The sequence below is a fragment of the Nocardia sp. NPDC047654 genome (assembly GCF_043205035.1).
GTDB lineage: Bacteria > Actinomycetota > Actinomycetes > Mycobacteriales > Mycobacteriaceae > Nocardia.
The window spans coordinates 1-55,969 of record NZ_JBIDDF010000004.1; the positions used below are offsets into that span (position 1 = coordinate 1).

53 protein-coding genes, 2 tRNA genes and 1 riboswitch (1 of these 56 cut by a window edge) are annotated in these 55,969 nt (G+C 68.3%); of the genes, 40 read left to right on the top strand and 15 right to left on the bottom strand.

The annotated features are described in order from the left end of the window. Positions 1 to 530 precede the first annotated feature (530 nt). The 5 genes from ACGF7Y_RS15600 to ACGF7Y_RS15620 are packed head-to-tail and all read left to right on the top strand — an operon-like array spanning position 531 to position 6,537. Positions 531 to 2,120, top strand: coding sequence for an ABC transporter substrate-binding protein (locus ACGF7Y_RS15600; protein ID WP_393234648.1), 1,590 nt, complete (start codon positions 531 to 533; stop codon positions 2,118 to 2,120). A 54-nt stretch (positions 2,121 to 2,174) separates the two neighbouring features. Continuing rightward, positions 2,175 to 3,101, top strand: coding sequence for an ABC transporter permease (locus ACGF7Y_RS15605; protein WP_393234030.1), 927 nt, complete (start codon positions 2,175 to 2,177; stop codon positions 3,099 to 3,101). Next, complete coding sequence (locus ACGF7Y_RS15610; protein WP_393234032.1) at positions 3,094 to 4,047, top strand: ABC transporter permease; 954 nt, start codon at positions 3,094 to 3,096, stop codon at positions 4,045 to 4,047. The genes ACGF7Y_RS15605 and ACGF7Y_RS15610 overlap by 8 nt, the downstream gene beginning before the upstream one ends. Further along, positions 4,044 to 5,738: an ABC transporter ATP-binding protein gene (locus tag ACGF7Y_RS15615; RefSeq protein ID WP_393234035.1), complete on the top strand. Its 1,695-nt coding sequence runs from the start codon at positions 4,044 to 4,046 to the stop codon at positions 5,736 to 5,738. Before ACGF7Y_RS15610 ends, ACGF7Y_RS15615 begins: the two co-directional genes overlap by 4 nt. A gap of 52 nt (positions 5,739 to 5,790) precedes the next feature. Then, positions 5,791 to 6,537 (top strand): oxidoreductase, encoded by a 747-nt coding sequence (locus tag ACGF7Y_RS15620; protein ID WP_393234038.1) that lies wholly within the window; start codon positions 5,791 to 5,793, stop codon positions 6,535 to 6,537. Positions 6,538 to 7,024: 487 nt separating this feature from the next. Here ACGF7Y_RS15620 and ACGF7Y_RS15625 read toward each other — a convergent pair whose 3' ends face one another. After that, positions 7,025 to 7,834: an HAD-IB family hydrolase gene (locus tag ACGF7Y_RS15625; protein WP_393234041.1), complete on the bottom strand. Its 810-nt coding sequence runs from the start codon at positions 7,832 to 7,834 to the stop codon at positions 7,025 to 7,027. Positions 7,835 to 8,599: 765 nt separating this feature from the next. Here ACGF7Y_RS15625 and ssd point away from each other — a divergent pair. The 7 genes from ssd to ACGF7Y_RS15660 all read left to right on the top strand — a co-directional run bounded on the left by ssd (position 8,600) and on the right by ACGF7Y_RS15660 (position 14,909). Then, positions 8,600 to 9,709: a septum site-determining protein Ssd gene (gene ssd / locus ACGF7Y_RS15630; protein WP_393234043.1), complete on the top strand. Its 1,110-nt coding sequence runs from the start codon at positions 8,600 to 8,602 to the stop codon at positions 9,707 to 9,709. A gap of 10 nt (positions 9,710 to 9,719) precedes the next feature. Beyond that, a complete protein-coding gene (locus tag ACGF7Y_RS15635; RefSeq protein ID WP_393234046.1) occupies positions 9,720 to 10,904 on the top strand; it encodes a TadA family conjugal transfer-associated ATPase in 1,185 nt (394 codons plus the stop codon). Beyond that, the gene (locus ACGF7Y_RS15640) at positions 10,901 to 11,695 is read left to right on the top strand and encodes a type II secretion system F family protein (RefSeq protein WP_393234049.1); all 795 of its coding nucleotides are present in this window, start codon (positions 10,901 to 10,903) and stop codon (positions 11,693 to 11,695) included. Before ACGF7Y_RS15635 ends, ACGF7Y_RS15640 begins: the two co-directional genes overlap by 4 nt. 690 nt (positions 11,696 to 12,385) lie before the next feature. Beyond that, complete coding sequence (locus ACGF7Y_RS15645; protein ID WP_393234052.1) at positions 12,386 to 13,012, top strand: type II secretion system F family protein; 627 nt, start codon at positions 12,386 to 12,388, stop codon at positions 13,010 to 13,012. 447 nt (positions 13,013 to 13,459) lie between these two features. Continuing rightward, complete coding sequence (locus tag ACGF7Y_RS15650) at positions 13,460 to 13,660, top strand: DUF4244 domain-containing protein (protein WP_393234055.1); 201 nt, start codon at positions 13,460 to 13,462, stop codon at positions 13,658 to 13,660. Between the two features lie 59 nt (positions 13,661 to 13,719). After that, positions 13,720 to 14,034: a TadE family type IV pilus minor pilin gene (locus ACGF7Y_RS15655; protein ID WP_393234057.1), complete on the top strand. Its 315-nt coding sequence runs from the start codon at positions 13,720 to 13,722 to the stop codon at positions 14,032 to 14,034. A gap of 371 nt (positions 14,035 to 14,405) precedes the next feature. Next, the gene (locus ACGF7Y_RS15660) at positions 14,406 to 14,909 is read left to right on the top strand and encodes an Rv3654c family TadE-like protein (RefSeq protein WP_393234060.1); all 504 of its coding nucleotides are present in this window, start codon (positions 14,406 to 14,408) and stop codon (positions 14,907 to 14,909) included. A gap of 288 nt (positions 14,910 to 15,197) precedes the next feature. On the opposite strand, the gene ACGF7Y_RS15665 is transcribed toward ACGF7Y_RS15660, so the two are convergent. Continuing rightward, on the bottom strand, positions 15,198 to 17,582 hold the full coding sequence (locus ACGF7Y_RS15665; RefSeq protein WP_393234063.1) for a DEAD/DEAH box helicase: 2,385 nt from the start codon (positions 17,580 to 17,582) through the stop codon (positions 15,198 to 15,200). Between the two features lie 436 nt (positions 17,583 to 18,018). Here ACGF7Y_RS15665 and ACGF7Y_RS15670 point away from each other — a divergent pair, with 436 nt between their 5' ends. The 5 genes from ACGF7Y_RS15670 to ACGF7Y_RS15690 all read left to right on the top strand — a co-directional run bounded on the left by ACGF7Y_RS15670 (position 18,019) and on the right by ACGF7Y_RS15690 (position 23,810). Continuing rightward, a complete protein-coding gene (locus ACGF7Y_RS15670; protein ID WP_011206895.1) occupies positions 18,019 to 18,225 on the top strand; it encodes a cold-shock protein in 207 nt (68 codons plus the stop codon). Between the two features lie 373 nt (positions 18,226 to 18,598). After that, the gene (topA, locus tag ACGF7Y_RS15675) at positions 18,599 to 21,445 is read left to right on the top strand and encodes a type I DNA topoisomerase (RefSeq protein WP_393234650.1); all 2,847 of its coding nucleotides are present in this window, start codon (positions 18,599 to 18,601) and stop codon (positions 21,443 to 21,445) included. Between the two features lie 37 nt (positions 21,446 to 21,482). Beyond that, positions 21,483 to 21,989: a DUF664 domain-containing protein gene (locus tag ACGF7Y_RS15680; protein WP_393234068.1), complete on the top strand. Its 507-nt coding sequence runs from the start codon at positions 21,483 to 21,485 to the stop codon at positions 21,987 to 21,989. A gap of 477 nt (positions 21,990 to 22,466) precedes the next feature. Further along, positions 22,467 to 23,672, top strand: coding sequence for a DNA polymerase III subunit delta' (locus ACGF7Y_RS15685; RefSeq protein ID WP_393234071.1), 1,206 nt, complete (start codon positions 22,467 to 22,469; stop codon positions 23,670 to 23,672). Positions 23,673 to 23,734: 62 nt separating this feature from the next. Then, a tRNA-Thr gene (locus ACGF7Y_RS15690) sits at positions 23,735 to 23,810 on the top strand. Positions 23,811 to 23,900: 90 nt separating this feature from the next. Here the strand turns inward: ACGF7Y_RS15690 and ACGF7Y_RS15695 are convergent. Both ACGF7Y_RS15695 and ACGF7Y_RS15700 read right to left on the bottom strand, forming a co-directional pair. After that, complete coding sequence (locus ACGF7Y_RS15695; protein ID WP_393234074.1) at positions 23,901 to 25,292, bottom strand: site-specific integrase; 1,392 nt, start codon at positions 25,290 to 25,292, stop codon at positions 23,901 to 23,903. Between the two features lie 81 nt (positions 25,293 to 25,373). Continuing rightward, positions 25,374 to 25,928 carry a hypothetical protein gene (locus tag ACGF7Y_RS15700; RefSeq protein WP_393234076.1) on the bottom strand — a complete coding sequence of 185 codons (555 nt, stop codon included), beginning with the start codon at positions 25,926 to 25,928 and terminating at the stop codon, positions 25,374 to 25,376. A gap of 57 nt (positions 25,929 to 25,985) precedes the next feature. Here ACGF7Y_RS15700 and ACGF7Y_RS15705 point away from each other — a divergent pair, with 57 nt between their 5' ends. From ACGF7Y_RS15705 to ACGF7Y_RS15760, 12 genes are all read left to right on the top strand, one after another. Next, positions 25,986 to 26,207, top strand: coding sequence for a helix-turn-helix domain-containing protein (locus ACGF7Y_RS15705; protein ID WP_393234079.1), 222 nt, complete (start codon positions 25,986 to 25,988; stop codon positions 26,205 to 26,207). Further along, positions 26,207 to 26,659, top strand: coding sequence for an HNH endonuclease signature motif containing protein (locus ACGF7Y_RS15710; protein ID WP_393234082.1), 453 nt, complete (start codon positions 26,207 to 26,209; stop codon positions 26,657 to 26,659). The genes ACGF7Y_RS15705 and ACGF7Y_RS15710 overlap by 1 nt, the downstream gene beginning before the upstream one ends. A gap of 214 nt (positions 26,660 to 26,873) precedes the next feature. Beyond that, the gene (locus tag ACGF7Y_RS15715; protein WP_393234085.1) at positions 26,874 to 27,164 is read left to right on the top strand and encodes an excisionase family DNA-binding protein; all 291 of its coding nucleotides are present in this window, start codon (positions 26,874 to 26,876) and stop codon (positions 27,162 to 27,164) included. A 52-nt stretch (positions 27,165 to 27,216) separates the two neighbouring features. Then, the gene (locus ACGF7Y_RS15720; protein ID WP_393234087.1) at positions 27,217 to 28,947 is read left to right on the top strand and encodes a hypothetical protein; all 1,731 of its coding nucleotides are present in this window, start codon (positions 27,217 to 27,219) and stop codon (positions 28,945 to 28,947) included. Positions 28,948 to 29,578: 631 nt separating this feature from the next. Beyond that, on the top strand, positions 29,579 to 29,797 hold the full coding sequence (locus ACGF7Y_RS15725; RefSeq protein WP_393234089.1) for a hypothetical protein: 219 nt from the start codon (positions 29,579 to 29,581) through the stop codon (positions 29,795 to 29,797). Between the two features lie 66 nt (positions 29,798 to 29,863). Then, positions 29,864 to 30,142: a hypothetical protein gene (locus ACGF7Y_RS15730; protein ID WP_393234091.1), complete on the top strand. Its 279-nt coding sequence runs from the start codon at positions 29,864 to 29,866 to the stop codon at positions 30,140 to 30,142. A gap of 110 nt (positions 30,143 to 30,252) precedes the next feature. Next, positions 30,253 to 30,999 (top strand): hypothetical protein, encoded by a 747-nt coding sequence (locus tag ACGF7Y_RS15735; protein ID WP_393234094.1) that lies wholly within the window; start codon positions 30,253 to 30,255, stop codon positions 30,997 to 30,999. A gap of 73 nt (positions 31,000 to 31,072) precedes the next feature. Next, a complete protein-coding gene (locus tag ACGF7Y_RS15740) occupies positions 31,073 to 31,591 on the top strand; it encodes a M50 family metallopeptidase (protein WP_393234095.1) in 519 nt (172 codons plus the stop codon). After that, positions 31,588 to 31,806 (top strand): hypothetical protein, encoded by a 219-nt coding sequence (locus ACGF7Y_RS15745; RefSeq protein WP_393234098.1) that lies wholly within the window; start codon positions 31,588 to 31,590, stop codon positions 31,804 to 31,806. The genes ACGF7Y_RS15740 and ACGF7Y_RS15745 overlap by 4 nt, the downstream gene beginning before the upstream one ends. 2 nt (positions 31,807 to 31,808) lie before the next feature. Beyond that, complete coding sequence (locus ACGF7Y_RS15750; RefSeq protein ID WP_393234101.1) at positions 31,809 to 32,516, top strand: hypothetical protein; 708 nt, start codon at positions 31,809 to 31,811, stop codon at positions 32,514 to 32,516. Then, positions 32,497 to 32,586 (top strand) — tRNA-Gly (locus tag ACGF7Y_RS15755). The genes ACGF7Y_RS15750 and ACGF7Y_RS15755 overlap by 20 nt, the downstream gene beginning before the upstream one ends. Before the next feature lie 18 nt (positions 32,587 to 32,604). After that, positions 32,605 to 33,258 (top strand): hypothetical protein, encoded by a 654-nt coding sequence (locus ACGF7Y_RS15760; protein ID WP_393234104.1) that lies wholly within the window; start codon positions 32,605 to 32,607, stop codon positions 33,256 to 33,258. Positions 33,259 to 33,334: 76 nt separating this feature from the next. On the opposite strand, the gene ACGF7Y_RS15765 is transcribed toward ACGF7Y_RS15760, so the two are convergent. Both ACGF7Y_RS15765 and ACGF7Y_RS15770 read right to left on the bottom strand, forming a co-directional pair. Continuing rightward, positions 33,335 to 33,565, bottom strand: coding sequence for a hypothetical protein (locus ACGF7Y_RS15765; RefSeq protein WP_393234106.1), 231 nt, complete (start codon positions 33,563 to 33,565; stop codon positions 33,335 to 33,337). Next, the gene (locus tag ACGF7Y_RS15770) at positions 33,562 to 33,882 is read right to left on the bottom strand and encodes a hypothetical protein (RefSeq protein WP_393234109.1); all 321 of its coding nucleotides are present in this window, start codon (positions 33,880 to 33,882) and stop codon (positions 33,562 to 33,564) included. Before ACGF7Y_RS15770 ends, ACGF7Y_RS15765 begins: the two co-directional genes overlap by 4 nt. A gap of 161 nt (positions 33,883 to 34,043) precedes the next feature. On the opposite strand from ACGF7Y_RS15770, the gene ACGF7Y_RS15775 reads away from it, so the two are divergent. Beyond that, positions 34,044 to 34,280: a helix-turn-helix domain-containing protein gene (locus tag ACGF7Y_RS15775; RefSeq protein WP_393234111.1), complete on the top strand. Its 237-nt coding sequence runs from the start codon at positions 34,044 to 34,046 to the stop codon at positions 34,278 to 34,280. A gap of 99 nt (positions 34,281 to 34,379) precedes the next feature. Here the strand turns inward: ACGF7Y_RS15775 and ACGF7Y_RS15780 are convergent, their stop codons facing one another. Further along, positions 34,380 to 35,168 carry a hypothetical protein gene (locus tag ACGF7Y_RS15780; protein ID WP_393234114.1) on the bottom strand — a complete coding sequence of 263 codons (789 nt, stop codon included), beginning with the start codon at positions 35,166 to 35,168 and terminating at the stop codon, positions 34,380 to 34,382. Positions 35,169 to 35,818: 650 nt separating this feature from the next. Further along, complete coding sequence (locus ACGF7Y_RS15785; RefSeq protein WP_357127682.1) at positions 35,819 to 36,211, bottom strand: hypothetical protein; 393 nt, start codon at positions 36,209 to 36,211, stop codon at positions 35,819 to 35,821. 252 nt (positions 36,212 to 36,463) lie between these two features. On the opposite strand from ACGF7Y_RS15785, the gene ACGF7Y_RS15790 reads away from it, so the two are divergent. Together ACGF7Y_RS15790 and ACGF7Y_RS15795 are read left to right on the top strand one after the other, a co-directional pair. Further along, on the top strand, positions 36,464 to 37,654 hold the full coding sequence (locus ACGF7Y_RS15790) for an NAD(P)/FAD-dependent oxidoreductase (RefSeq protein WP_393234117.1): 1,191 nt from the start codon (positions 36,464 to 36,466) through the stop codon (positions 37,652 to 37,654). A 123-nt stretch (positions 37,655 to 37,777) separates the two neighbouring features. Next, positions 37,778 to 38,728 (top strand): RNA polymerase sigma-70 factor, encoded by a 951-nt coding sequence (locus ACGF7Y_RS15795; protein WP_393234120.1) that lies wholly within the window; start codon positions 37,778 to 37,780, stop codon positions 38,726 to 38,728. Between the two features lie 73 nt (positions 38,729 to 38,801). Here ACGF7Y_RS15795 and ACGF7Y_RS15800 read toward each other — a convergent pair whose 3' ends face one another. Then, complete coding sequence (locus tag ACGF7Y_RS15800; protein WP_393234122.1) at positions 38,802 to 39,248, bottom strand: MarR family winged helix-turn-helix transcriptional regulator; 447 nt, start codon at positions 39,246 to 39,248, stop codon at positions 38,802 to 38,804. Between the two features lie 145 nt (positions 39,249 to 39,393). Between ACGF7Y_RS15800 and ACGF7Y_RS15805 the strand changes: the two genes are divergently transcribed. The 5 genes from ACGF7Y_RS15805 (at position 39,394) to ACGF7Y_RS15825 (ending at position 44,894) form a co-directional block, all read left to right on the top strand. Further along, positions 39,394 to 39,897, top strand: coding sequence for an SPW repeat protein (locus ACGF7Y_RS15805; RefSeq protein WP_063825236.1), 504 nt, complete (start codon positions 39,394 to 39,396; stop codon positions 39,895 to 39,897). 219 nt (positions 39,898 to 40,116) lie between these two features. Then, positions 40,117 to 40,926, top strand: coding sequence for an alpha/beta fold hydrolase (locus ACGF7Y_RS15810; RefSeq protein WP_393234125.1), 810 nt, complete (start codon positions 40,117 to 40,119; stop codon positions 40,924 to 40,926). Next, positions 40,923 to 42,179: a SpoIIE family protein phosphatase gene (locus ACGF7Y_RS15815; protein WP_393234128.1), complete on the top strand. Its 1,257-nt coding sequence runs from the start codon at positions 40,923 to 40,925 to the stop codon at positions 42,177 to 42,179. Before ACGF7Y_RS15810 ends, ACGF7Y_RS15815 begins: the two co-directional genes overlap by 4 nt. A gap of 359 nt (positions 42,180 to 42,538) precedes the next feature. After that, positions 42,539 to 44,155, top strand: coding sequence for an MFS transporter (locus tag ACGF7Y_RS15820; RefSeq protein ID WP_393234131.1), 1,617 nt, complete (start codon positions 42,539 to 42,541; stop codon positions 44,153 to 44,155). A gap of 181 nt (positions 44,156 to 44,336) precedes the next feature. Continuing rightward, positions 44,337 to 44,894 carry a hypothetical protein gene (locus tag ACGF7Y_RS15825; RefSeq protein WP_393234133.1) on the top strand — a complete coding sequence of 186 codons (558 nt, stop codon included), beginning with the start codon at positions 44,337 to 44,339 and terminating at the stop codon, positions 44,892 to 44,894. Between the two features lie 38 nt (positions 44,895 to 44,932). Here ACGF7Y_RS15825 and ACGF7Y_RS15830 read toward each other — a convergent pair whose 3' ends face one another. The 3 genes from ACGF7Y_RS15830 to ACGF7Y_RS15840 form a co-directional block, all read right to left on the bottom strand. Continuing rightward, positions 44,933 to 45,355, bottom strand: coding sequence for a PPOX class F420-dependent oxidoreductase (locus ACGF7Y_RS15830; RefSeq protein ID WP_393234135.1), 423 nt, complete (start codon positions 45,353 to 45,355; stop codon positions 44,933 to 44,935). Between the two features lie 136 nt (positions 45,356 to 45,491). Next, positions 45,492 to 45,947 (bottom strand): hypothetical protein, encoded by a 456-nt coding sequence (locus ACGF7Y_RS15835; RefSeq protein WP_393234137.1) that lies wholly within the window; start codon positions 45,945 to 45,947, stop codon positions 45,492 to 45,494. Positions 45,948 to 46,241: 294 nt separating this feature from the next. Continuing rightward, a complete protein-coding gene (locus ACGF7Y_RS15840) occupies positions 46,242 to 47,294 on the bottom strand; it encodes an alpha/beta fold hydrolase (RefSeq protein ID WP_393234139.1) in 1,053 nt (350 codons plus the stop codon). A gap of 249 nt (positions 47,295 to 47,543) precedes the next feature. Here ACGF7Y_RS15840 and ACGF7Y_RS15845 point away from each other — a divergent pair, with 249 nt between their 5' ends. Further along, positions 47,544 to 48,002, top strand: coding sequence for a DUF2752 domain-containing protein (locus ACGF7Y_RS15845; RefSeq protein WP_393234141.1), 459 nt, complete (start codon positions 47,544 to 47,546; stop codon positions 48,000 to 48,002). A 27-nt stretch (positions 48,003 to 48,029) separates the two neighbouring features. Then, entirely contained in the window at positions 48,030 to 48,215 is a 186-nt protein-coding gene (locus tag ACGF7Y_RS15850) for a hypothetical protein (RefSeq protein ID WP_393234142.1), read from the top strand. Here ACGF7Y_RS15850 and ACGF7Y_RS15855 read toward each other — a convergent pair whose 3' ends face one another. Together ACGF7Y_RS15855 and ACGF7Y_RS15860 are read right to left on the bottom strand one after the other, a co-directional pair. Further along, entirely contained in the window at positions 48,216 to 49,562 is a 1,347-nt protein-coding gene (locus ACGF7Y_RS15855; protein ID WP_393234144.1) for a M1 family metallopeptidase, read from the bottom strand. Further along, positions 49,562 to 53,473 (bottom strand): Pls/PosA family non-ribosomal peptide synthetase, encoded by a 3,912-nt coding sequence (locus ACGF7Y_RS15860; protein WP_393234146.1) that lies wholly within the window; start codon positions 53,471 to 53,473, stop codon positions 49,562 to 49,564. Before ACGF7Y_RS15860 ends, ACGF7Y_RS15855 begins: the two co-directional genes overlap by 1 nt. A gap of 669 nt (positions 53,474 to 54,142) precedes the next feature. Beyond that, positions 54,143 to 54,256: riboswitch (SAM riboswitch) on the top strand. A gap of 47 nt (positions 54,257 to 54,303) precedes the next feature. Between ACGF7Y_RS15860 and ACGF7Y_RS15865 the strand changes: the two genes are divergently transcribed. After that, positions 54,304 to 55,623 (top strand): aminotransferase class V-fold PLP-dependent enzyme, encoded by a 1,320-nt coding sequence (locus ACGF7Y_RS15865; protein WP_393234148.1) that lies wholly within the window; start codon positions 54,304 to 54,306, stop codon positions 55,621 to 55,623. Between the two features lie 256 nt (positions 55,624 to 55,879). Here the strand turns inward: ACGF7Y_RS15865 and ACGF7Y_RS15870 are convergent, their stop codons facing one another. Next, positions 55,880 to 55,969: the final stretch of a flavin reductase family protein gene (locus ACGF7Y_RS15870; protein ID WP_393234151.1), read on the bottom strand. It continues 462 nt past the right edge of the window; only the last 90 of its 552 coding nucleotides appear in the window; its start codon lies beyond the right edge, outside the window; it ends in the stop codon at positions 55,880 to 55,882.

Consider the following 55,969-nt stretch of genomic DNA (forward strand, 5'->3'; position numbering starts at 1 on the left):
TGCTCGGCCCAGAATGCTTCCCGATCGGCCGCCGCCCGCTGGTAGAACCCCGCGTCGGCGTTCGCCTGAGCGGCGAACTCCGCGCTCGGCGGGTACGAGTCCCTGTGGTCGGCGCTGGTTCCAGTCATCTCGTCTCTTCTTTCCACGTAGCCTGAGCGCACGATTCGACGCAGCCGAGTTCGACAGTAATCAACTGTGACCCATGCCGCGTGCGGTGTATCGGCCGGGCTCCGCGCGCGCCGCATTGCCGCGTGTCGTCCCGGGATGTGTGTCCCTTCCCCGCCCCGACGAAGGCAATATTTCGGTCGAATGGCCCGTTTCCGCACGAAACATGGGGTGTTTCGGCGATGTTGCCGGATCGGTAACAAGTGCGCCGAACTTCGGCGCAATCAGGTGACAGTGCCCGCGCCGGTCGTTACTCTGCCAACACACAGGGGGATCGTGTCGGCATGCGCTGATGGACCTCGCGCGGGTGCCGATCGGCTCCCCCCTTCTCGCACCGGGAGGACGCGTTGAAATTCCACAGAGCGATGGCGCTGACCGCGGCAGTCGTACTGGCCACGACGCTCGGGCTGTCCGCATGTTCCTCGGGCGACGGCGCCGATGCCGACATCGTCACCGTCAACGGCGGGGAGCCGCAGAATCCCCTGGTGCCCACCAACACCAACGAGAACATGGGCGGCCGCGTGGTCGACCGGCTGTTCGCGGGCTTGAAGTACTACGACGCCGACGGCAAGGCGCACGACGAGATGGCGGAGTCGATCCAGACCACGGATCGGAAGAACTACCGGGTGACCATCAAGCCCGGCTGGAAGTTCACCGACGGCACCCCGGTGACGGCGAAGTCGTTCGTCGACGCGTGGAACTACGGGGCACTCGGCAGCAACGCGCAGTTGCAGAGCTACGTGTTCGGCCCCATCGTCGGTTTCGACGAGGTGTCCGCGGAAAAGCCGACGGCACAGACGATGTCGGGCCTGAAGGTGATCGATGACCGCACCTTCACCATCGAGCTGAAAGCTCCGTCGATCGACTTCGAGACCGAACTCGGGTACGCGCCGTTCTATCCGCTGCCCGAAGCCGCCTTCAAGGACATGAAGGCGTTCGGGGAGAACCCGATCGGCAACGGCCCGTACAAGTTCGCCCGGACCGGGGCGTGGGAGCACAACGTCAAGATCGATCTGGTGCCCAACCCGGAATACCGAGGCGGCCGCCCGGCCAAGAACAAAGGGCTGCGGTTCGTGATGTACCAGTCCTTCGATACCGCGTACGCGGACCTGCAGGCGGGCAACCTCGACGCGCTCGACACCGTGCCCGACAGCGCGCTCACCTCCTATCAGCAGGATCTCGGCGACCGCGCGATCACCAAGCCGACCGCCCAGAATCAGCACATCGGCATCCAGGCGAATGTCGCGCACTTCGCCGGCCAGGAGGGGCTGCTGCGGCGCCGCGCGATCTCGATGGCGATCAACCGGGAACAGATCGCGCAGAACATCTTCCACGGCACCCGGATCCCGGCACGCGACTTCACCGCCAGCACGCTGCCCGGCTTCGACGCGAACCTGCCCGGCACGGAGGTGCTGAAGTACAACCCCGACGAGGCCAGGAAGGTGTGGGCACAGGCCGACGCGATATCGCCGTGGTCGGGCCGCTACGAGATCGCCTACAACTCCGACGGCGGCCATCAGGCCTGGGTGGAGGCGGTGGCCAACAGCGTCAAGAACACCCTCGGCATCGACGCCATCGGCGTGCCGTACCCGACGTTCAAGAACATCCGCGACGAGGTGAACGCGCACACGATCAACAAAGCGTTCCGCTACGGCTGGCAGGGCGACTACCCGACCATGCTGCAGTTCCTCACCTCGCAGTACTACAGCTACTCCGATACCAACAACGTCGACTACAACAGTCCCGAGTTCGACCGCTTGCTCGATGCCGCCTTGGCCGCGTCGACCCAGGAGGAGTCCTACAAGCTCGTCGCGCAGGCGCAGGCGCTGCTGATCAAGGACCTGGCCGACATTCCCGTGTTCGACTACGTGGCCGCGGCGGGCCGCTCCGACCGGGTGCGGAATGCCGAACTCGCCTGGAACGGTCTGTTCGCCTTCGAGAACATCGAGAAGTAGCCGCCAGCCGCCCGGCGTCCGCACGGCGCTCGGCGGCGCTACCCAGGAGGCGAAATGGCCTGGTATGTCGTGCGGCGTCTGCTTCAGATGATCCCCGTGTTCCTCGGGGCGACGCTGCTCATCTACGCCCTGGTGTTCCTCGTCCCGGGCGATCCGATCCACGCGCTGGCCGGTGACAAACCGATGACGCCCGCGGTCGAGGCACAGCTGCGGGCGCGTTACCACCTCGACGAGCCCTTCCTCGTGCAGTACCTGCTGTACCTGAAAGGCATCGTCACGCTGGACTTCGGCACCGCCTTCTCCGGCAGGCCGGTGCGGGACGAACTCGCGCGCGCGTTCCCGATCACAATCAAGCTGGCGCTCATGGCCGTGCTGATCGAGTCGGTCTTCGGCGTGCTGTTCGGCCTGATCGCAGGGCTGCGCAAAGGCAAACTGTTCGATTCGACGATGCTCGTGGTCAGTCTGATCGTCATCGCGGTGCCGGTCTTCGTGGTGGGCTTCCTCGCGCAGTATCTGCTCGGGGTGAAGTGGGGGATCGTTCCGGTGACCGTGTCCGGTAAGGCGACGGTCGGTGAACTGCTGGTGCCCGCGTTCGTGCTCGGCTCGCTGTCGTTCGCCTACGTTCTGCGACTGACCCGGAACTCGGTGGCGGAGAACATGTCCGCCGACTACGTGCGCACGGCGACCGCCAAGGGACTCGGCAGGCCGCGTGTGGTGACCGTGCACATCCTGCGCAACTCGATGATCCCGGTGATCACGTTTCTCGGCGCCGATCTGGGCGCCCTGATGGGCGGCGCGATCGTCACGGAAGGCATCTTCAACATCCCGGGCGTCGGCGGCACGCTCTACCAGGCCATCACCAGGGGCGAACCGCCGACCGTGGTCTCCTTCGTCACGGTGCTGATCGTCATCTTCCTGGTCACCAACCTGGTCGTAGACCTGCTCTACGCCGCACTCGACCCGAGGATCCGCTATGCCTGACCTGACCGAGGGGCCGCCGCGCCGCGGCCAGGAGCACTTCGTCGCCCCGCCCGACGAGGTCGAGGTGCTCGCCACCGACGCCGTGCCTGCCGCAGGCGCGCCGACCAGCATCTGGCGCGACGCGTGGCGGCAGCTGCGGCGCAACCCCATCTTCGTCGTGGCGTCGGTGCTGATCGTGTTCGTGCTGATCGTGGTTATCTGGCCGGGGTTGTTCACCGATCAGGACCCGCGGTATTGCAATGGCGATTTCAGCATGGACCCGCGCGGCGCGGGCCACCCGTTCGGTTTCGACAAGCAGGGCTGCGACATCTACGCCCGGACGGTCTACGGCGCGCGGGCCTCCGTACTCGCCGGTGTCGGCGCGACGTCGCTGTTCGTACTGATCGGCGGGACGCTCGGGGCGCTGTCGGGCTTCTACGGCGGGCCGCTGGACTCGATCGTCTCCCGGGTCGCCGAAATCTTCTACGCGATCCCGCTGATGCTGGCCGCCATCGTGATCATGCAGCTGCTGGACGCGCGCACGATCTGGACGGTGATCGTCATCCTCGCCTCGTTCACCTGGCCGCAGGCGGCGCGGATCGCGCGCAGCGCCGTCATCCAAGCGAGGAACAGCGACTACGTCACGGCGGCGAAAGCATTGGGCGTCTCCCGCATCCGGACGCTTCTGCGTCACGTGCTGCCGAACGCGGCGGGACCGCTGATCGTGGTGACCACACTGTGGCTGGGCGTCTTCATCGTCACCGAGGCGACGCTGTCCTATCTCGGCGTCGGCCTGCCGCGCACGGTGGTGTCCTGGGGTGCGGATATCGCCACCGGGCAGAAGGAGATCCGCACCTCGGCCATCCTGTTCTATCCGGCGACGGCGCTCGCGCTGACCGTGCTGAGCTTCATCATGCTGGGCGACGCCGTGCGGGACGCCCTGGATCCGAAGGCGAGGAAGCGATGAGCGAGACCGAGCGCCCGCTGCTGGAGATCACCGATCTGAACGTGAGTTTCACCGCCGACGGCAAGCCGGTGCCCGCGGTCCGCGATGTGAGCCTGTCGGTCTATCCCGGGCAGACCGTGGCCATCGTCGGCGAATCCGGTTCGGGGAAGTCGACCACCGCGCACGCGATCATCGACCTGCTGCCCGGCACGGGCCGGATCACCTCCGGGTCGATCAGATTCGACGGCACGGACCTCACGGCGGCCTCCGCACGACAAATCGTCGCGGTCCGCGGCAGCGGCATCGGGCTGGTGCCGCAGGACCCGATGTCGAATCTGAATCCGGTGTGGAAGGTCGGATTCCAGATCCGCGAGACGTTGGAGGCCAACGGCATCGCGAAGGGCAAGGCCGCCAGGAAACGGGCCGTGGAGCTGCTCGAGGAAGCGGGCATGCCCGACGCCGAACGCCGGGTGAACCAGTATCCGCACGAGTTCTCCGGCGGCATGCGCCAGCGCGCGCTGATCGCGATCGGCCTGTCCTGCCGGCCCAAGCTGCTCATCGCCGACGAACCGACCTCGGCGCTCGACGTGACCGTGCAGCGACAGATCCTCGACCATCTCGACCGGCTCACCGCCGAACTCGGCACCGCCGTGCTGCTGATCACCCACGACCTGGGCCTGGCGGCGGAGCGGGCCGAACACCTGGTGGTGATGTATCGCGGCCGCGTCGTGGAATCCGGCCCGGCCCTGCGGATTCTGCGCGATCCCCAGCACCTGTACACCAAGCGGCTGGTGAGTTCGGCGCCGTCGCTGGCCGCGCGGCGCTCGGCGGTGCGGCGCCGGGCGGAGATCCGCGCGCAGGCGGTCCAGGTGGCCGAGCAGGCGGCGGCGGCCGACACGGAACTCACGGTGGTTCCGGATGAGGTGCTGGTCGCCGAGCACTTGACGAAGACGTTCCGCATCCGCGAGCGCACGCCGTGGAGATCGACCGAATTCGTCGCCGTGGACGACGTGTCGTTCCGGCTGCGGCGCGGGTCGACCACGGCGATCGTCGGCGAATCCGGCTCGGGCAAGACGACGGTGGCGCAGATGGTGCTCGGGCTGCTCGCACCCACCTCCGGCACGGTCACGTTCGACGGCAAGGACGTGACCGCCCTGGACCGCAAGGGCGCGTTCGCCTTCCGCCGCAGGGTGCAACCGATCTTCCAGGACCCCTACGGCTCGCTCGACCCGATGTACACCATCTACCGCACCATCGAGGAGCCGTTGCGCACCCATCGGATCGGCACCCCCGAAGAACGGGAGGCGACCGTGCGGGAGCTGCTCGACAAGGTGGCGCTGCCGGCCGATGTGCTGCGGCGCTACCCCAACGAGCTGTCCGGGGGGCAGCGTCAGCGCGTGGCCGTCGCGCGTGCGCTCGCACTCCGGCCGGAGGTGGTGGTGTGCGACGAGGCGGTGTCCGCACTCGACGTGCTGGTGCAGGCTCAGATCCTCCGGCTGCTCAACGAGCTGCAGGCCGAGCTGGGTCTGGCGTATCTGTTCATCACCCACGATCTGGCCGTCGTCCGGCAGATCGCCGACGACGTGCTCGTCATGCAGCGCGGCAAGGTGGTCGAAGCGGCGACGACCGACGAGGTGTTCGACCATCCTCGGCAGGAGTACACGCGCAAGCTGCTCGACGCGATCCCGGGACGCGATCTGCTGGCCGGGTAGGCGAGCCGGGCGCGCGGATCGGTCCGCGCGGCCGCAAGTAGCCTCGTATGCCGTGACCGATCCGCTGCAGCCCCTCGTCGATCTTCCCGGTGTCCGGGACGCGGCCGACCGCGCCCGCGACGCGCTCGCCGAAGTGCACCGGCACAAAGCGAACCGGCGCGGGTGGCCGACCACGGCGGCCGAGGCCGCGGTGCGCGCGGCGCGGTCCTCGGCGGCCATCGACGGCGGCAGCACGGACATCCCCGCCGACGGGCGGGTGGCGGACCCGATACTGGCCGGGTCGCTGCGCGTCGGTCAGGCGCTGGATGGGGACGCGCTGCGGAATCTGGTTGGCACCTGGCAGCGCGCTCCGCTGCAGGCGTTGGCGCGGCTGCATCTGCTCGCCGCGGCCGACCTGGTACCGCAGGAGGAGTCGCTCGGCAGGCCGCGCTTCGACTCCGGGGTAGCGCAGCGGCTGGACCTGCTGGCGCAAACCGTGGTCGGCTCCCGCGCGCCCGCCCCGGTGCTCGCCGCCGTAGTACACGGTGAGCTACTGGCGCTGAAGCCGTTCGGCACGGCCGACGGCGTGGTCGCGCGGGCGGCGTCCCGGCTGGTCGCGGTGTCCAGTGGGCTGGACCCGCACAGCCTCGGCGTGCCGGAGGTGTTCTTGTTGCGCAGGCGTCAGGCGTACCTGGACGCGGCCGCCGGGTTCGAGTCCGGGGAAGTGGAGGCCGTCGGCGGATGGGTGATCTTCTGCTGCGCGGCCTTCGAAGACGGTGCGCGCGAAGCCACATCGATCGCCGACTCGGCGGCGGGATAACCCCGGACACATCAAAGCGGGCGGCGTTGTCTGTCGACCTCACCGCCCGCTAGCACGGACTACCCGGTTACCAAGCGTGCTGGGTGGGTTGTGTTCTGCGGCCTCGGCGACAATCCGGACATCGGCCGGTTCATCCCCGCAACCTGTGCGAGGCCTTCGCCGTCGACTATCCGTATTTCGCAGGCCCACAACGCTTCTGCCCTTGTCGCGGCGCGCTCCGCGTGGGTGCCTGGTGTCCGTGCTGGGAAGGATGGTCGGGAGACAGTGCCTTCTCTTCCGGTACTGCCTTGGCCTTCCGCCCTTCCGTAGTTACCTTTCTACACTGTGACTGCACTCACATCAAGGGATTGTAAGACATTGAATAATCGGCGTGTTTCCCGGCGTTTCGTGGTTAAATGCCTGGTCCGCTGCGGCGTGTGCTAAGTCGGCAAATGCTCGGGCAAGCATCCGGCGACCAGGTATCACGAGGTGCTCGAGCGCTCGGATATCAGCGCCGGCGGCGCAGCATCCGGTAACTGATCGCGCCCGCCAGCACCGCGCTCAAGCCGACCGCGGCCGTGGCCGCGACCGTCGTCGAGGACGGCGCCTGGAAGCGCGCCCACAGCGACACCGGGTTGGAGAAGGTCAGGATCGGCCAGCCTCGTGCGGTGGCCTCGCGGCGCAGATTGCGATCCGGGTTGACCGCGGTGGGGTGCCCCACCGCGCCGAGCAGGGGCAGATCGGTGATCGAATCGGAGTAGGCGTAGCAGCGCGACAGGTCGTAACCCTCGCCGGCGGCGAGCTTTTCGACAGCGGCGACCTTGCCCTCGCCGTAGCAGTAGAACTCGACCTCGCCGGTGTACTTCCCGTCCGCCACGACCATCCGGGTAGCCGCGGTGTGTGAAGCGCCGAGCGCTTCGGCGATCGGACCGACGATCTCCTCGCCGGAGGCCGAGACGATCACCACGTCGTGGCCCCGGATCTTGTGGTCGGCGATCAAGTCGGCGGCCTCCGCGTATATCAGCGGATCGACCAGCTCGTGCAGCGTCTCGCCCACAATGGATTTCACCTGTTCGACGTCCCAGCCCGCGCACATGCTGGTCAGGTGGGCGCGCATGCGTTCCATCTGATCGTGGTCGGCACCGGACAGCAGGAACAGGAAGTGTGCGTAGCTGCTCTCCAGGACGGCGCGGCGGTTCAACAGCCCCTGCGCGAAGAAGGGCTTGCTGAACACGAACGTGCTCGACTTCGCGATCACGGTCTTGTCCAGATCGAAGAAGGCCGCGACGCGTCCACCCGTAGGGGCTGAGTTGTCCACCTGACCAGGATAGGCGGCGGAGTCGCCTCCTTCCGGAGGGGCGCTGAGCTGCGGGGCGGCTCACTGCGGTGCTTCGGCCGCAGGCCAGGGGGGACTTCGTAGGTTTCCGTGGTGGTGTCCTCGCGCGCTCGACCCGGTGGCGGGCGGTGTTTCCGCATCGTGTGCGACTTCTTCGGCCCTCGCACGCCGGCGTAGGGCCGCCTTCCTCCGGGCTGCCGGTTGTGCTCGGTTCTGTTCCGCGTGGTCCCACGCGGCCCTGGATGGCGCTCCTCATGCGCGGCCGCATCATCCCGGCAGCCCGGTGCGGTGGCCTGGCAGACCGGCGGATCGGGTCTGCCGCGCCTGCCGTGTGGCTTCCCTGCCTTCGATCCGCCGCAGGTGGGCGGCGGACGGACGACGGTCGTGCCCGATCGGCACGCGTGTTCCGAACGGCGGCGGGCGTGCGGACGGCGCGTCGGGGGAGTTTGCCCCGTAGACGCCGAAGCCACGAGGGCCGCAAAGATGTCCATCGGCAGACTTGCGTTGTGGGCGGGGCTTGGGTGTAGTATTGCTGGCACCTGGACATGGTCCAGGCGCGTTCAGCCCGACCCCCCGGGGCTGAACCCCGACGGCCCCAGCCTCCTCCCCCCCCGGCTGGGGCCGTCCTCTATTCCAGGGACAGTGCGGTAGGACGCCCGGCTCGGAAGTTGTCCACACCCCGGAAGCTATCCACATTCGGCACATCGGCCCTTCTCTCTCCGCGCGTGTTCAGCGACGCTGACCTGCATGAACCTCGAAGCATCGGAGCCGACCGGGCCGCCGCCCGCTCTCGTGCTCATCGATGACGACCGCCTGCGCGAGGAAGTCCGGCGCATCGCGGCGGCCGCCGAACGGTCTCTCGATGAGCGGACCCAGCCGGTCGGCAGGCATGCCTGGACGGGCGCTCCGCTGGTGATACTCGACACCGAGGCGGCGCGGGAGGCGGCCGCGGCGGGATACCTGCGCCGTACCGGCGTGGTGTTGGTAACCGATGGTGAGCCAGGCTTGCTCGACTGGCAGGCCGCCGCCTCGGTCGGGGCGGAGCGGGCTATCGCCCTGCCCGGCGCGGCGGTGGGGCTTATCGAGATGTTTGCCGAGTACGGCGAGCAACGTGCGGGCGATGGGGTGGTGGTCGCCGTCGCGGGGGCGGGCGGTGGGGCCGGGGCATCCACCTTGGCCGCCGCGGTCGCGCTGCGCGCCGCCGCGGAAGGGTTCCGGCGCGAGACCTTGCTGGTGGACGGCGCGCCCTTCGCGGGTGGCCTCGACCTGCTGCTCGGTATCGAGAACACGGCTGGGTTGCGCTGGCCCGATCTGGTGATCGAGGACGGGCGGGTCTCCGCGACCGCGTTGCACGGCGCCCTGCCCATCGCGGCGCCCGGACTGGCGGTGCTGTCCTGCGGGCGCTGCGGTGCGGGACGATTGCCACGCGAGCTCGGTGCGGCCGGAGTCCGCGCTGTGATCGAAGCGGGCCGTGTCGCAGGCGATTTCGTAGTTTGCGACATTTCCGGTGAGCGCGGACCGCATGCCGACCAGATGCTCGACTCGGCGGATCTCGTGGTGCTGGTCGTCCCGGCGCGCCTGCGGGCGGTCGCCGCCGCCGAAGCGGTGTCCGCGCACATCGCGCGCCGAAACCCGAACCAGGGCCTGATCGTTCGCGGCCCGGCGCCCGGTGGCCTGCGCGCGCCCGAGGTCGCCGAGGTGCTCGATCTTCCGCTGCTCGCCGCCGTCCGTGCCCAGAGCGGTCTGGCGCACCGGCTGGAGCGCGGCGGGATCTCGGTCCGCGGGCGCGGACCATTGCGCGACGCCGCCGACGCCGTGCTCGGTGTGCTCGGCGCACCACCTGGGCAGCGGAGGTGAGGCGGGGAAGATGAGCACGATACTGACCACCGAGCTGCTGGATCGGGTGCGGGAGCGACTGGCCACCGAGACCGGTGATCCGGATCCGGCGCAGGTCGCCGCCGCGATCCGCGCCGAAGCGGGCGGGGTGCTTGGGGACACCGACCTGCTGCGCGCCCTGCGGTTGTTGCAGACGGAGCTGACCGGCGCGGGCGTACTCGAACCGCTGCTGCACGATCCGCACGTCGCGGACGTCTTGGTGACAGGTCCCGACGCGGTGTGGATCGATCGCGGGCACGGTCTGGAGCGGACTTCGATCACGTTCTCCGACGAGGCCGCGGTACGGCGGCTGGCGCAGCGCCTGGCATTGTCGGCCGGGCGACGGCTCGACGACGCACAACCATGGGTGGACGGCCGGCTGACGGGAACCGGCGCGGCACTGGGGGATTCCTTCGGTGTCCGCTTGCACGCGGTCCTCGCGCCGGTCGCGCACGGGGGCACCTGTCTGTCGCTGCGCGTACTTCGTCCCGCTACTCAGGGACTCGACGCGCTCGCGTCGGCGGGCGCGGTGCCCGCCGACGCGAAGGTCCTGCTGAAACGAATCGTGCGGGCGAGGCTGGCATTCCTCGTGGTCGGTGGCACCGGCGCGGGCAAGACGACACTGCTGTCCGGCCTGCTCGCCACGGTGGACCCGTCCGAGCGGATCGTCTGCGTCGAGGATGCGGCGGAACTCGCGCCACCGCATCCGCACGTGGTCCGGCTGGTCGCCAGGACCGCGAACGTGGAGGGCGTCGGTGCGATCACCGTGCGCGACCTGGTCCGCCAAGCGCTGCGCATGCGGCCGGACCGGATCGTGGTCGGCGAGGTCAGGGGAGCCGAGGTGGTCGACCTGCTGACCGCGTTGAACACCGGTCACGACGGAGGAGCGGGCACCGTGCACGCCAACTCACCGCGAGAAGTCCCGGCCCGCTTGGAAGCTCTCGCCGCCTTGGGCGGAATGGATCGAGCGGCCTTGCACAGTCAACTCGCCGCCGCGGTGCAGGTCGTCGTGCACGTGCACCGTCGAACCGACGGCTCGCGCGGCTTACGCGAGATCGGCCTCGTGCACCGTAGCGGCGAGGGACACGTGCGGATCACGCCCGCCTGGCACGACACGGATGCGGCTCCCGCCGCCACGGACCTGTCCAGCCTGCTCGCCGAACGGCTCGACCGATGAGCGGCGCGCTCTTGTGCCTCACGCTGGCGTTGATCGTGGTCCCGGCGCCGCGGTCGCGCCGCCGGTTCGAGCGGTTGTCGACCGCGCGGGCCGAGTACCGGATGCCGGAGCGCGAAAGGCTGTTTCGCGCAGTTGCGAGCGTAGGCGTGGTGGTTGTGCTCCTCGTCTTCGGCCCTGGTCCTTTCCTCGCTGCCGGTCTGGTCAGCGGAACGGTCGGGTTGCGTGCCCGCCGGGCGGCGCGGGACCGGCGCAGGAGTGTCGAGCAAGGACATCTGCTCGACGCTTTGGAGGCCGTGATCGCCGAATTACGGGTGGGGGCGCACCCGAGCGCCGCCGCCGAGACCGCCGCGCGTGAGGTGCGGGGCGAATCGGAACGCGCGTTTGCCATCGGCGCCGCACGAAGTCGGCTCGGTGGCTCGGCGGCGGAGGGTCTGCGCAGACCGGATTCCTTGATCACCGAGGAACTTTCCCGGATCGCGGGCGCTTGGCAGGTGGCCGAGCGGCATGGCCTGGCCCTGGCCGAGTTGCTGTCGGCAGCCCGAACGGATCTCGCGGGCCGCCTTCGATTCCACGGCCGCACCACAGCAGCGCTGGCCGGTGCGCGCGCCACTGCCGCGGTCCTCGCCTGCCTGCCGCTTCTCGGCATCGCCCTCGGCCAAATGATGGGCGCAGCGCCGCTGCACGTCCTCTTCGCCTCGTCCGCAGGGACGGTGCTGCTTCCGCTCGGCGCGGGCCTGGCCTGCGCGGGCCTGCTGTGGACCGATGTGATCACGCGAAAGGTGCTGTTATGAAGACGCTTACGACGGTCGGCCGTGAGCGGCCGAATATCCAGGCCGACCTACCGCTTTCGATGCCGGCGTCGAGACGCGATGCGTGGAAAAACGTCGGCGAGATGTGGAGCTTCGTAGGACTGTCGGTGTCAGCGGTTGTTTCCGCCATAACCGCGAGCGGTACGGCCGCACGAAGCCACCGCCCGGTCCGTAGTGCCCGCCCATTGCCGCGACCGCCGGCCGATCTCATCCGCGAGTGTGTTGGCGGCGTCGACAGGTCGGCTGAGCGCCGCATGTCACCGTGTGTCCTGCCAACAGGTCGTACCCGTGATCCTCGCACCGAGCGTTCCGGGGGTTCCGGCGCTCCGGTGACGCGTGCTACGCCGCCGTGCGGCCACGCGACGGGTCGCGTCCCTGGTTTTCGCTCGAGGGTTGTGGGGTGCGCTGGAAGGTCTGTGGTGTTCGGTGTGCTGCCGTATGGCCTGATGAGGGGTCGTGTCCGTGGTTCTTGCTCGAGGGTTGTGGGGTGCGCTGGAAGGTCTGTGGCGTTCGGTATGTCGCCGTATGACCTGATGGCGCATCGTGTCCGTGGTTGTCGCTCGAAGTGTGGCGGGCCCGCTGGCACGTCTGTGATGTTCGGTATGTCGCCGCGAGGCCTGACGGCAGGTCATATCTGCGGTTCTCGCACCACAGGGCAGGTAAAGGAGGCTGATGATGGCGTTCACCCCGAACGCAGCGCTGCCGTTATTGCTGGTAGCGGCAGCACTCGCCCTGCTTCCGGGGCGGGTCGCCGTCGGTCGGCGGCTACCCGTCCTCGGCCGAGCCCACCACGGGCCGACCGAGTCGTCGCGCCGAGCGAGCAAGGGGATGGATCCGCTGGCCGTCGCCTCGGTTCTCGATCTGCTGGCCGCCTGCCTGCGGGCCGGGCTGCCCATGGCAGGCGCGGCGCGGGCGGTGGCGCCGGAGGCGCCCGAAGCGCTCGGCGAAGCATTGCGACGCGCTGCGGACCTGCTCGCACTGGGGGCCGACGCGGCCACGGTCTGGGAACAGGTGGCGCGCGACGCGAATGGGCGTCCCGGGGCCGAGGAGATCGAGTCACTGGCCCGGATGGCACGCCGCTCGGCACGCTCTGGGTCATCTCTGGCGGCCGCGGTGCTGGAACTGGCCGAGCAGCAAAGGTCCGCGGTAGAAGACACGGCAGCCGCGAAGGCGGAGCGCGCGGGTGTCCTGATCGGCGGGCCGTTGGGTCTGTGCTTCCTCCCGGCCTTCGTTTGCCTCGGCATAGTGCCGGTGGTCATCGGCTTGGCAGGACGAGTGCTCGACGGCGGACTGTTGTAATCCTGCGGCATCCTGCGGCTTTGCCTTCCACGAGATCGGCTCGAAGCACGCGGTGCTTTCGGACGGGTTCGGCGGTTCAGGGCGCGGCGGTGCGTGGGTGTGACAGCAGACGGGGTGTGAGCGGATTGCTGTCATGCCGCGACGTGCCGTGGCCTCGCGACCCGACACTGTCGGCTCGGAAGTGTGACGGGTTCGGCGGAGCACGGTGCGGCGGGGCGTGGGCGTGGTCGGCGGTTCGGCGGCGCGAGGTGGGGCCGCCGGGCATTTCGCGAGGTGAGCGTTCGCCTGATCCGGGTGTGCGGATCGGCGGCGGCGAGGTGGTTCCGAGACGGCGGCACGTGCCGCGGACTGCTTCGGAACAAGCGTGCCCGTGCGGAGCGGCCGCACGGGCCGGAAAGGAGGAATCGGATGCGTATCCAGGGGGTCGCGAGGTCCGTGGGCCGGAGGATGAGGGCTGTATATATGGGCCTGCGGGTGCGAGTGCTACGGGCGGTGGTCGCGGAGGACGGCATGAGCACGGCGGAGTACGCGATCGGCACGATCGCGGCGGCGGCATTCGGCGCCGTGCTCTACGGCGTGGTGACCGGCGACAGCATCGTGAATGCGCTGACGAAGATCATCGACCGGGCGCTCAACACGACGGTGTAGGCGTCGCCGCTGCCGAACGATGCCGTGACGCGCCGGGACCGCGCGACGATCGGGGAGCGGTGACGGTCGAGGCCGCGCTCGCATTGACCGCGCTCATGGCGGCCGTCGTGCTCTGCCTCGGGGCTCTACTGGCGGCGTCGACGCAGGTCCGCTGTGTCGACGCCGCCCGCGAGGCGGCCCGCCTCGCCGCTCGGGGCGATCGTGCCAACGCTCGCCCGGCGGCCGAGCGCATCGCCCCGCCCTCTGCCGCCATCGCACTGCGCATCGAGGGCACTCGTGCCATAGCCGTGGTCTCCGCAGGAACTCCACTGTTACCGCTGCTCACCCTCCGCGCGGAAGCGGTCGCGACGCTCGAACCCGGGGTCGCGAAATGAAAGGGATACCCACGGCGTGCTTCCACATGGGCAACGCTGCGCATCACGAGGGTTGTCGGTGCGGCACGACTGGGTCGGCGGACGTCCGAGCGGGCGCGCCGACCGTGGAAGGCCTCTCACCCTGCGGCCCGGCGGGGCCCGGATCGATGAGGCCACACCGGTCCATGCCGTCCTGCTCCGAAGGGCCGGCCGTAGGTCGAGTGCTGCGCGTTCGATGTCGCCGAACGCGCGCCGAGGCAGGTTCCCGTACTGGAGAACAGGTGCGACGCATCCGGCGCGCCTGCCGGCGACCGACCGCCTGCGCGACCCGTCACGCTGCGGCAATCAGAGGACGGGTGCGGCGAACCCCCGACATCGACACAGGGTGTGACATGACCGACCTGAGCGACCCCGAAAAGCACGTCCAGACCAGCGACCGATTCGCACACCGTATGGGCTCTGCGGCATGGCTCCACGCCTATCCGCTCGACGGCGGTGTGGCCGGGCCGACCTGGCGGGAGGCATCCGTGGCGCGGAGTTCACGACGCGCATCCAGCGAGGACGGGTTGGCCACAGTCTTCACCTGCCTGGCGCTCGTAGGGCTGATCGGTGTGACGCTCTTGATCGCCCAGGTGGGCACCGTGGTGGTGGAGCGGCATCGGGCGCAGGCAGCCGCCGATTCGGCGGCGCTCGCCGGGGCGGGCGCGTTGGTGGCCGGCGTCGAAGCCGCATGCGCGGAGGCGGACGAGGCGGCGCGGCGGATGGGGACACGAATCCGCGTCTGTGAGGTTGCGGAGTGGGACCTCACGGTCGCTGTGGAAAGGAATGTACCAATAGGTCTGTATGGCGATCGCGTCGTTCGAGCGAGTGCGCGGGCCGGGCCGGTTGAAGGCTGACGAGTTCGATACACAGTCGCCCTTGCGTCGCGTCCGGTAGCGGAAATCGGTAATTCTACTGGCGGGTTAAAAGCGGGCCCCTGGAATTCCCCGCGCGGGTCCGGATATCAAATACCGATGAATGCGCATGTCGTCAATGGAGCCAGTGGCAATACTCTAGTTAACATGAAACTAATCCTTTTTATTCGCCGAGGGTGAAGCGGCGTCATTCCACTAGGAGGTCTCCCAGTCTTCCCAGCGTGCGCGCTGGCAAGGTCGACAATTGGTCACGCGTCCGACTCTGTGCCGTCACGAATCGTGCGACGCCTTCGCGCCGACGGACAGTTCGGTCAGCACGGCGGTGAGCAGGCGTGCCGCTGCCGCCTTGTCCAGCGGGTGGTTCCCGTTGCCGCACTTGGGTGATTGGACGCAGGACGGACAGCCGGCCGCGCAGCCGCACGACTCGATGGCCGACAGGGTGGCCGAAAGCCACTGCCGCACCTGGGCGAAGCCGCACTCGGCGAACCCGGCTCCGCCGGCCTGACCGTCGTAGACGAAGACGGTCGGCAGCCCGGTGTCCGGATGCTCGGCGGTGGAGACGCCGCCGATGTCCCACCGGTCGCAGGTCGCCACCAGGGGCAACAGCCCGATTGCCGCGTGCTCGGCCGCGTGCAGCGCTCCGGGCACGTCCTGGGGTTCGATTCCGGCCAGCGCCAGCAGCTCCGGTGTCACCGTGTACATGACCGCCCTGGTGGGCAGTGTCTGCGGCGGTAGGTCGAGTTCGACCAAGTCGAGCACTTCGCCGGTGACCAGCGTGCGCAGGTAGCCGATCACCTGACTGGTAACCCGCACCCGCGCCAGCCCGGCCGTCACGTGACCGTGGGAGCGGCGGTCGGTCACCGCATCGATGGCGATCGAGGTCACCTGGCGCGCGCTGGTGGTCCAGCCGGGCTCGGCGGCGTGCACGAAGGCCACGCCGTCGTCGAGATCCAGCTCGTCGACCACGTAGGTCTCGCCCTGGTGTAGGTGAACGGCGCCGGGATGCAGCGTGGCCCGCGCCCGTCCCGCATCCGCGGTGCCGAGCAGCCTGCCGGTTTCGCCGTCCACGATGGCTACCGGTGCGCCGATGCCGCCCCGGACATCCACCGCGTCGTGCGGTTGCGTCTCCGCGGTCACGTACCAGCGCGCGCGATCCTCGGTTCCGCGCCGCCTGATCAACCCTTTCGCCGCCAACTCGGCAAGGACCTCACCTGCACCGAGTTCGTCCACCTCGGCGTCGGTGAGCGGCAGCTCGAGCGCGGCACACAGCAGCTGCGGTCCCAGCACGTAGGGATTGCGCGGATCGGTGATGGTGGCCTCGACCGGCCTGTCCAACAGTGCTTCCGGGTGGTGGACCAGGTAGGTGTCCAACGGGTCGTCCCGCGCCACGAGCAGCACGAGCGATCCCTGAGCGCGTCGCCCGGCCCGTCCGGCCTGCTGCCAGAACGACGCGACCGTTCCGGGAAAACCGGAGATGACCACGGCGTCCAACCCCGCGATATCGACGCCGAGTTCCAAGGCGTTGGTCGTCGCGGCGGCCAGTAGCGATCCGTCCGACAAGGCCGCTTCCAGATCACGCCGGTCCTCCGCGAGATATCCCGCGCGGTAGGACGCCACGCGCGCGGCCAAGTCCGGATCGATCTCGGCCAGCAGTCTTCTGGCCTCCATCGCGGTGAGCTCGGCGGCTCGTCGCGAGCGGACGAAGGTCAAGGTCCGAGCGCCTTCGGCCACCAGATCAGCCATGATCCGCGCCGCTTCCGCGGTGGCGGGTCTGCGCACCGGCGCACCGTTCTCGCCGGTGAACGCGGTGAGCAAGGGCGGTTCCCAGAGCGCGACGGTCCGCGGCCCCCGCGGTGATCCGTCCGCGGTGACCGCGGTGCACGGCGCGCCGATCAGGCGCGACGCGGCCGCCGCCGGTTCGGCCGAGGTCGCCGAGCAGAGCACGAACACGGGGTCCGCGCCGTATCGTGCGGCGATCCGCCGCAGCCTGCGCAGCACCAGCGCGACATGCGAGCCGAAAACACCTCGATAGGCGTGGCATTCGTCGACCACTACATAACGCAGCCTGCGCAGTACGCTCGCCCAGCGCTGGTGGGATCGCAGTATGCCCAGGTGGAGCATGTCCGGGTTGGTGAAGATCCACCGCGCGTTGGCGCGTACCCACTGGCGGATCTCGGCAGGTGTATCGCCGTCGTAGGTGGCCGGGTGGATATCGCGCAACGGACCTTCGTGCGTGAGCGCGCCGATCGCGCGGAGTTGATCGGCGCCGAGCGCCTTCGTCGGCGACAGATACAGCGCGGTGGCCTTGGGATCGGCTTGCAGCGCCGTGAGCACCGGAAGCTGGTAACCGAGCGATTTGCCCGAGGCGGTCCCGGTACTCACCACCACGTGCTGTCCGTGGAACGCCGTATCCGCCGTCTCCACCTGATGGCGCCACGGCGCGTCGAGGCCCGTGTCGCGTAATGCCGCAACCACATCGGGTGATGCCCAGGCGGGCCACGGGGAGTGTGCTGCGGCCCGCGCGGGCAACTCGACCACATGCGTCAGCCGAGGATCGTTGTCCGGCACCCCCGTTAGGACACGATTCAGCAACGATGCCCCGTAGCTGAGCCCTGAGGGAGGCCGTCCGCGGAGCGCTGAGTACGGCTGATTCACGACGCGAACCCCGCCACACGCTCCGGAAGTGTGAAACGTGTGCGTCCGGCAACCCCTACCTGCCATTTCGATACCAAATAGCGACCTGGGTCACAGCTTCTTTGCTGAACGTCGACTCGGTTATCACCAAGCAAACGAACCCCAAGTCTGGATTCCACCATTGTGTCCCTCACCTGCGCATTCGCAAGATCAACTTTTTTGCAAATTGTCGGTAACTCGACTGTTGAATTGCCCGAAGACATGGTTCACTGGTTCCTGGTCGCAAGCTTCTGTGTTCGAGGGACGGATCCAAAGTCCAAACCGTCAGCAGGATCGATGTTGCGAACGGTGTGCTTGGTGCTTTCCTGCAGGGGGAACCAACAGTACAGCGGTCGGAACGGACCCGGTGGACGAACCCAGTTGTCCGCCGTTCCGGTAAGAAAAGAGAAGGAACAGAATGGCACAGGGAACTGTGAAGTGGTTCAACGCGGAGAAGGGGTTCGGCTTCATCGCGCCGGAGGACGGCTCCGCTGACGTCTTCGTCCACTACTCCGAGATCCAGGGTTCGGGTTTCCGCACCCTCGAGGAGAACCAGAAGGTCGAGTTCGAGGTCGGCCAGGGCACCAAGGGCCCGCAGGCCACCGGAGTGCGTGCGCTCAGCTGAGCGCGCGAGGATCCACAGCTCGTCCCTCACCACCGGTAACGGGGTGAGGGACGAGCTATATCTGGGGTAGTCACGGCCCGTGTGCGCCGGCGGATCGGTCCGCCGAGCATGCCGCGGCGCAGGTGTGGCGAAACGGCAGGCATACTGATTCGAACTGGCGGGCGTACGCTCAGTGGTTCGAGTCGGAAGCACTCGACCACACGCGGCGTCACGGTATAAACGTGTCTGGTGCGACGTTCAGCCGTCGCAGCCGCTCACCCCAAGCCGCGCACAGCGGAAACTACGCAGCGCGGGTCGATCAGGAAAGGTGTATTCGCCGGTGGCAACACGAGACCGCGGTGCAGCCGACCAGGGCCGTGCCCTGCGTCGTCTCGTGATCGTCGAGTCCCCGACCAAGGCCCGCAAGATCGCGCCGTACCTGGGTCGTAACTACACGGTCGAGGCGTCGGTCGGTCATATCCGGGATCTGCCGCGCGGTGCGGCGGATGTCCCGGCCAAGTACAAGGGCCAGTCATGGGCGCGCCTCGGCGTGGATGTGGACAACGACTTCGAACCCATCTACGTCGTGAGCCCGGATAAGAAGGCCAAGGTCACCGAGCTCAAGAGCCTGTTGAAGGACGCGGACGAGCTCTACCTGGCCACCGACCCCGACCGCGAGGGCGAGGCGATCGCCTGGCACCTGCTGGAAACGCTCAAACCCAAGGTGCCGGTCCGGCGAATGGTGTTCCACGAGATCACCGAACCCGCCATCCAGGCCGCCGCCGCGGACACCCGTGACCTCGACAACGATCTGGTGGACGCGCAGGAGACCCGCCGCATCCTGGACCGGCTCTACGGCTACGAGGTCAGCCCCGTGCTGTGGAAGAAGGTCATGCCACGGCTGTCGGCGGGCCGCGTGCAGTCGGTGGCCACCCGGGTGATCGTGCAGCGCGAACGCGAGCGGATGTCGTTCCGTTCCGCCGAATACTGGGACATCGCCGCCAAGCTGGACGCGGGCAACGGTGAGGAGGGCGACGCCACCAATCCGAGGACCTTCGGCGCCCGTCTGGTCACCGTCGACGGCGCGCGGGTCGCCACGGGGCGCGATTTCGGATCGGACGGGCAGCTCAAGGCCGCGAGCGGCGTCGTCGTCCTGGACGAGGGCTACGCGCGGCGGCTGGCCGAGGCGCTGGACGGCGCCGACCTGGTGGTCTCCTCGGCGGAGGCCAAGCCGTACACGCGCAAGCCCTATCCGCCGTTCATGACCTCGACGCTGCAACAGGAGGCGGGACGCAAACTTCGTTTCACCTCCGAGCGGACCATGCGGGTGGCGCAGCGGTTGTACGAGAACGGCTACATCACCTACATGCGTACCGACTCCACGACGCTGTCGGAGTCGGCCATCGCCGCGGCCCGTGCGCAGGCCACCCAGCTCTACGGCTCGGAGTTCGTGCACCCGACCGCACGGCAGTACACCCGCAAGGTGAAGAACGCGCAGGAGGCGCACGAGGCGATCCGTCCGGCGGGCGACACGTTCGCCACGCCCGGTCAATTGCACGCGCGGTTGGACAACGACGAGTTCCGGCTCTACGAACTCATCTGGCAGCGCACGGTCGCCTCCCAGATGGCCGACGCCAGGGGCACCACGCTGACGCTGCGCATCACCGGCGTCGCGGGCACCGGCGAGGAGTGCGTGTTCTCCGCTTCGGGCCGCACCATCACCTTCCCCGGCTTCCTGAAGGCCTATGTGGAGAGCGTCGACGAGGAGGCGGGCGGCCAGTCCGACGACGCCGAGTCCAGGCTGCCCGCGCTGGACGAAGGCCAGGCGGTGACGGCGGTCGAGCTGAATCCCGATGGGCACAGCACCAACCCGCCCGCGCGCTACACCGAGGCGTCGCTGATCAAGACGCTCGAAGAGCTCGGCATCGGCCGCCCGTCGACGTATTCGTCGATCATCAAGACGATTCTCGACCGCGGCTACGTCTACAAGCGCGGTAGCGCGCTGGTGCCGTCATGGGTGGCTTTCGCTGTGATCGGCTTGCTGGAGGAACATTTCGGCCGACTGGTCGATTTCGACTTCACCGCCGCCATGGAGGACGATCTCGACGCCATCGCCGGTGGACGCGAGCAGCGCGGAAACTGGTTGTCCAGCTTCTACTTCGGCGGCGATCACGGTGTGGAAGGGTCGGTCGCGCGGTCCGGCGGTCTGAAGAAGATGGTCGGGGAGCGGCTCGACGACATCGACGCGCGCGAGATCAACTCCATCAAGCTGTTCAGCGATGCCGACGGACGCGATGTCGTGGTCCGGGTCGGCAAGTACGGTCCGTATTTGGAGCGGATGGTCGCCGATCCCGATGACCCCGAGGGTAATCCGGTGTCGCAGCGGGCCAACCTGCCGGACGATCTTCCGCCGGACGAGTTGACCCCCGAAGTCGCCGAGAAGCTGTTCTCGACGCCGCAGGAGGGTCGTTCGCTCGGCGTCGATCCCGAGTCGGGGCACGAAATCGTCGCCAAGGAAGGGCGTTTCGGCCCGTATGTCACCGAGGTCCTGCCCGAGCCGCAGGCCGAGCAGGGGCAGGAACCCGCCAAGAAGACCGCGAAGAAGGCCGCTGCGCCGAAGCCGCGCACGGGCTCGCTCTTCAAGTCCATGGACCTGGCCACCATCACACTCGATGACGCGCTGAAGCTGCTGTCGCTGCCGCGTGTGGTCGGTACCGACCCGGCGAGCGGTGAGGAGATCACCGCGCAGAACGGGCGCTACGGGCCGTACCTGAAGAAGGGCACCGACTCGCGTTCGCTGAACACCGAGGATCAGATCTTCACCGTCACGCTGGAGGAGGCGCTGAAGATCTACGCGGAGCCGAAACGCCGTGGGCGGCAGGCGTCCAGCGCCGCCCCGCTGCGTGAACTCGGCAACGACTCGGCCAGCGGCAAGCCGATGGTGATCAAGGACGGCCGCTTCGGTCCGTACGTCACCGACGGCGAGACCAACGCGACGCTGCGCAAGGGCGACGAGATCGAGTCGATCACCCCGGAGCGGGCCATGGAACTGCTCGCCGACCGGCGGGCTCGCGGGCCGGTGAAGAAGACCGCCAAGAAGGCCGCTGCGAAGAAGGCTCCCGCCAAGAAGACGGCGGCCAAGAAGACCGCCGCCAAGAAGGCGACCACTACGAAGACGGTGGCCAAGAAGACCGCGGCGCAGAAGACGGCGGCGAAGAAGACCGGCGTCGGGAAGCCGTGAGTTCTCGGCTCGTGGCGCCGGCCGTAGCCTGAGCGCCATGAGTACAGAACAGGAACGCGAGGATCTGATCGCGATGCTGGCCGACCAGCGCGCGCTTTTCCGCATCACCCTGCGCGGGATCGATGACGAGCAGGCACGGCGGCGGACCACGGTCAGCGAGCTGACTCTCGGTGGTCTGCTGCACCACCTGGTCAGCTGCGAACGGCACTGGACCTCGGTGATCGTGGAGCGGGACGAGAACGCGGAACTGGACGTCTCGAAGTTCGCCGGTGAATACGTGATGGCGCCGGAGGAGACCGTGGCCGGTCTGCTGACCACCTGGGACGAGGTGGCCGCGGCGACGGCAGAGCTGATCCGTTCGGTGGACAGTCTCGACACCTCGATCCCCACTCCGACGACGCCGTGGACTCCGGAGCGCATCTGGTGGTCGGTGCGCTACACGGTGCTGCACATCCTGCGGGAGATCGCGCATCACTCGGGCCACGCCGACATCATCCGTGAGGCGCTGGACGGGGCGAACAGCACGTACCAGCGCGCCTCCTAGCCTCGGGCGGGGCTGTCGAGTGCGGCCGAGTTGCCGTGGCCGCCGTGAGATCTCGGTGACGCTGGGTCCCGAAGGTGTCCTCCCGCGCATCACTTGGTGCGCGGAATCTTCGGGCGACATGAGTGCCCTCCGCGGCCGGTCCGGGCGGCGCGACGTTTCGATCCATCGCGACGGTGGGCGCGTACGTGGACGCGATCCGGAGACGGCGGCGAATCAGCACGGCTGTTGCGGGCCGAGACGGCCGTGCGGGGGAGTGCGCACGTCGCCGTTGCGGTGCTGCGGTATCGGCCTGAAATTGTCGGGAGGGGTCGGGGGTGCGGTGATGTGCGCGTCGTGGTCGGCGGTGAGGGTTCTGCGGTATCGGCCTGAAACTGTCGGGAGGGGTCGGGGGTGCGGTGATGTGCGCGTCGTGGTCGGCGGTGAGAGCGCTCCGGTATCGGCCCGAAGCTGTCGGGGAGGACCGATAGGGTGTACGGCGTGGCGGGAGTCTTCGATCGATTGGTCGGCCAGGAGGCGGTCGAGTCCGAGTTGACGGCTGCCGCCGTGGCCGCGCGCGGGGGAGCCGTCGAAGGCGCGATGACGCATTCGTGGTTGTTCACCGGCCCGCCCGGTTCGGGCAGATCCGTCGCGGCGCTGTGCTTCGCGGCGGCGTTGCAGTGCACCGACTCGGGGACACCCGGGTGCGGCAGTTGTCACGCCTGCACCACGACCATGGCGGGTACGCACGGCGATGTGCGCCGGGTGGTGCCCGAGGGGCTGAGCATCAGCACCAAGGAGATGCGCGAGATCGTGCAGGTGGCCTCGCGCAGGCCGAGTACCGGGCGCTGGCAGGTGGTGGTCATCGAGGATGCCGACCGATTGACCGAGGCGGCCGGAAACGTGTTGCTCAAGGTCGTCGAGGAGCCGCCGGAACGGACGGTGTTCCTGCTCTGCGCCCCTTCGGTCGACCCCGAGGACATCTCGATCACGTTGCGCTCCCGCTGCCGGCACGTGCACCTGGTGACGCCATCGGTGCCCGCCATCGCGCGGGTGCTGCGGGAACGCGACAACCTCGACGAGAAGACCGCGAACTGGGCCGCCGCCATCAGCGGCGGCCATGTCGGCCGTGCCCGGAGGCTCGCCACCGACGAGGAGGCGCGAGCACGTCGCCGACGCGCTCTGGCCTTGGTCACCGCGTCCGGGAAGCCCGGCGCGGCCTACGCCGCCGCCGACGAGTTGGTGCGCGCGGCCGACGACGAGGCCAAACAGATGAGCGCGACCCGGGACGAACGCGAGCGCGAGGAACTAGCGACCGCGATGGGCGCGGGCGGCACCGGCAAGGGCGCGGCGAGCGCGACTCGCGGCTCCGCCGGCGTGCTGAAGGACTTGGAGCGGCGGCAGAAGTCGCGCGCGACCCGCACCGGCCGCGACGCACTCGATCGCGCTCTGATCGACGTGGCGGGCGTCTACCGGGACGCGCTGGCCGTCCGATTCGGCGCCACCCGGCTCGGCTCCGGCATCGCGCTCACCCACCCGGATCTGTCCGACGAGATCCACGACTTGGCCGAGCGCGTGCGCCCCGAAGGCCTGCTGAAGTCCATCGAGGCCGTGCTCGCCTGCCGTACCGCGCTCGACCTGAACGTCAAACCCCGTTTCGCCCTCGCCGCCATGGCCGCTGCCCTCATCGCGGCCCGCGCACAGTGACCGTGACCACCTGTTTTCGCGATCGGGCCGCGAGAGGATAGACTCGCTTGGCCGAAAGGCACGCCGCCTTAGCTCAGTCGGTAGAGCGCTTCACTCGTAATGAAAAGGTCGGGGGTTCGATTCCCCCAGGCGGCTCCAGGTCAGAGACTGTTTTCTAGCTCCGGGCAATGCCCGGACTTCCCCCAATGTGCCGAGAATGTGCCAGCTCTCGGGCTACCCCCTCACGGGCTAGGACCCGAACGCAGCGGTACCGGCCGCCGCCAGATCCTCACCCTGGACCACGGAGTAGACCGACAAGGACATGGACGGGTCGTGTCCGTGCCAGGCCGCCACGATGTGAGCCGGAATCCCCAGCGCGAGCATGAGCGAGACCGAGGTGTTGCGCAGCCCCTTCAGCTGGATACGCCGCAGGCCCGCCGCCTTCGCGATCTTGTGGAACTCATCGGTGTAGCGCTCGGGCCGCAGTGGCGCGCCCGCTTCGTCCACCACGATCAGCCGGTCGTCGGACCACGGGATGCCCAGGGCCAGGCACTCCGCACGCTGAACCTTCTTCAGGCTGCGCAGCGCGGCGGCCAGTTCGGCGGGCGGCGGGAGATCGCGGCGGGAGCGGCGGGACTTGGGCAAGTTCTCCTCCGTCTCCGTGCCGACCGCGACCCGGCCCCGGCGGACCTTCAGCGCCGTATCGGAGAACCGGGTCCACCGCATTCCCAGTACCTCTGAGCGCCGCATCCCGTACGTGGACATGAGCCAGGCCGCATAGAGGCGATGGGCCTGCGCGGCTGTGCGGAACCGCTGGACCTCCGCGACGGTCCACGCCTTCGGGTCGTCGGTGTCTTCGTCGTCGTCCCGGTCGTCAATCTCATCGGCCGGTCGCTCCGCCAAGGCCACCACGTTGCGCGGGAGGCGGCCCTGGTCCACGTAGCTCTGGACCATCATGGACAGCGCCGTCAGGGTGGAGCGCACGGTCACGGGCTTCACGCCGCGCGGCTGCGAGCCGTCCGCCGTGTCCGCTACCGCGTACACACCGCGCGAGACCCGGCGCACCCTGCCCGCCTTCAGCAGAGCCGACAGCCGCGTGTGGATGTCCTGGCCGGGGAACTGGGCCTGTATCGCCCGCGCGCTCACTCCGTCCGTGTGCAGCGCCACGAAGGCGCAGACCCGCGACGACAGGGACTCGGGGTCCACCTTGGCCCGCTGGTTCACGCGCCCGGCCGTCAGCATCCAATCCACCAGCTTGTCCACGTCGGCCTTGGTCAGGCTGGAGAGCTTGCGCGCGCCGAAGTAGCGCCGCGCTGGCTTCAGGTGGTTACGGGTGTTGGCGGCGGAGACACCCCGGCGGAAGCGCCGCCCGGTCAGCCACTCCTCACACGCTTCGTCCACGGTCAGGGTCAACAGGTGGACATAGGTCCCGGCCGCGACCTCCGACGAGATCCGCCGGTACTCTCGGCGCGCCTCGGTCTGGGTGTCGTAGGTGAAGCGCTGGCGGTCGCGGGAGCCGTCCGGCTTGGTGCCGACGTCCAGCTGAAACGTCCAGGTCACCTTGCCGTTCTTGGCGGTGCGCTTGTCGATCGGTTCGGCCCGGCGCGAGCGGCGGGACTTCGTGTCCTCGGTGGTACTCATTGGTGAATTCCCTTGTGAGAGTGGATATGTGGAATTTGGTTGACGGGCTGGAGGGTGGGCCGCGCGGCCGGTAATCCTCGGTCACGGGGTGGTCCGTCCGCGCTGGGTCCGAGGTACTTCGCCCTCGGTGAGGTAGCCGTGATCCTTGGCGGCCCGGACCCAGCGGTCCAAGGTCCCGGGGGAGGTGTGCAGCTGCGCCGCGCTCCAGGCCCGGACCGGGTGCCCTTCGCGGACGGCGCGGCGCACGGTCTCCGCCACGTCGGTCAGCAGAGCGTCATCTATGCGCCGCCGCCTCGGGGTCTGGTCGGGCCGTGCGCGGGTGTCGGCCGTCTCTCCGGGGTTGCCCCAGAGCCCTCCGCCGGAGTTCAGCCAGCGCGCCGCAGCGGCGGCCAGGCGTGCGAGCGGGATACGCCGGAGTGCGGTCTGATCGACCACCCCGCCGGTCAGGGTCAACGCCACAAGGCGCGGACCCTCCGGGCCGGTCTCCACCTTCACGACGTAGTCGAACGCATGTCCGCGCAACGTGATTCGCACGCGATCCGTGGGTTGTGCGACGTCCCCCGGTCGGTACCCAGGTTCCGCGCTGGTCACGGCCATCACGTCCCCCGGCTGTTCTTTTCGCAGGTTGTTGTCCACAAAAATGAGAATACAGCAGTCTGTACATTTCGCACTCAATTCGGTCTCATGGTTTCTATGAGCACGCATGAGACAGTCGATCCGCTGGCCGATATCCGTTCCAGCGCAACCACTTCCATTGCCCGCGCCGCCGAATTGCTGGGTATCGGACGCGCGTCGGCCTACCGCATGGCCAAGGATGGGCGGCTTCCCGTCGTGCCGCTCGGGCCGCACCGCTATCGCGTGAAGTCGGCCGGTCTGCTGGCCATGCTCCAGACCGACCCGGGCAGCGCTGCGTAATGGCCGCGCGGCTTGCCGGAGACACCCCGGCGGAGAAGCTGGCGCTGAACTCCGTGCGCGACGGGGAGTGCCTGCGCTGGACCGGAGGGCATGTCGCGGACGGGTACGGCCAGGTTCAGGCGGAAGGCCGCAAGTGGCGGGTGCATCGGCTGGCCTGGGTGCTCGCTCACGGCGATATTCCGGAGGGACTGGTAATCGGACATGCCCGTGACCGGGGGTGCCGCTTCCGGGATTGCTTCCGGATCGACCACCTGGAGGCCATGAGCACGGCCGAGTGTTGGCGGCGCGGCATGTCGCGGAGTGCCATCACCGCCCGCACGGGAGTGTGTCAGCGCGGCCACGCCATGACCGAGGTCAACGTTTACACCGAACCGGGCTCCGGGGATCGCCGTTGCCGCGAGTGCCGCCGCGCGGTGGTGCGTGCCTACCGTGCCCGTCAGAGCGCCGCGTGAAAAACCTCTCTGACCTGCGCAAACACTCCATCCGACAAATGCCGCGGTGCGTGTTTTCGCAGGTCAGAGGCATATTTGGGACAAGGCACGTAATCCGTTGAATAGCAATGCATTTGGACTCGATTGCAGGGCCGTCGTGAAGCATCTCCCTTACGCGCCCTCTACGACCCTGGAGAACTTGACCATGACCACTACAGGACCACTCAGTCCCCGTATGGGCGACACGAAAGCGGCTGCTGCACAGCTCAATTGCTCGGTCAAGACTGTCCGCCGGATGGTCGCGGACGGGTCCATTCCGGCGGTGCGAGTCGGCCGTGTGTACCGGATCGACCTGGACGCGCTGCCCGGCCGGGAGCGGGGCGGACCACAGTCCGGCGGACTCTCGCCGGAGGCGGTGGCCTCCCTGGTCTCGGAGATGGTCCTGGCGGCGGAGGTGCTGACCGAGGCCGACGCCTCCGCCATCGCCGGAGTCCTGCGCCAGGCGTGGACGGCGTCGGCTCGGTGAGGGGCACAACGCACGGAATCGGTTGGAACTAGGCGAGATTGGAGGCTGACCAGTGTCAGCGAATGAGAACGGCCCCCGGTCCGCTGCACAGACCGGAGGCCAGGAGGGTGGAGACCCCGAGCGTTCCGATGCCGAGTCTACGGCCGAGGACCGCGCGGCGGAGTACGTCCACGGGCTCCAGGCGGCGGCGGTCCTGGGGGAGCTGCGCGGCGGAGAGGACTTGGCCGGAGCCGACCCCAGGGAGATCCTGGACGCCCTGTCCATGGGCACTCTGGCCCGGTCATACGGCGTGCTGGGTGCGGTCCCGGAGCACTTCGATGAGGCGGAGTGGTTCCCGGTCTCCGCGCTCGCGATGATCGCGCCGGAGTTCCGCCCGACCCGGGAGGACGTGGCGAAGTGGTGCGCCGACAACGGGGTGAGCGACCCGCACACCGCACGGGATGAGGTCGCGCGGCGCTGGGCGGAGACGATGGTCGGCGGCGCTGGCCGGGCGGAGATGTACTTGCCCCTGGAGTTCTGGGAGCGGCGCGGATTCCTGCGCCACATCCAGCAAGCGGCCTGGGCGCGGGACGAATCGCCCCACGGTGTCCTGCTGGCCGTGCTCGCACTGCTGTCGGCCCACGTGGACCCCTCCGTCCGGATCGAGACCGGCATCAAATCCCCACTGCCGCTGAACCTCTACGCGGGCCTCGTCTCTACCTCCGGGGAGGGCAAGTCGTCGGCCACCACAGCGGCCACACGGTTGCTGTCCGTCACCTATCCGGACCCGCTCGGGCCGGGATGCATTGCGGGGGATGAGGTCCCGCGCACGCACAACCTGGGCACCGGTCAGGGCGTCGCCGAGATGTACATGGGCACGGTCAAGGTGGCGGACCCGGTGACGGGGAAGTTCGAGAGCGTCCGCCAGCAGGTCCGCCACAAGGTGATGTTCGACGTGGACGAAGCGGGGGAGATGCTGGCGGGGATGCAGCTGCGCGGCTCCACGCTGTCCTCGGTCTTGCGGTCGGCCTGGTCCGGGAACATGCGCGGGCAGGCCAACGCCAGCCGGGAGACCTACCGGGAGGTTACGGACTTCACGATCGGTCTGGTGGCCGGTTTCCAGCGGGAAGTCCTGGCACGGTTGCTGACGGATGTCGAGTGCGAGAACGGCACCCCGCAGCGCTTCCTGTTCGGTCCGGTGGTGGACCCGTTCGTCCCGGAGATCGAAGACACCCCGGCCGACCCCGGCCCCCTGCGCGTCGGTCCGCTGCCGGTCGGTGAGCTGCGGGTCTGCTCGGAGTTGGCGCGTGCGATCAAGGTGGAGTCCCTGAAGCGGCGGCGCGGGCAACTGAGCCTGACACAGCTCGAATCGCAGCGCCCCGCGATGCTGGCCCGGGTCGCTGCCCTGCTGGTGATCCTGGACGGGCGGACCGTGGTGGAGGCCGAGGACTGGGAGCTGGCGCGCAGCCTGTTCGCGTGCTCGCTGGCGGTCCAGTCCGACGCCTCCGAATGGGAGCGGGACCGGGAGGCGGAGCGGGCGGGCGAACGGATGGCCGCAGCCGCAACCCTCGCCGTGGTTCAGGCAGCGGCGGTGGATGACCGGGAGGCCACCCTCGCACGGCTCCAGAAGCGCATCCTGGACAACCTCCGCCCGGTGGGTGTGCCGACCGCGTGGAAGGGCGACAAGGGGATCAAGCGCACGAAGTTCCGGGGTCCCTTGCGCGCCTTGGCAGAGAGCGCGCTGGAGGCTCTGGTCAATGCCGGACAGGTCGCCTTCGACGGCGAGAGCGTGACCCGGCTATGAGCGGAGCGCAGCCTGAACGGGTCCCGTCTCGGGGCGGCGGGACCCGGGACCCGGGTCCCGGGGGCAGTCCCTCTCTCGCGCGTTATGCGATCCACACTTACATCTCATTTCTACTGGTAGAGACGTTTTCGTATGACGCACGGATGACGTGCGAAGGACGGATTTTCGCTCCGAGAGGGATAACGGCGGGTCCCGGGGGTCCCGGGTCCCGGCTGCGCCGCGCACCCCGCCGTAGGTGGCGGCGGAACCCGCTGGCTTATCAACAACGCTTTTCAACAAGGAATGGAGATCGACATGACCGCACTTTCCGCCGTCCGCCCGTGGCGGACTTTCCCGCACTGCCCAGCCGTCCGGTGTCGGCGGCGGCTCTGGTCGGCGTCCCGCCCGGTGGCCGGACCCACCGCCGACCGCCGGTGCCCGAGCTGTGGAGCCGCGCTGTGAGCGCCCCGGCTCTGGCGGAAACCAACGCACGGATCGCGTTGGTCGGCGGTGCGTCCGACCTCTGTCCTATTGCGCTGCGTCTCGCCCTCGCGGAGGCTGCGCGGCGCGTGCTGGCTGTGCGACCGTGCCCTGTGAGCCCGGACCTCGCGGTTCGGCTGGAGGCCGTGGCGAAGTACCGGTGGGCTGCGTCATGAGCACCGACAACGCACGGATTCCGTTGGAATCCAACAACTCCCGTGCGCCGCTGCCGCCGGGGCAGCGCCGGGTCCGTGTCCCAGCGGACGAGGTGATGCGGCAGCGCCGGGCGGGCGGTGCATATGAGGACCTGACTCGGATCGACCTGGCGGCGGCGGAGCTGGACCGGCTGAACGGTCGCGAACCTGCGCCTGAGAACCACCCCGAGACATAGACAGAGCGGCCCCGGTCGCTTCCCAGAGCGATCGGGGCCGGTAACCGTGAAAGGACCTGCGAATCCATGATGACCGAGACCCTGCCCCGCCCTCAGCGCCGGGCCTTCGTTCCGCCGCCGCCCATCCTCGACCCGTGGTTCTACTGGCTGTCGGACTACTGCCCGCGTTGCGTGCACACCGCCGCCTGGCGGCCGGACAGTCTCACCGAGCCGCACACCTTCACCTGGACGGGCGGCGCGACGGTGACCACGGCGCACGCCTGCGAGTGCTGCGGCTCCCGCTGGACCTTCACCTGGCCGACTGCCCTGGTCCTTGAGCCCGAGGAAGCTCCCGAAACGTCCTGACCTGCCGGAATGGGCACCGCGGAATGTGGTCTAAATCACCCGCAAATCGTCAATTTATTCCCACTTACCCAGCCTGACAAGGCATTTCGAGACATATAGGAGAACGAACCATGGTCGAGTTCAGTGCCCGCGTGGGAGTGCCCGCCGGGCAGAGCTACAACGACCGGTACGGCTACCGGGGACCGAACCCCCAGGGGCGGGTCTACACCCAGGGCGAACGGGACCACCGCGCGGACTCCCTGGAGGTCCAGCGCGACCGCCGCCGGAAGCGGCTGACCGTGGTCTATGACGAGCGGCTGCGCCTGTCGGCGGAGGTGGTGGAGGCGGTGAGCGGCGCGTCGGCCGCTATCGCCTCCGACCGGCGGCCGACCCGGTGGACGACCGCGATCGGCGACGCCTTCGCGGAGATCGCAGCGGCGCTGACCGAGATCGCGGGAGCCGTGCGCACTCCCGCCCCGCACTGGCCCGCCACCCTGTCCGCTGGGGCAGTGGCGGATGGGGGATGGGCGTCGATGCTGACCGAGGCGGCCCAGGGCATGGACGACCGCGTGAGCGCGGCGCTCGCGCCCAGCGCGCCCGGGGCGGCGAACACCTCGGAGTTCATCGTGGAGCGGCTGCGCACCATCGACAACGCCGGGCGCTCGCTGGGTGCCTACGTCGGTCAGATCCAGGCGGCGGAGGGTCCGAAGCCTCCGGCCCCGACTCAGGCCGCCGTGGCAGCGGCGGACCCGATGGAAGCGCTCCGGCGCAGGCACTCCCGCGAACGGGAGGAGCTGCGCGAGCGCCAGAGCGCCGAATGGCAGGCCGCGAGCGACGCCCTCAAGGCGGCCCGGATCGCGGAAAGGGCGGCCCGGTGATGACCCAGACCGATGCACGGCCAGCCCGGAGGCTGGAGACCCAGAATCCGACTCACCACCCGGAGGCAACGACATGGCGCGCCTGACCTTGTCCGATCTGACCGATTCCGAGCGCAATCACGTCGCTACCTGCGTCCACGAAGCGGGGCACGCCGTCCTCGCGGTGCTGGCCGGGGCCACGGTGACCCAGTGCTACGCCCGGCCGGACGGAGACGGGCGGGCCGAGTACTTCGGCCACGACCCCCAGCGGGAGGCCGGTATTGCGTGGGCCGGGCCGTACGCCGAAGCGCTGTTCATCTACGACGGACAGCCGTCCGCCGACGTGCTGAACGACTACCTGACCAACGCCTCACTGGAGGATGCGGAAGCGCTGCGCGGGCGGCGAGGGTGGACCGTGGAGTCCGATGTCCGGTCCGCCATGCCTGCGATTCGGAGGCTGGCGGCGCGGCTCTACGCCCAGGGGTTCGTGACCAACACCGAGGTTCGCGCCGCGCTCGGGGTTCGGCCGGGCATGGATATCGACATGGTGCGCTGGGCGTACCGCAACCGCATCGCGCCGGAGTCCATCACCTTGCCAGGGAGCGCGGCATGAACGAATCCGAGATCGAGAACGAATGCCGCGCCCAGGTGGCCAATCTGGAGGCCATGTTGCGACTCGGAGCGCTCGGGCAAGTGGTGCTGCCCCAGGCCCGCGCCGGAGACCCGAAAGCGTGCGAGCTGGGACGCCACATCATGGTCCAGCTCCGTCGCCTGGGTGTGGAGCGTCCGTTGTGCCGTGAGCTGATGAGCGGCGGAGAGGTGAAGTGATCATGACCAAGGGACCGGACAAGGCGCAGCCGGACGAACGGGAGCGCCAGCGCAAGGCCCTGGAGTTGCGCCTGGAGGGCAAGTCCTACGACGACATAGCGGCCGTGCTCGGGTGGGCCGACCGGTCCGGGGCGTATCGGGCGGTGGAGGCGATCCTGAAGCGTACCGAGTCCGAGACGGTGGCCGAGTATCGCGAAGTGGTCGGGGCGCGCCTGGAGGCGCTGCACGCGGCCTACTGGCCCGCCGCACTGGCCGGGGACTACAAGGCGGCGGAGATCGTGGGCAAGACCTCGGACCGGCTGGCCAAGCTCTACGGCATGAATGCCCCGGACAAGGTTCAGGTTCAGCCGGTCGGCCTGGATCACGAAGCGTTCACCACCCGCGTGGAGGAGGACATCCGGACTCTGGGCCTGGACCCGGTGGGAGACGTGCCCCTGATCGACCACGGCCAGTACGACGAGAACGGGGAGCCCTGGGCCAACACGGGAGATATCCCGGGCCGGACGGCGGCGGGCCGGAAGTATGTGCCCTCTACCCGCGTGGAGGCCGACCCAGAGACGACCGCCGACAACCAGACCAAGGGGTCTGATTCGCCCTCGAATTCGGCTGGTGCCACCCTCTCCGGGCACACTGTCGGCACACTGGCGCGGAACAGGTGGGATGCCAGGCCCGGAGAACGGCACTCTACCTGGGCGGATGTGCTCGGGTGATTCGGTAGAGCACTTCATATCCACTGAGACGGGCGGCGGTTTCGGTACCGAATCCGCCGCCCGTCCCCCAGCCGAAAGGACGTACCTCATGAGTGGGACGGCCAACGTCAAGCCGCCGAAGAACGACGCCGAGTGGGCGCGCAACACCGAGCGTCGCCTCGCCCAGACCGAACATCCCTCGTCCGCGCGCGTTGGAAACTGGGTCCTGTCCACCCACCCGGACACCGGCGACTTGATCGCGTCGAATGTCAACGGTGGAAGTTTGATCTTGGCCGAACAGCCCGAACCCAGCGACACCCCGGACACCGTCACATCCCCGGCGTGCGCCGTGGTCGTAGGCCGTAGCTCCCTGCAATCCATTCCGTCCGGCGGTGCGTATATCGATTGGGACTCGACTCTGGCGGAGGTTGGCGGGGAGTGGGGCGCGGGAAGCGGCACGGTTTCCGAGCTGACCGTGCCGCAGAGCGGTCTGTACCAGATCGCGGCGTCGATTCATTGGCAGACGGGTGGCATCACGGCGACCGCCGCGATTCTCGTGGATGACCGGGCCGTGCTGTCAAGCCGGATCACCGATGGAATCGGAAGCGCGTGGATAACTTCCCAGGTCAACGGGCTCCGCAGCCTTCAGCAGGGGTCGGTTGTGCAGATGGCCGTGAGCACCGGAGGCGGTAACGCGATCGGAGCAAGCCCTCTGACCGTGACCCCCGTCCCCTCCCAACTGAGCCTGGTCCGAGTGGGCTGAGGCACCCGGATACCCTGAACAACGCGAACACCCCGCCGGTTACGACCCGGCGGGGCGTTCGTCTATTCGGGGTCGATCAGGCGGCGCTGTGTCTACGTCTACTCGCTGGTCTTCGGTCGGGCCGCGTGCCGTTGACCGGCCGTAATCGCATCGTGTCGGCGGCGGCGGCGGCCCGGCGCTCCCTCTCCACCCTCGCGCGGATGCCCTCCACGCTGCGCTCCGGCGGTATGCGCTCCGGCCACCACATCGCCCAGGCCAGCACCCCGAGGGGCAGCGTGATCACGGCGGCCCACCCGAGCGCGATCACCGGATGTCCTCGGCAAACACCGACCGCCGGGGAAGGCTGAGCCGGGGGTTCACGGTCTCCACGTCGGCGATCTCCTGGACTCTGCGCAGCTCCGCATGGTCCAGGTGGTCCGATGAGGGCATGAGCACGGTGTCGGCCCCGATGCACTGGAGCTGTGCCGAGACCGGCAGCACCGATATCTCATCGGGCCAGACCAGCCGGTAGCCGAGCCTGGACGCCAGCCGCTCCACCCCCGCCCGGTCCCATTCGACGCTGAGTGAGAGTTCGGCATCTATCCATCCGAGCGCTCTGGGCTGGTCCGTTATGTCGTGGGTCATAGTGTCCTCCGGTCATCCGTGATTGAACACTTATAAGTCTCCGCCACAGGACACGATTACGCACGGTTTCCGTCTCATATAGGTGTGGAGACGGATAGGTATGTAGACCTGGGAAGATTCGGCCGGGCACTCTGTCGGGCATCATGGAAGGTGATCTTCAGGTGACGCTAGGGCGCAACGTGCGTGCCATCCGGATAGCGCGTGGCCTGAGTCAGGAGGCATTCGCCGACGCCCTGGGTGTGCACCGGACCTACATGGGCACGCTGGAGCGCGGACAGCGGAATCTCTCCTTGCGAGCTGTGGAGCGGCTGGCTGATCTCCTGGGCATAGAGGACCCGCGCACGCTGCTGAGCGAGACCATGACCGTCTCCGTGACCGTGACCGACCCGGGGCAGTAGGTCCCGCTGCGTCGCCCGCGTAGACCGGTACCGTCCGACCCGACGCACGGAATCCCCACCCTCGCAACGGCTTCCGTGCGTTATGCCATCACGTGACGGTCAGGGCGTCGGGTCGATGGTCACCGCATATGCCGCGCACTCGTACCCCACCGTCACCACCCGCTCGGACAGGGCATAGACCGTGTTGTTATACGCCGGGACGCTGTGGCTTCCGGTGGTCACCACCTGCTCGAAGACCGGCGCGCGCCAGACGAACAGCGGGCCGGTAGCTACCAGGGTCGCCCCCAGCGCGGACTCATACCCACCGCCGAACACCCACGTATTGCCCATGTTCGTTCGCAGCAGAGGCGAACCGTTGGCCGCCTTGAGGTATGCGGCCTGCACCGCCCAGCGCCGGGAGGCGTGGAGGTAGCCCGCATACCCCTGTTCGCCCAGGAACGCCTCCAGGGTGCCGATCGCGGTAGCCAGGTCCGGCACGACGGTGGGCGTTCCGGCGTCGGCCAGTAGCCGCGCGGCGAAGGCGGATTCGACCAGGTTCGGCTCGTGGAGGCTGCGGGTGTGCGCGGCCCGCGCCATCACCTCCGCCTCCGTCTGGTCGGTCCGGCACTCCGACGCCGCCCAGACCACCATCGGATCGAAGTGCAACGGCGCGCCGCGCTCGCCCGCCGCCTTGATCGCCGGGTTGTCGTCGCAGAGTTCGGTGGAGTAGGTGCCTACGCCGGTGTCGCAGTTGTACGGGTAGAGGTCGATACCCGCCAGCAATTCCCGGGTGGGTTCGGTGGTGTCGAAGACGCTCGCGGCGGCGTAGAGGCCGTATCCCTGGGTGGGCAGCGGCGGTGCTTCGAACACGACGGGCAACGGGGTCGCGGCAGTGGTCACGGTGGTCATGGCCTTGTCCTCCTGGTCGGGTTGCCGCTGACGCTACGAGCGGGCCGCGCAGGGACCAGGGGAGCGGGGCACCCGGCCGGGTCTATCAGAAGGCCATTCCCAAGCTCTCCGGCCGGGCGTCCGCTCGGGACGCGGCGTGACCGATTTACCGCAGCGGGAGCGCCGCGCCCTGCGGCAGACGGTAGGCGCTGGCCGTGCACTGCGAACCGGCGTGCCGGGCGGCCCACATATCCGCAGGTCCCGCCCCATATCCAGCGTGCCGAGAGTGTGCCAAGACGTACTGAAAAGCATGAGACACATGGATGCGCTCCGAACACGGAAAGCGTCTCTGACCTGGACGCCTCGACCCTCATGAGACGAATCAGCACGTTTCCGGGCTCACTCGTAATGAAAAGGTCGGGGGTTCGATTCCCCCAGGCGGCTCAAAGAAAGCCAGGTCAGCGGTTGTTTCCGCGCTGACGACTGAGTGTCGTCAGTGGCATCTCCGAGGCGCCATCCACGCCTCCACGCCTCGCCTGGGCGGCCCTGTAGCGGCGGTGGTGACGCATGCAGGTCTCCAACTGCTCCTACCGCAAGCCCGAGGTTTTGCACGACACTGTGGAACTGGAAGCGATACCGGCCGATTCCAACTCGTGCGGCGAGTCTGCGCGTCAGGGCGCGTCCAACACGCTTGCCGGAACCCCGTAGGGGAGAAACCGCACTCGACGGCGATCATCGGTGTTGTCGCGATGTGCGCGTAAGGCCTCGAGCTCGCTCGGGAAGACCTGGTCGATCCTGGCCTCGCCGGTGTCGTCGATGCTGTAGATCGCCCATACCCCGCTGCCCGTCTCACCGGTGATCTCGCCCTCGGGTTCCGGTGGACGTGGCCGTTCCGGCTGGACGAACTGACCGAACAGCGACGCCAGCGAACCGAGGCTCGCGTGGTCTACGCGGTCGAGATATACGCCGGCTTTCCCGAGCAGGTCGCGGAGTTCGGTCCCCGCCCCACGCAGTGCGCGTTCGAAATCTTCCGGATCGATGCCGAAAGGTCCGTTGGTTGGCATCATGTGCTCCTGGGGACGAGGTGGGCGCTACGACCTCAGTGTCCTCGCGAAACGCCGACTTCGCCACGCCGCCCGCATCTGTCCTCGACAGCTGAGCGGCGGTGACGAGAGCGTTGCCACGCTTGGTTCCGGAGCGGCATGCCCAGATCCCGGGGTCCTCGACCGATTATCGAGTGATCTGCATCACAATGCGTCAGGATGTGCGCCCCCGCGGTGTCTTGTTCCCGAGCCTCTCGGAGCGAAGGAGACACCATGAGCAAGAACATCCAGGTGGTCGTGATCGGCGGCGGATATGCCGGCGTGATGGCGGCGAACCGTCTCACGCAGCGTGATGACATTGCGGTGACCGTGATCAATCCCCGCCCGCTCTTCGTCCCGCGGCTGCGTCTGCACCAACTGGTGGGCGGAACCCACGATGCGGTCGTCGACTATGCCGAAGTCCTCGCCGAGGGCGTGCGGCTGGTCGTCGACAGCGTGACCGGAATCGACGCGGCCGGACGCCGGGTGACGATGGCGGAGGGCGACGAGATCCGCTACGACTACCTGATCTACGCGGTGGGCAGCGGCAGTGCGGGCCCACGGGTGCCGGGCGCGGCCGAGTTCGCCTACCCGGTCGCGACTCTGGAAGCGGCGCAGCGGTTGCGGTCGGTGCTCGTCGACACGCCCATGGCGGCTGCGGTGACGGTCGTGGGGGGCGGTCCGACCGGCATCGAGACCGCCGCCGAACTGGCAGAGCGGGGGCGCGGCGTCACGTTGGTCAGCGGCGGAATCCTCGGCCCGTACCTGCATCCGAAGGCTCGGCGCACAGCCCGTAAGTATCTCGCCGAGCTGGGGGTCAGCGTGCTGGAAGGCCCGGACTCGGCAGTCGCCGCGGTGACGCGGGAGGCCGTGGAACTCGCCGACGGCCGCACGTTGGCGAGCCGGGTCACCATCTGGACCGCGGGCTTCGGTGTTCCGGATCTGGCCGCCCGCAGCGGGCTGAGCACCGATAGCGCCGGGCGTCTGCTCACCGACGAGACCCTCACCAGCGTCGACGACGAGCGCATCGTCGCGGCGGGCGATTCGGCGGCACCGTCGGATCTGCCGTTCCGGATGAGCGCATACGCCGCGGGTTGCCTCGGCGCCCATGCCGCGGACACCGTGCTGCACCGCATCGCGGGTGACCGGCCGGCGCCGATCGACCTGTCGTTCCCCGCAATGTGCATCAGCTTCGGCCGCGGCGCCGGGATCTTCCAGCTCGCCCACAAGGACGACACCGCGCTGCGGCTCTACTTCAGCGGCCCGGTGGGCAAGAAACTCAAGGAGTTCTCCTGCGCCTCCAGCGTCGAACACCTGGTGAACGAGGCGCGTAAGCCCGGATCGCACTCCTGGTTCAAGGACGGCAAGCACAGGCCGGCTCTGCTGGAGGCCCGGCGTAGCGTCACCGCGTCACCGGTCGCCTAGCCGAATCCGCCGGTGGACTTCGACTGCACGATGTGCGGCAGCACCACTGATCGCGGGCGCTGCCGCACGCGGCAGCGACATCCGGCGTCGCACGGCCCCCGACGGACGGAAGAAGAGGACTGGATGGACACAGCAGATGAACCCGGCGAGTCGCGGCGGGCCGACGGTGCGGGAGCGGGTCGCGACCACTCCACGGTCGAGGCGACGGAAACGTTCGTCGCCCACCGCAACCTGCTCTTCACCGTCGCCTACGAGATGCTCGGATCGGCGGCCGATGCCGACGATGTCCTCCAGGAGACGTGGTTGCGTTGGGTGGCGGTCGACGCGGCGCACGTCGACGACGCCCGTGCCTATCTGGTTCGGATCACCACCCGTCAGGCGCTCAACCGGCTGCGGTCGATGAAACGCCGCAGGGAGGCTTACGTGGGTTCCTGGTTGCCCGAGCCACTGCTCACCACGCCGGATGTGGCCGCCGATGTAGAACTCGCCGAAAGCGTCTCGATGGCGCTGATGCTCGTGCTGGAGACGTTGACCCCGACCGAACGCGCGGTGTTCGTGCTGCGCGAAGCATTCGGGATGGGCTACGACGAAATCGCGGCCGCGGTCGACAAGACTCCCGCCGCCGTCCACCAGCTCGCCCACCGCGCCCGCCGCCACGTCGAAGCCCGCCGTCCGCGCCGCTCGGTCACCGCGCGAGAGGCCGAAGCGGCTGCCGCCGCGTTCCGGCGCGCGCTCGAGACCAGAGACCTGCGCGGCCTGCTGGACGTACTGGCTCCCGACGTCGTGGCGATCAGCGACGGAGGCGGCATCAAGCAGGCCACACCGCGTCCGGTCATCGGTGCGGGGAAGGTGGCCCGGTTCATCGTCGGCGGGCTCACCAGGAACGACGTCGCGCTCACCGTCGAGGCGACCACGGTCAACGGCAGTTCCGCATTGGCTCTGTACATGGACGGAGAACTCGACGGCGTCATCGCGATGCGCGTCGAGGACACCCGCATCGCCGGCCTCTATTACGTCCGCAACCCGCAGAAACTGACCCGCATCGATTCCGAGATCCCACTCACTCTGCGCTGAACACCGGTTACGGCCCGTCCGCGCACCGACTGAGGTGGTGACCGTCTCGCCTACCGCGTCTCGGTGGGCAGGCTCATCCTGCCTGCGGCACGGCGGGCAGGTCGTCGAGGGTGCCGAGGAGTGGGGTCAGTCGCTGGAGTTCCTCCAGATGTGTGGCGCTGAGCAGGGCCAGGGTTTCCTTGCCCGCCTCGGTGAGGGTGAGGTGGACGACGCGGCGGTCGCTGCCCTGCCCTCGCTTGCGAGCGACGAGGCCGAGTTGCTCGGTGCGATCGATCAGTTGCACCACGCTGTGGTGGCGGGTGGACAAGTAGCCTGCGATCTCTCCGATGGTCGGCCCGCCCGGGGCGGAATGCCCCCGGATCGCCAGCAGCAGTTGGTGCTGCGTATCGGTGAGCCCCACTTCGGCCGCCCGGCGCTCACTCCACCGCAGAAGCCGGCGAAGCCCGGCCCGGAACGCCAGCAGCCGCGAGTACTCCTGATCGCTGAGGTGCTGAGACTCGGGCGGGACCGGCGATGGCATCGACTCATCCATCATGGAGTGATATTATCACAGAATGATATATGAGTGAGCGGCGATCAGGACGGGCCGCGTTCCTGGATCGATCGCGGCCGCCCGGCTCGGGAGAGCTTCGATTCGCCACTACGTCTGAAGGGTGGTGGAGAGTATGAGTAGTGAAACCATGATGAGTCGGCATCCCGACATCGTGGAGTTGCGGGAGAAGTACGAGCGCGCCTCGGAGGCGCCCGACGCCCAAGCGGTCACCGGTTTGATGTTCCTGACCGGGCTCTACATCGCGATCTCCCCGTGGGTCGTGGGGTTCAACGGGTTCTCGACGTTGACCGTCAACAACCTCGTCGTCGGCATCGCCCTGGCGATGCTGGCCTTCGGATTCGCGTCGGTTTACGGCCGGACCCATGGCATCGTCTGGGCCGCGCCACTGCTCGGCCTCTGGACGATCCTGGCTCCCTGGGTGGTCAGCGGCGACGTCGACACCACGTCGACGATCTGGAACAACGTGGTCGCCGGCGCAATCGCTGTGCTGCTCGGCCTGGGCTCGATGTTCCTCGGGATGAGCCGGACCGGCCGCCTCACCGGAGAGGCGCCTGCCGCGAACGCGACTCGGACGCAACGACCGTCCGGACTTCCGCCGGAAACTTCCGCGCGGTGAGCACGTAGTCCGATCCGGCTGTACCGGCACGGTTTTCCGACCCGCAAACCCCTGCAAATCGAAGCCGTCCGAGGATGCGTTCTTCGCACACTGAGAGGTGTTGGGTCTGGGGTGGCCGCGGGCGCTGGCTACCCCAGACCTGACCTCTACCGGCAGCCGCGTGCCTGGCAGAACGTCCGGCGGTGGGCGTTCGCGCGAGTTTTCTGCGAAGGTGTTTATGTGAAGGTGCTGAGCAGGAACCATGTGATCGTCAGCGGCAAGACCGGCGCGCCGGTGGTCGTGCTCGCCCACGGCTTCGGTTGCGACCAGCACATGTGGCGGCTGGTCGTCCCGGTTCTGGAGCGGGATTTCACCGTCGTACTGTTCGATCACGTGGGTGCGGGCCGCTCGGACCTGTCGGCTTGGAGCCCTCAGCGTTATTCCAGCATGGACGGGTACGTCGAGGATGTGCTCGCGCTGCTTCGCGAACTCGATCTGGGACCGGTGATCTTCGTCGGGCACTCGGTGAGTGCGACGATGGGAGTGCTCGCCGCCGCCCGCGAGCCCGCGGCGTTCGCCGGACTGGTGCTGGTGGCTCCTTCGCCATGCTTCATCGATGATCCGGCCACCGGATATCGGGGCGGCTTCGATGCCGCCGACATCGATGAACTCCTGGAGGCGCTCGATGCGAACTATCTGGGTTGGTCGGGTGCGATGGCGCCGGTCATCATAGGCAATCCCGATCGGCCGGAGCTTGCCGAGGAACTCACCGACAGTTTCTGCCGCACCGACCCGGAAATCGCCCGTGTCTTCGCCCGCGTCACGTTCCTCGCCGACAACCGGGCCGATCTCGAGGCGGTAGAGGTACCCACGCTGATCCTGCAATGCTCCGATGACGCTATCGCCCCGCTCGAGGTCGGGGCCTTCGTCCACGAGCGGATTCGGGGCAGCAGACTGGTCACGCTGACGGCGACCGGCCACTGCCCCCAGCTCAGTGCTCCGGCGGAGACCGCCGACGCTATAGCCGCCTTCGCCGCCGAGACCGGATGACGAGCGCCGGCGACCGAGACTGTGGCAGTGCTCTCGGAGCGGGGACGGATGACGACGCGGCGTTCGCCGCGTTGCTCGAGGACAGTGTCGAGGACCTGTACGAGAACGCGCCCTGCGGGTACCTCTCCACCTCGCTGGACGGCCGTATCGCCAAGGTGAATGCCACGCTGCTCGACTGGCTGGGCTGGCGGCGCGAAGAACTGGTCGGCCGGAAGCACTTCTCCGACCTGCTTACTGTGGGTGGCCGCCTCTATCACGAGACCCATTTCGCTCCCCTGCTGCGCATGCAGGGGAAGATCCGCGGGATCGCTTTGGAGATGAAGACCACCGACGGTCGCCGACTACCCGTGCTGGTCAGCTCGCAGGTCAAGACCGGCAGCCAGGGACAACCGCTTCTGATTCGCACCACCGTCTTCGATGCCCGCGAGCGCCGCGCCTACGAGACCGAGCTGCTACGGGCACGACGCGAAGCCGAGCAGGAGCGCGAACGCCTCCAGCGTCTGAACACCACTTTGCAGACCACACTGCTACCACCCGAACTACCCGATGTTCCCGGCCTCGAGGTCGCCGCGCACTACCACATCGCCTCCGCCGACGAGGTCGGCGGCGACTTCTACGATCTGTTCCCGATCACCGGCGGCAGCTGGGGAATGTTCCTGGGCGATGTCTGCGGCAAAGGCGCTCCTGCCGCGGCCCTCACTTCCCTGGCCCGCTACACACTGCGCACCGCCACCGCCTACACCCGCGATCCGGCCGCCGTGCTCGACATGCTCAACACCACCCTCACCGAGCGGTCCCACGGCCACAACCGACGGTTCTGCACGATCATCTTCGGCCTGATCGAACCCACTCTCCAGCGCGGGGGTTGCGACATCATCCTGGCCGGTGGCGGGCACCCGCCGGCCCTGCTCTTGCGCTCCGACGGGGACGTGGAGGAAATGCATACCTGGGGCGGTCAGCTGATCGGGGCGATCCGAAACGCGCAGATCGTCACCAGGAAAGTCCGGCTCGAGGTCGGCGACACCCTGATCCTCTACACCGACGGGCTCACCGAAGCCCGCACGACGGCGAACGGTGGTCGCTACGGCGACAACGCGCTCATCGAATTCGCTCGCGCGCTGGCGCCGGTCACGGCCTCCGGCGGCGTCGAGGCCATCCGAGAACTGCTCGCCTCCTTCGGATCCGGAGTGGAGGACGATACCGCCGTCCTCGCCATCCACGCGCTAGCTCCATCGCAGGGCACCACGCCCTGATTCCGGCTGGGGGACACCGGGTTCGAGAGCTGGGCCCACCGTGAGTGGATCCGTTCGACCGCGCCCCGAGCCGCTACCTGCTGAAACGCCGCTTCGCTGAGCGGGGAATATCTCACAACTTTAATGAGCCGTCGAATAGTGGCACAATTCACAACGAACCAATATTCATGTAACCCTGGCGTAACCAGGTTCCGCTCGGGGCGATGAGGAGCGACACCGGTGCAGATGCCGAGGACCAGATCGAGGCTTACGTCCCTCGGGGACCCATCGTTGCCCGGCCTCGATGCGGTCCTGTCCTGCCGACCCTCACGCGGCCCCGTGGGCGAACCGGCTTCTTCTGCAATCGAGGTGATCATCAAGTGTTGGAAAACCGAACCGAGGTAATCCGAAGTCTGGTTCCCGCCCGGATGGACCGGCTTCCGTGGACCGGGTTCCATTGGCTCATCGTCGTGGGACTCGGCGTCTCCTGGATCTTGGACGGAATCGAGATCCAGATCGTCAGCAGCATGGGCGGCCCGCTACAGGACGCCGATGCACTGCATCTCACGTCCGGTCAGGTCGGCGCGATGGCTTCGTGGTATCTGGCCGGCCAAGTCGTCGGCGCACTCGTCTTCGGCCGGCTCACCGACCGGCTCGGTCGCAAGAAACTTTTCATCCTGACGCTGGCGATCTATCTGATCGGCAGCGGATTGGCCGGTTTCTCCTGGAATGCGTGGTCGCTGTATTTCTTCCGCTTCATCGCGGGCACCGGAATCGGTGGAGAATACACGGCGATCAATTCGGCGATCGACGAGATCATGCCGTCGAAGTATCGGGGCCGGGTCGACATCGCGATCAACGGCACCTATTGGGGCGGTGCGGCTTTGGGAGCGGCAGCCAGCCTGGTCCTGTTCAACGAACGTTTCATTCCGACCGATTGGGGATGGCGGCTCGGATTCTTCATCGGACCCGTCCTCGGGCTGGTCATCATCTTCCTGCGCAGGCACATCCCCGAGAGCCCTCGCTGGCTGCTCACCCATGGGCGGGCCGAGGAAGCCGAGCGGACCGTCGACGAGATCGAAGCGCAGGTTCGGAGCAGGGGAGTCGAACTCCCTCCGGTCGATGAGAGCAAAGCCTTGGATATCGTGGACACGGAGCGGCTGTCCTATCTACAGATGGGTCGGATCTTCTTCGGACGGTATCCTTCCCGTTCCTTCCTCGGATTCACGATGATGGCCACGCAAGCATTTCTGTACAATGCGATCTTCTTCACCGTCGGCTTGGTTCTGATCAATTTCTACAACGTGCCCGCGCATCACACGGGATATTATTTCTTCCCCTTTGCGATCGGCAATCTGATCGGCCCATTGGTGCTCGGCCCGCTCTTCGACAGTATCGGTCGCCGGAAGATGATCTGTGCGACGTACTCGATATCCGGTTTCCTGCTTTTCATCTCTGCCTGGGCATTCAACGCGGGCATGCTCGACGCCACCACGCAGACGATTTTCTGGTGCGTCATCTTCTTCTTCGCCTCGGCGGGCGCTTCCTCCGCCTATCTCACGGTCAGCGAGATCTTTCCGCTGGAACTGCGTGGTCAAGCCATCTCGTTCTTCTTCGCCATCGCGCAGGGCGTCGGGGGGGTTGTCGCACCGTTCCTGTTCGGGCACTTGGTCGGCGGCGCCGACAACCCGAGCCCCGACCGGTTCCCGCTCACGGTGGGGTACCTCATCGGCGCCGGGTTCATGATCGTCGGCGGTTTGGTCGCCTGGTTCTTCGGAGTGAACGCCGAAGGGCAGTCCCTGGAGGACATCGCGGACCCGCTGTCCGTGGCGAAGCCGTCCGAGACGACTCCCGACGCGGTCGTCGACGCCCGGAAAAGCGTCCTGGAAGCGGATGCAGGACAGGAGCCCGCTTCGGCCGGACGAGCCCCGGTCCCCATAGGTAGCGAGCCGGTATCTGACGGCGCGTCGGGTATCGATGCAACGAACGGGGATTAGCGAGATGGTGCAGCCGACTCCGTGGCGGGCAAGCAAGGATCGACAGGCAGCCGCTCCGCGCCGGTCAGCGGGCAGTGTCCGAAAACGCCGAGTCGACGGCGAGAAATTACGAGCGCGGCTCCGGCCACTCGTGATCTCGCTCCGGGACAACGCGGGCTTCCTGTGTGCCGCGGTGGGGAGCTTGTACACCTTCACGCTGTTGTTCAAGCCGTGGCTCGCCACCGGCGGGCCCGATGGCACGATCTGGAGCAACGCTTTCGGTCAAACGCACATCACCACCACGCTCGTCGGCCTGTGGTCGAAGAGTCCGCCCGCCCACACGAACCTCAGCGGTAAGTGGGCCATTCTCGCCACCATCGCGATCTTCCTCACCGTCATCGCCGCGGTGATCAATCTCTGGGCCCGCACCGAAGCGCTCGCTCGCTTGACGACCGTTTCCGCCGTGGCGGTGGCGCTCTTCGTCGCCTTCACGCTGGTCTATCTGAATGGAAAGGGACCGGAGTTGCGCAACATGATCGGGTCCGGGCCTCCCACCGACCTCGGAACTCAGGTCGGCTACGTGATCCGATGGGCCTCGGGCAACGGGCAGTACCCGCTGCCAGGACTACGAAAGGTGGAGTTCTCCACCGCGAAACTCACCGGCACCGCGTTGCTGGCCGGCGCGACGGCGATGTTCTCGGCCGTGGTGGCTATCGCGCAATGGGTACGGAGAATGAAGTCACGCCGTCGCTCCGGCTGAGTCCCGGGCTCGGCCGGAGCGCGGGACTCTCATCGGTGTCAGGAGGCCCAAGGGCCGATGCCGCCGACCTTATCGATGCGGATCCGGGTGAGGTATCCGGGCGGGGCGTCCGCAGGAGGGAACTCGGCGTCCGGACTGGCCAGAGTCTTGGCGAGTTCTCGGAGCAGCTCCGGTGCGCCGCCCTCCACCACGCGTGCGGTGCCGGTGATCGCGAGATACGGGCGCATCACCTCACCCCGTTCCGGGGACAGGATGGTCACCGCGACGCGCGGGTCGCGGCGGACGTTCCGGATCTTCTGGTAGACGCCGAGGTGCGCGGTGACGAGTTCGTCGCCGTCCGGTGTCGACTGCAGAGCCACCCAGACGACCGAGACCTGCGGGCTGCCGTCCGGGTTGATCGTGACCAGCGTCGCGTCGGCACCGGGTCCGATGAGTGCACGGGCGTCATCGTCGAGTGTCATGTGTTGTTCTACCGCTCGGCCGACGTTTTCATTCCCGCCACGGCGCCGGACGAGATCGCGCTTGGAGCAAGCGGATCGGATGGATCCGCCCCTGATCGAGAGCCCGCGCCGGTCGTGCCGGGGCGGGCTGCCCGGACTACGTGACTACGAAGACTCCCTTGCCCGGGACGTGCGGAGAGTCGGTCGCGATCAGGACTTCCACTCGGCCGAGGCCTGCGGGAATGCCGACCGGTATCCACGAGCCGGCGACGTTCTCCTCGGCCGGGGTCCGGTCGTCGAGCCGTATGGGGGGAAGGGTTCCGAAGACGCCGGTATCGGAGTTGCGCCACGAAACGGTGACCGTTACGCCGCAGGAGCCGCCGGGTCGATCGGGCGCGAAGACGAACTCCGGGTGGATCCAGAGCGTCGGAACACCGGAGTAATTGCGGTCGGGGTCGTAGAAGGCGGCGATCATGCCGATGCCGGCACCATCACCGCCACAGAGCGTTCGCGCAGGGGGGACGCCTAGGGGAAGCGCGGAGGCCGCGGGGGCGGTCACACCGAGTGCGCCGATCGCCAGAGCCAGGACCGTCACGCCACGCCAGACACTCACCGCTGCTCCCTTCGTCGGAACCCGAACCTGTCTGTCCTCTGAGTCGACTTGAGTTCGCCGAATGTTAACGAGAGCGTGCGGAGGTCGAGTTGAACAAAGGGAATCCGGCGTAGAAACGCCGGATTTTCCTGGTGATCAACAGGCGGCGTCCGAAGAGCCGTCTATGCAGTATCTAGTTGGCAAACTTACGGGAGTGCGGTAGCGGACCGGGACTTATGGGCGGTCGGCTCACTCCGTGGCAACTTTCGCCCCTGGACCGGGCGTCATCGACCGGCCCAGGGAAGCGGTCTCGGGTCAGCCCGCGGCCGCGGAGCGCAGATGGGCGGTCTCGGCGATAGCGGCCAACTCCGCGTTGAAGCGGTCGGCGGCTTCGATATTGCCCAGGTGGCCGGTGGGCCACACGTGGTACGCGGCCAGATGGCCCGTCTCGGCGAGCGCGTCGGCGATGCGGCGCGACATGCGTTCGGGCAGCAAGCGGTCGTGCGCGCCCGCGATCACCGTGGTCGGCACCGTGAGGGAGGCGGCGGCTTCGGCGAGATCCATGTCGGCCAGCGCGGCGGCGTGCCTGCCGCGCGTCAGCGGACGGCACGACCGCACGATGCCCAGCGCGAACTCCACCTGGTCGGCGGTCGCGTGCGAAGTCATCACGCGCGCCTTGAGCAGCGCGCTGGCCGGCCAGCCGCCCGGCAGCGGGACCGGCGCGGTGAGCAGCGTCTCCGCGACGATCATCGGCATCCGCACGGTGGCGCCGAGCACGGTGATCGGCCGGTCCGCCAGCGTCAGCGGCTTGTTCAGTAGCGGAAGCAGATCGGTGTCGTAGCGGATGTTGCCCGAGGAGCTGTTCAGCAGCACGGCGGCGGCGGCCTGCTTGCGCACCTGCTCCGGATAGTGAGCGGCCCACGCCTGCACCGTGATCCCGCCCATGCTGTGACCGACCAGAACGGCTCGTTGCCCGGGGCGGAGCGTCGCATTCAGGACTACCGAAAGGTCGTCGGCCAGCGACTCTTTGGTGGGGGCCGACTTGCCGAGTTCGCTGGCACCGTGGCCGCGCTGGTCGTAGCAGACCACGCGATACCGGTCGGCGAAGGCGTTGATCTGCGGGTTCCAGTACTCGATGCTGCAGCTCCAGCCGTGGATCAGGACGATGACATCGCCCTCGGCGGGACCGTACGCGTGTACTCGCAGGCGAGCGCCGTCCTTGGTGGTGACGGGGATGACCGCGTGACGGGCGGTGGGCGCGTTCAACGACGCGGTCCGGAAGGTGCGGGACCGCAGTCCGGCACGGTAATCGGCGGTGAGCGCACCGTTGTGCGCGTCCGCCAGCGTCCTCATCGACTTCGCCAGCATGAGCACTCCTTTGTGTCCACCGTCACCGTACAGTGCAAGCAAGGTGCTTGCTAGTGCTAGCGCTGCACGACGGCAATCCTGGTGTATATCGGGGAGTACCCCCGGAATCGCTACCGCAAAAGATCATTTCGGAATGAACCGGGTTGTGAGGTATCGGGCGTATCGCGGTGCGATGGCAAGATCACGACGTGACGGCCGAGGCGGCGCTACTGTGGCGTCCTCGATCGCCACCCGGTTACGGTTGACTTCGTGGACATCGCGCAACCTTCCTCCGGCCCCGCTTCGGAGCTGCGAGCCGAGCCCAGGACCGGATGGCGCGGCGTCGGACTTCCCCTCCTCGTCGCGGGTGTCGGAGTGGGCGTCGGGGTGCTGCTGCATTTGCGCGATCCACACGTCGAAGGCTCGTACGGCACCTGCCCGGTCTACGCGCTGACCGGTTGGTACTGCCCCGGCTGTGGCGGGATGCGCGCCGTGCACAATCTCACCGACGGTCACGTGCTCGACGCCCTGCACAGCAACTTGCTCGCGATCCCGCTCGTCGTCGCGTTCGTGGTGTGGGTGACGGACTGGACCGTCCAGGCCTGGCGCGGGCAGAAGATGCGGCTGCCGTCGATCAGCCGGACCACCATGTGGACATTCTTCGCCTTGCTGGCGATCTACACGGTGGTGCGCAATACGCCGTGGGGAACCCTGTTCACACCCGTGTAACACGGCGATGTGGGGGCACCCTCAGGTATGAACGATTCGCTGAAGACCAGGGTGCGGGAGAAGTTGCTGCGCCAGCTCATCGAGGATCCGCGGGATGCCGAGCACGACGACCCCAGGCAGATCGCCGTGGAAACCGATCTGGACGCGCTGGCGAACGTCCCGGAGGACGATCCGCTCGTCGAGGAACTCGCCGCCCGCTATCTGGTGTTCTGATCAGCCCGTCGACGTGCCGCCGTAGGGCGGCAGCTGCGGTAGCCGCTCGCCGAGCAGCCAGCTGTCCCACAGCGGGCGCAGCGAGACCAGGCTGTAGTGCCCCGCCAGGTCGGTGAACTCCTCGGTGGTCACCGACGAGTGGCGGTAGCGGATGGTCCACTCCCGCAGCAGGTCGAAGAATCCCGAATCGCCGAGTTCCAGGCGCAGCGCGTGCAGGGTGAGCGCACCCCGTTTGTAGACGCGATCGTCGAACATGCGCTGCGGTCCCGGATCGCCGATGACGATGTCCTGGGGCTCGCGGGAGAGGTTGTGCCGCGCGGCGCGGGCCAGCTGGTCGGCAGTGGGTCCGCCCGCGGCCTCCGACCAGATCCATTCCGCGTAGCAGGCGAAGCCTTCGTGTAGCCAGATATCGCGCCACTGCCGGATGGTCAGGCTGTTGCCGAACCATTGATGGGCCAGCTCGTGCGCGACCAGGCGTTCGGCGCCGCGTCGGCCGTCGCAATGGTTGGCGCCGAAGATGGAGATGCCCTGCGCCTCGATCGGGATCTCCAGCTCGTCGTCGGTGACGACCACGGTGTAATCCTCGAACGGATAGGGGCCGAACTTCTCGCTGAAGACTTCGAGCATCCGCGGCTGGCGAGCGAAGTCGTGGTCGAAGTTGGCGCGCAATCGCGGCGGTAGGACGGCCTGCATCGGCACCGCGGAGTGCGAGGGGCCGATGCGGTGCTTGCGATAGTGACCGATCTGGATGGTCGCCAGGTAGCTCGACATCGGTTCGGCCTGCTCGTACACCCAGGTGGTCTGACTGGCCTTGGTCTGCTTGCGCAGCAGGGTTCCGTTCGCCACCGCGTAGTACGGCGAATCGGTGGTGATCGAGATCCGATAGCTCGCTTTGGAACTCGGGTGGTCGTCACAGGGGAACCAGGACGCCGCGCCGTTGGGCTGGCTGGCCACGAGCGCGCCCTCGGTGAGTTCCTCCCAGCCGACCTCGCCCCACGGCCCGCGCACCGGTTTCGGGGTACCGCCGTACTGCACCACCAGTGCGAGCACGCCGCCCGCCGGAATCCGCTGCTGCGGCGTGACGATCAACTTGCCGTGCTGATGGGCGAATTTCGCGGCCTTGATCCCGTTGACGGACACCTTCGACACGCTCAGCGCCTGGGCGAGATCGAGTGCGAACCGGGTGCGCACCTCGGTGGTCACCGCGGTGATCGCCGCGCGCCCGGTGAGGCGGTTGGCGGCAACCCGGTAGGCCAGCTCCAGTTCGTACCGGGTGACCCGATACCCCCGATTGCCGTTCTGCGGGAGGTACTCGTCGATGGGGGCTTCATAGAACTTGCCCGTCATCAGCGCGCCCCGGGGTCGCCCGTGAACCAGGGCGCGATCGGGTTGCCCCACCAGCGCGTCGAGGCGGGCACCGTGTCACCGCGCATGACCAGCGAAGCCGGGCCGATGGTAGCGCCGTCGCCGAGCGCCGAGGCGGGCAGCGCCACGCAGTGCGGACCGAGGGTGGCGCCCGCACCGAGAGTGACGGTGTCCATGGCCATGATCCGGTCGTGGAACAGATGGGTCTGCACCACACAACCGCGTTCCACGGTCGCGCCGTCGCCGAGAGTCACCAGGTCCGCCTCCGGTAGCCAGTAGGACTCGCACCATACCCCGCGCCCGATGTGCGCGCCGAGACCGCGAAGCCAGAGATTCAGTACGGGCGTCCCGGTCGCCGCGCGCGCGAACCACGGTGCGGCAACCGTTTCCACGAAGGTGTCGGAGACCTCGTTGCGCCAGACGAACGAGCTCCACAGCGGATGTTCCCCGGTGCGTATCCGCCCTACCAGCAACCATTTGGCGGCCACCGCGCTCGCCCCCGCGACAGCGCCTGCCGCCAGCAGCACCAACCCGCTGAGCAGTCCGGCGGCCAGATGGCCGAACGTTTGCGCGAGCCAGGCGAGGGCGAAAAGCACGCCGAGCCCGATCGCGAAGGTCACCAGCACCGGGACCAAACGGCAGGTTTCGACGATGCCGCGGGCTACCCGCAAGCGCGCGGGCGGGTCGAAGGTGCGCGCGGTATCGGCGTTCTCCGCGGCGCGGCGCAGCCGAACCGGCGGGCTGCCCAGCCAGGAGGAGCCGGGTTTCGCCTTGGACGGCGCCGCCGACAGCACCGCGACCAGCCCGTTCTTCGGGACACGGCGGCCGGGCGCGGTCATCCCGGAGTTACCGAGGAAAGCGCGCTTGCCGACCTTCGCCTCCCCGATGTGCAGCCAGCCGCCGCCGAGTTCGTAACCGGCGATCATGGTGTCGTCGGCCAGGAACGCCCCGTCGGCGACGGTGGTGAACTTCGGCAGCAGCAGCACGGTCGACGCCTCGACGCTCTTACCTATCTTCGCGCCGAGCAAGCGCAGCCACAGGGGGGTGAGCAGGCTGGCGTACAGCGGGAACAGGAAGGTACGCGCGGAATCCAGCAGCCGCTCGGTGGCCCAGGCCTGCCAGCCGACCCGGCTGCGCACCGGGTGGTAGCCCTCGGTGAGGCCGATGCTCAGCAGCCGGACCGCGACGATGGTCGCCGCCGCGTAGACGCCCAGGCTGAGCAAGGTCGCGAGGGGAAGCACGGCGAACGCGCGCGCGGCGCCGACGGCGAGCGTGCGAGTGTCGCGAACGAACCAGGCCAGAAACGCCCCACCGGCGCCGATACCGAGAATCGGCATGGCGGCCAGTGCCATCGACGTGATCCCGAAGATGCCGACCCAGTGCCGGGCACGATGGGGCGTGTGCGCGGGCCAGCGGTGCTGCGCCTTACCGACCTTCACCGCGGGCGAACCGGCCCAGTCCTGGTCCGCCTTCACCTTGCCCGATACCGCGGAGCCGGGGGCCACCTCGGCGTTCTTGCCGATCTTGGTGCCCGGCAACAAGATCGAACGTGAGCCGACCACCGCGCCGGGACCGATGGTGATCGGGCCCAGATGCACCACGTCGCCGTCGATCCAGTAGCCGGACAGGTCGACCTCGGGCTCCACACTGCACCCGTCACCGAGTTCGAGCATGCCCGTCACCGGCGGGAGGCTGTGCAGGTCGACGCCCTTGCCGATCTTCGCGCCGAGCGCGCGGGCGAACGGCACCATCCACGGCGCTCCGGACAGGTTCTCGGCGCCGCTGGCCTCGGAGAGACGGACGGCCGCCCACAGCCGCAGATGTACCGAGCCACCGCGCGGATAGCTGCCGCGCCGGATCCCCCGCAGCAGCAGCCGCGCGCCCGCCACGCAGATCGCCATGCGGCCGGGCGGCGAGATGAACAGCAGGAACGCGGCCAGCGTCCACCACCAGGACAGCTGGGGGAGCCAGGGCAGTGAGCCGGACCATGCCGCGATATTGCCGACGATCGCCAGCCAGGTGAGCCACTGTAATCCGGTGAGGGTGGTGAGCGGGATGGTGACCAGCACCTGCGCCGCCTGCGCGAGCAGCGGCGTCGGCCGCACCGTTCGCTCCGCGACGGCCACCGCGGGCGTGGTCTGTTCCAGCAGGTCCGCCAGCGCGCCGAGGCGGGGATGGTCGTAGACGTCGGCGACGGCGATCTGCGGATACCGTTCGCGCAGGGCGGTGACCAGCTGCGCCGCCGCGAGCGAGCCGCCGCCCAGGTCGAAGAAGTCCGCGTCGAGATCGCCGACCTCCGCGCCGAGAATGGCATCCCACAGTCCGGCGACCCATTGGGCGGTGCCGGTCAGGTCGTTGTCGTCGTCGTCCTCGGCGGCATTGGGCAGCGGCCAGGGCAGCGCGTCGCGGTCCACCTTGCCGGAGGTGCGGGTGGGCAGCTCGTCGACCACCGCGAGCCTGGGCACCAGTGGTGCCGGAAGTTGTCCACCGAGGACGGCGCGCGCGGCCTTGACATCGAAGTCCGGGCCGGGTCCGGTCAGATAGCCGACCAGAAGCTTGTTGCCCGCCTTGGTGGTCCGGATGGCCGCCGCGGCGCTCGTGACGCCGGGCAGGTGTTGCAGAGCGTTGTCGATCTCGCCGAGTTCGATGCGCCGCCCGCCCAGTTTGATCTGATCGTCGGCGCGGCCGAGGAAGACCAGTCCGGCGCTGTCGTTGCGGACCAGGTCGCCGCTGCGGTAAGCGCGCTCCCAGCCGACAGAAGACAGCGGCGCGTACTTCTCGGCGTCCTTGACCGGGTCGAGATAGCGCGCCAGTCCGACGCCGCCGATCACCAGTTCGCCGGATTCCCCCTCGGCCACCGGGTTACCCGCCTGGTCCACGACGACCAGGTCCCAGCCGTTGAGCGGCAGGCCGATGCGGATCGGCCACCGGCCGTCCAAGCGGGCGGCGCAGGCGACGACCGTGGCTTCGGTGGGGCCGTAGGTGTTCCACACCTCGCGAGCCGAATCACCGTTCCCCGCGAGGCGCTCGGCGAGTTCCGGCGGGACGGCCTCGCCGCCGAAGATGAGCAGGCGCACCGCCTCCAATGCCTCTACCGGCCAGGTCGCCGCCAGGGTCGGGACGGTCGAGACCACACTGATCTCCCGCCGCACCAGCCACGGGCCGAGATCGGCGCCGGTGCGCACCAGCTCACGCGGGGCGGGCACCAGGCAGGCGCCGTTGCGCCAGGCCAGCCACATCTCCTCGCAGGACGCGTCGAAGGCGACCGACAGACCCGCCAGAACCCGGTCACCCGGACCGATCGGGGCGTCGCGCAGGAACAGATCGGCCTCGGCGTCGACGAAGGCTGCCGCGTTGCGATGGGTGACGGCAACGCCTTTCGGAGTGCCGGTGGAACCGGAGGTGAAGATGATCCAGGCGTCGTCGCCGGGAGTGGGCAGCGTCGACCAGGTCTGTTCGCGTGGCCGCTCCGCTGCGCGGATGCCCGCGGCCGTGGTCTCGATGCCTTCGGCGGTCACGATCGCGGTGACCTGCGCTTCCCCGAAGACCAGCTGGGCGCGCTCGGCCGGGTCGTCGGCGTCGACCGGCACGTAAGCGGCGCCGGAGTAGAGGATCGCGAGGATGGTCACATAGAGCCCGCGGGTGCCCGACGGCATTCGAACGCCGACCCGATCGCCGGGCCGCACGCCCGCGGTGGCGAGCCGGGCCATGGTGTTCTCGATCTCGACGACCAATTCCAGATAGGACAGCACCACGTGGCCGTCGTCGATGGCGGGGGCGTCGGGATGGGCGAGTGCCGTCGCGGTCAGGATGTCGACGAGCGTCCTTGCCTCCGGCGCGCGATCGCCGCGTGACAACGGGCCCGCCGGCGCGTCGACGTCTGTCTCGAGCATGGTGCTGTGCGCACCTCCCATCGACTTGCCTCACACTTTCCCGTTGTTGTGTCATAGCTGGGTTACCAAAGGGCAAACAGCGCTGTGGCCAGCTGTCCACGGTACCCGGGGTTGTCGTCGCTTGTTGTTCACCGAACCGGATGCCGGATCGGTGGGCGCGATGCCCGTTGTTGCAGGTGGGATAGATATTCGCCGTTCCGGCAGGGCAAAACGCTGGTGGGCGGCTCGCCTGCCGCGTTCGCCGGGAGATCGCTGATCCGAAGGTGTGATTCGGCTCATCGAGCGGTCCGGAGCTGGTCCTTGCGAGGGCCGGAACGCGCGGTTGTTCCGGCCGGTCATCGAGGGAGTCGCAGTCGGGCGCCGCGATCGGGTTCAGCGCGTTCGAGATACGGAGGCGCTCGAGCAGCTGCGGCGTCGCGGGAAACGAGCGGGGCCCGAGTCGCATCGGCATCGGATCGGCTCGGTGGTAACCGCCGAGCGAACCGAGGCGCGTTTGCCGTGGACGGGGCCGGTACTCACGCGCGAAATCCCGCGACGGGCGCGGCTCGCGCGTCGTCGTGGGGGTGCTTGTAATGGCCGACGCGTGGTGGTTATGTCCACGCGGTGCTCGTGGGGACTCGGGTGGAATGTGGTTGACAGTGCCGGGGCGCTTCTGCCACTCTCGGGTCTGGTCATGAGTGCCAGCGCAAAGCCCCGGCTTGCTGGCCGGCAACCCTCCTCCGCGGTGGGGTGCTCCGGGTGACGACCCGGCCGCCGCCCAACCGGGCGCGGCAAGCGCGGACTCGCCGAATCGTTCGGTCGCGAGTCCCTGAGCCGACGGGATTCACGTGATGACTACTGCTGTCGACAACCCCTGTGCCGCACTCGCCCGGGTGTCCGGCGACGAACTGCGCGTGCCTTTGGTACACGGCGGATCGGCGACCTACGCCAACTTCGACTACGCCGCGAGTGCGCCCGCGTTGGCCCAGGTCACCGACCGGGTGCAGCAGTTGCTGCCGTACTACGCGAGCGTGCACCGCGGCGCGGGCTACGCCTCGCGGATCTCCACCGAGTGCTACGAAGCCGCTCGCGGATCGGTGTCCCGGTTCCTCGACGCCGCCGACGATCAGGTGGTGGTCTTCACCCGCAACACCACCGACTCGCTGAACCTGCTCGCCTCCTGCGTCCCCGGGGACACCGTGGTGCTCGACATCGAGCACCACGCCAATTTCCTGCCGTGGACCAAGCGGGGCAGGCGCGTCGTGCAGACCGCCGACACGGTCGAGGAGACCATCGGCAGGCTGGTTGCCGAACTGTGCAGCAAGCCGGCCGCATTGCTCGCGGTGACCGGCGCATCGAACGTGACCGGCGAGGTGCTTCCGCTGGAACGGCTGGCCACCGTCGCGCATCAGTGCGGCGCACGGATCCTGGTGGACGCCGCCCAGTTGGCGCCGCATCGGCGGATCAGCCTGCGGGAGACCGCGATCGACTACCTGGCGTTCTCCGGGCACAAGCTCTACGCCCCGTTCGGCGCCGGTGTGCTGGTGGGCAAGCGGGATTGGCTCGACGCGGCGCAGCCCTACCTCGCGGGTGGCGGCGCGGTGCGCGAGGTCCGCAGCGACGCGGCCGAATGGGCGTCCGCTCCGCAGCGGCACGAAGCAGGCTCGCCGAACGTGCTCGGCGCGGCCGCGCTGGCCGCGGCTTGTGACGCGCTCAGCGGGATCGACGCCGAAACCCTTGCCGCGCACGAACACCGGCTCGCCGACCGCCTGCGCGACGGCTTGGCCACGATTCCCGGCGTCCAGCTGCTGCGGATCTGGATCGACAGCCCTGATTCCGTCGGCATCGTCGCCTTCACCCTGGACGATTTCGCCCCCGGCCACGTCGCCGCCTATCTCTCCGCCGAACACGGCATCGGTGTGCGCGACGGACGTTTCTGCGCCCACCCGCTGCTCGCCCGCCTCGGCTTGAACGGCGCACTGCGCGCCAGCATCGGCCTCGGCACCACCTCCGCCGATGTGGACCGCCTGATCGAGGCGATCGCCATCCTCGCGCGAACGGGCCCCACCTGGAACTACGCCGCCGAGAACGGCGTCTGGAACCCTACCCCCGAAACGCGCCCCTTCACCTCCACCGCTCCCACCGGCGCAGCCCCCTGTCTCGTCGGCTGAAGCCGCGCTGGTCCCGATCGCGTGGACTTCGCCGTGCCGGACGGTGCCTGACACTCCGGGCGAGCCCGATGGTGGGGCAGACCTCGGGAACTCCCGGGTGGGGAACCGACGCCGCAGGTAGGACACGTCCGTGGACGCCGAGTTCGAGGCAGGTCCGGGCGGTGCGGAGTGTTCTCGAGCTGGAGCGGCCGGCTCGCGCGCTCGACCCGGAGTTGGTCGTGTAGGTGCGGCCGGGGTGGCGTAATCGAGCGCTGGGTCAGTCGCTGAGGGCGGTGGGCCGGTAGTAGCGCCCGTTGTAGTACAGCAGTGGCGCGGCGGCGGGTTTCTCGTCGGTGCTGTCGTGGAC

Coding starts and splice junctions, on each gene's coding strand:
- ACGF7Y_RS15785 (WP_357127682.1), bottom strand. CDS start 36,211: ATGCCAACCAACGGACCTTTCGGCATCGATCCGGAAGATTTCGAACGC.
- ACGF7Y_RS15600 (WP_393234648.1), top strand. CDS start 531: ATGGCGCTGACCGCGGCAGTCGTACTGGCCACGACGCTCGGGCTGTCC.
- ACGF7Y_RS15850 (WP_393234142.1), top strand. CDS start 48,030: ATGAACGATTCGCTGAAGACCAGGGTGCGGGAGAAGTTGCTGCGCCAG.
- ACGF7Y_RS15795 (WP_393234120.1), top strand. CDS start 37,778: ATGGACACAGCAGATGAACCCGGCGAGTCGCGGCGGGCCGACGGTGCG.
- ACGF7Y_RS15760 (WP_393234104.1), top strand. CDS start 32,605: ATGAGTGGGACGGCCAACGTCAAGCCGCCGAAGAACGACGCCGAGTGG.
- ACGF7Y_RS15645 (WP_393234052.1), top strand. CDS start 12,386: ATGATGGCGTTCACCCCGAACGCAGCGCTGCCGTTATTGCTGGTAGCG.
- ACGF7Y_RS15740 (WP_393234095.1), top strand. CDS start 31,073: ATGGCGCGCCTGACCTTGTCCGATCTGACCGATTCCGAGCGCAATCAC.
- ACGF7Y_RS15805 (WP_063825236.1), top strand. CDS start 39,394: ATGAGTAGTGAAACCATGATGAGTCGGCATCCCGACATCGTGGAGTTG.
- ACGF7Y_RS15680 (WP_393234068.1), top strand. CDS start 21,483: ATGAGTACAGAACAGGAACGCGAGGATCTGATCGCGATGCTGGCCGAC.
- ACGF7Y_RS15710 (WP_393234082.1), top strand. CDS start 26,207: ATGGCCGCGCGGCTTGCCGGAGACACCCCGGCGGAGAAGCTGGCGCTG.
- ACGF7Y_RS15730 (WP_393234091.1), top strand. CDS start 29,864: ATGATGACCGAGACCCTGCCCCGCCCTCAGCGCCGGGCCTTCGTTCCG.
- ACGF7Y_RS15750 (WP_393234101.1), top strand. CDS start 31,809: ATGACCAAGGGACCGGACAAGGCGCAGCCGGACGAACGGGAGCGCCAG.
- ACGF7Y_RS15610 (WP_393234032.1), top strand. CDS start 3,094: ATGCCTGACCTGACCGAGGGGCCGCCGCGCCGCGGCCAGGAGCACTTC.
- ACGF7Y_RS15800 (WP_393234122.1), bottom strand. CDS start 39,248: ATGCCATCGCCGGTCCCGCCCGAGTCTCAGCACCTCAGCGATCAGGAG.
- ACGF7Y_RS15855 (WP_393234144.1), bottom strand. CDS start 49,562: ATGACGGGCAAGTTCTATGAAGCCCCCATCGACGAGTACCTCCCGCAG.
- ACGF7Y_RS15860 (WP_393234146.1), bottom strand. CDS start 53,473: ATGCTCGAGACAGACGTCGACGCGCCGGCGGGCCCGTTGTCACGCGGC.
- ACGF7Y_RS15725 (WP_393234089.1), top strand. CDS start 29,579: ATGAGCACCGACAACGCACGGATTCCGTTGGAATCCAACAACTCCCGT.
- ACGF7Y_RS15735 (WP_393234094.1), top strand. CDS start 30,253: ATGGTCGAGTTCAGTGCCCGCGTGGGAGTGCCCGCCGGGCAGAGCTAC.
- ACGF7Y_RS15830 (WP_393234135.1), bottom strand. CDS start 45,355: ATGACACTCGACGATGACGCCCGTGCACTCATCGGACCCGGTGCCGAC.
- ACGF7Y_RS15770 (WP_393234109.1), bottom strand. CDS start 33,882: ATGACCCACGACATAACGGACCAGCCCAGAGCGCTCGGATGGATAGAT.
- ACGF7Y_RS15815 (WP_393234128.1), top strand. CDS start 40,923: ATGACGAGCGCCGGCGACCGAGACTGTGGCAGTGCTCTCGGAGCGGGG.
- ACGF7Y_RS15790 (WP_393234117.1), top strand. CDS start 36,464: ATGAGCAAGAACATCCAGGTGGTCGTGATCGGCGGCGGATATGCCGGC.
- ACGF7Y_RS15615 (WP_393234035.1), top strand. CDS start 4,044: ATGAGCGAGACCGAGCGCCCGCTGCTGGAGATCACCGATCTGAACGTG.
- ACGF7Y_RS15640 (WP_393234049.1), top strand. CDS start 10,901: ATGAGCGGCGCGCTCTTGTGCCTCACGCTGGCGTTGATCGTGGTCCCG.
- ACGF7Y_RS15865 (WP_393234148.1), top strand. CDS start 54,304: ATGACTACTGCTGTCGACAACCCCTGTGCCGCACTCGCCCGGGTGTCC.
- ACGF7Y_RS15650 (WP_393234055.1), top strand. CDS start 13,460: ATGAGGGCTGTATATATGGGCCTGCGGGTGCGAGTGCTACGGGCGGTG.
- ACGF7Y_RS15670 (WP_011206895.1), top strand. CDS start 18,019: ATGGCACAGGGAACTGTGAAGTGGTTCAACGCGGAGAAGGGGTTCGGC.
- ACGF7Y_RS15705 (WP_393234079.1), top strand. CDS start 25,986: ATGAGCACGCATGAGACAGTCGATCCGCTGGCCGATATCCGTTCCAGC.
- ACGF7Y_RS15745 (WP_393234098.1), top strand. CDS start 31,588: ATGAACGAATCCGAGATCGAGAACGAATGCCGCGCCCAGGTGGCCAAT.
- ACGF7Y_RS15660 (WP_393234060.1), top strand. CDS start 14,406: ATGACCGACCTGAGCGACCCCGAAAAGCACGTCCAGACCAGCGACCGA.
- ACGF7Y_RS15780 (WP_393234114.1), bottom strand. CDS start 35,168: ATGACCACCGTGACCACTGCCGCGACCCCGTTGCCCGTCGTGTTCGAA.
- ssd (WP_393234043.1), top strand. CDS start 8,600: ATGAACCTCGAAGCATCGGAGCCGACCGGGCCGCCGCCCGCTCTCGTG.
- ACGF7Y_RS15635 (WP_393234046.1), top strand. CDS start 9,720: ATGAGCACGATACTGACCACCGAGCTGCTGGATCGGGTGCGGGAGCGA.
- ACGF7Y_RS15605 (WP_393234030.1), top strand. CDS start 2,175: ATGGCCTGGTATGTCGTGCGGCGTCTGCTTCAGATGATCCCCGTGTTC.
- ACGF7Y_RS15715 (WP_393234085.1), top strand. CDS start 26,874: ATGGGCGACACGAAAGCGGCTGCTGCACAGCTCAATTGCTCGGTCAAG.
- ACGF7Y_RS15840 (WP_393234139.1), bottom strand. CDS start 47,294: ATGCTGGCGAAGTCGATGAGGACGCTGGCGGACGCGCACAACGGTGCG.
- ACGF7Y_RS15695 (WP_393234074.1), bottom strand. CDS start 25,292: ATGAGTACCACCGAGGACACGAAGTCCCGCCGCTCGCGCCGGGCCGAA.